Raw genomic sequence first — 57,216 nt, 5'->3', positions numbered from 1 at the left:
TACCCGATCCGCTCCGGCTTCAGCCAGAGCGGGTTGCTCAGTTACGCTTACTTCAGCCCTTCACAGCTCTCTTTCTTCGCTTCCTGACGCTCCACCTCGCGATACCAGCGCGGATGATGCTTCTTCGCCCAGCGGCGACTCACCTTCCCTTCGATCATGCCTTTAATCGATCCCTTCACCCAAAACGCCATATACATGTGGATCAGAATCGCATGAATAAGAATAATCGCCGAGGTCGCGTGAATCAGCAGGCTATAGCGAATAACCTGAATCGGGAAATAGTGGGCAAACCAGGGCCGCCAGATAATCACGCCGGTCACCAGCAGCACAAAAATCATGCTCATGATAGTCCAGAACATCATTTTCTGCCCCGCGTTATATTTCCCTACCCGCGCCACTTTATGCTCGTTGCCTTTCAGTACCTCAATAATGCCCTTTAGCCAGGGGATATCCTGCTTGTCGGGAATATTGTGATGGACAAAGCGCACAAACATAAACATCAGGGCCACGAAAATCAGTACCCCGAAGAACGGATGCAGAATACGCCCCATCTGCGGCGTACCGAAGGTTTCGGTCAGCCACTGCAGCGTCGGGAAGAAAAACGAGATCCCCGATAGCGCCACCAGGAAAAAGCAGATGACCACCGTCCAGTGACAGGCGCGGTCAATAAACTTCGTGCGCACAATCATTTTCGATTTACTCATCATGCTCCTCCTCATCGTCATCCGCTTCCTTATTTGGCCCAATCCCGATGTAGTGATAAATCAGCCCGGCAAAGGTGGCGATAAACCCGACCGCCGAGAGCGGCTTCAGCGCGCCTTTCCACAGGTTGATCGACGTATCGATCTGCGGCTCTTTCGGCAGGTTGTGGTACAGCTCCGGCTGGTCCGCATGATGCAGCACGTACATCACGTGGGTGCCGCCGACGCCCGGCGGGTTATACACCCCGGCATGGGGATAGCCGCGTTTCTTCAGCTTTTCCACGCGCTCGTTGGCCACTTCCAGCATCTCTTTCTTGCTCCCGAAGTGAATCGCGCCGGTTGGGCAGGTTTTCACGCAGGCCGGTTCCTGGCCGACGCTGACCCGGTCAACGCACAGGGTGCACTTATAGACCCGGTTATCCTCTTTATTGAGGCGCGGGATGTTAAAGGGGCACCCGGCGATGCAGTAGCCGCAGCCGATGCAGTTCTCCTGCTGAAAGTCGACGATGCCGTTGGCGTACTGGATAATCGCCCCGGCGGACGGGCACGCCTTCAGGCAGCCCGGGTCCTCGCAGTGCATGCAGCCGTCTTTGCGAATCAGCCACTCCAGCTTGCCGTTCTGTTCGGTTTCGCTAAAGCGCATTACCGTCCAGGATTTGGCGCTCAGATCGGCGGGGTTGTCGTACACCCCGACGCAGTGCCCTACCTCATCGCGGATATCGTTCCACTCGGAACAGGCCACCTGGCAGGCTTTACAGCCTACGCAGGAGGAGACATCGATCAGCTTCGCCACTTCCGCCTTAAAATCCCGCGCGCGCGGCGCGGGCGTGATCGGGTTGGTGGCGGAGCGTTTGATAATGTCCTGGGTTTCCATCGACATGCATTCGCTCCTTACGCTTTCTCGATGTTGACCAGAAACGCCTTGTACTCCGGCGTTTGCGAGTTGGAATCCCCGACGTTTGGCGTCAGGGTATTGGCGATGTAACCTTTGCGGGCTACTCCTTCAAAACCCCAGTGCAGCGGGATCCCGACGGTTTCAACCTGCTGGCCGTTAACGTTGAGCGTTTGCAGACGACGCGTCACCACCGCGACCGCGCGAATAAAGCCGCGCTTGCTGCTGACCGTCACCCGATCGCCGTTGGCAATCCCCTTCGCTTTCGCCAGACCTTCGCTGATTTCGACAAACTGTTCCGGCTGCGCAATCGCATTAAGCAGCGCATGCTTGGTCCAGGTATGAAAATGCTCGGTCAGGCGATAGGTGGTGCCGACGTACGGGAATTTGTCCTTCTTACCTAAACGAAGGGCATCCTCTTCATACAGGCGCACCACCGGGCTGGAGACCACGTTCGGGTGCAGCGGGTTGGTGCCAAGCGGCGTTTCCATCGGCTCGTAGTGTTCCGGGAACGGACCTTCCGCCAGCTTATTCAGGGCAAACAGACGCCCCAGGCCTTCCGGCTGCATAATAAACGGCCCGGTTTTGCTGCCCGGCGGCGCGGTATTGAAGTCCGGAATATCGTTGCCAACCCACTTGCTGCCGTTCCACTGGATCAGCATCCGCTTCGCATCCCACGGCTTGCCGTTAATATCCGCCGACGCGCGGTTGTACAGCACGCGCCGGTTGAGCGGCCACGCCCATGCCCAGCCGAGCGTGTTGCCAAGGCCTGACGGATCGGCGTTATCGCGGTTGGCCATCTGGTTACCCTGCTCGGTCCAGCTGCCGGTATAGATCCAGCAGGACGACGCGGTGGTACCGTCATCGCGCAGCAGCGCGAAGCTGTTCAACAGCTGGCCCTTCTTCGCCAGCGGCGCGCCGTTAGCGTCGAAGAGATCCGCCAGCGCGTAGCCGTTGTTCTCCTTCGCGACCTCTTCTGATTCCGGACGATCCGGCTGCTTGTAGTGCCATCCCATCTTCAGCAGCGGCTCGACGCCTTTGCCGCCCTCGCTGCGATACATCTCGCGCAGACGGTGGTAAATGCCGGCCAGAATTTCGCCGTCGTTGCGCGCTTCGCCCGGCGCGTCCTGGCCTTTCCAGTGCCACTGCAGCCAGCGCCCGGAGTTGGCGATGGAACCATCCTCTTCGGCGAAGCAGGTGGACGGCAGGCGGAACACTTCGGTCTGAATCGCCGCCGGGTCAACATCGTTCGACTCGCCGTGGTTTTGCCAGAAGGTCGACGTTTCGGTCACCAGCGGGTCGATAACCACCATGTACTTCAGCTTGCTCAGGCTGCGGACCACCTTGTTTTTGTCCGGAAACGAAGCCACCGGATTGAAGCCCTGGCAGATATAGCCCGTGACGTTGCCGTTATCCATCATATTGAAATATTTGATAACGTCGTAAGCCTGGTCCCATTTCGGCAGCCAGTGGAAGCCCCAGTCGTTCTCTTTTTGCGCCGCGTCGCCGTAGAACGATTTCATCAGGCTGACGAAGAACTTCGGATAGTTGCTCCAGTAGTTCACCTGTTCGGCCAGCGTCGCCTTCGGCGTATTGGCGGCGAGATAGCTTTGCAGATCCGTCTGCTGTTCCGACGGCAGCGTCAGGTAGCCCGGCAGGCTGGTCGAGAGCAGGCCTAAATCGGTTAGCCCCTGAATATTGGAGTGCCCGCGCAGCGCGTTGACGCCGCCACCCGCCATCCCCATATTGCCGAGCAGCAGCTGAATCATCGCCATGGTACGGATGTTCTGCGCCCCGACGGTATGCTGCGTCCAGCCCAGCGCGTAAAGGAAAGTGGTGGTTCGGTCCGCCGCGCTGGTTGACGCCAGCACTTCGCACACTTTGAGGAAATCCGCCTTTGGCGTACCGCAGATATTCTCCACCACCTCCGGCGTATAGCGCGAAACGTGCTGCTTCAGCAGGTTCCAGACGCAGCGCGGATGCTGCAGCGTCTCGTCGCGCATGGCGTAGCCGTTTTCGTCGAACTGATAGTTCCACGACGATTTATCGTACTGACGCTTTTCGGCATCGTAGCCGCTGAACAGGCCATCTTCGAAGGCAAAATCGTCGCGCACCAGCAGGTTGGCGTTGGTGTAGTGTTTAACGTACTCGGCATTAATTTTGTTATTTTCGATCAGGTACAGCAGTACGCCCGACAGGAAGGTAATGTCGGTACCGGAACGGATCGGCGCATAAATATCGGCCACCGACGCCGTGCGCGTAAAGCGCGGGTCGACGACAATCAGCGTCGCATCGTTGTTGTTTTTCGCCTCCATCGCCCAGCGGAATCCCACCGGATGGGCTTCGGCGGCGTTACCGCCCATCACCACCACGACGTTAGCGTTTTTGATATCAACCCAGTGGTTGGTCATCGCACCGCGACCAAATGTTGGAGCAAGACTTGCTACCGTTGGTCCGTGTCAGACGCGCGCCTGGTTGTCTACCGCCAGCATGCCGAGGGAGCGCACAAATTTTTGCGTCAGCATGCCGGTTTCATTACTGGCCGCAGAGGCACATAACATCCCGGTGGACAGCCAGCGGTTAACCGTCACGCCCTGTTCGTTCTTTTCAATAAAATTGGCGTCGCGGTCGGCTTTCATCAGTTTGGCGATGCGGGTAAACGCGTCATCCCAGGAGATGCGCTGCCATGTATCCGAACCCGGCGCGCGGTACTGCGGATAGCGCAGGCGGTTGTCGCTATGAACATAGTCAAGCAGCCCCGCGCCTTTCGGGCACAGCGCGCCGCGGCTCACCGGATGATCCGGGTCACCTTCAATGTGGTAAATCGCTTCTTTCGCGTTTTTCGCACCGTCGCCCAGGCTATACATTAATAGCCCGCAGCCCACGGAGCAGTATGTGCAGGTGTTGCGGATCTCTTTGGCGCGCAGCAATTTGTAATTACGCGCCTGAGCCAGGGCCATTTTGGGCGCAAAACCCAATGCAGCGGCTGTTGTTCCGGCCATACCGCCTGCGCAGATTTTAAAAAACTTTCTGCGGCTGACGTCCATTGTTCCCCTCCATGCGGGATGTTTATTCATTGCGGGAGTGGAAATTAACAGCAATAACCCTGTTTTATTTGCGTCAAATCAATGTCCTGAACCCATGACCCCTTAATAGTCAGCCGCGTTGAATTTCGTTACTCCATTAGGATTAAGCGCGGTGGAAAATATCCCCCGGAAGCGAAAAAAAAGTGTTATAAAACCCGACTGCGTTTGAACCAACATCAGGTTAAATATGGAGAAGAAGAGAGCCACGCTCATTGGACTGGCCGCTATCGTCTTGTGGAGCACCATGGTCGGGCTGATTCGTGGCGTAAGCGAAGGGCTGGGGCCGGTGGGCGGCGCGGCGATGATCTACAGCCTGAGCGGCCTTTTGCTGATCTTTACCGTCGGCTTCCCGCAAATACGCCAGATCCCTCGCCCCTATTTACTGGCAGGGAGCCTGCTGTTCGTCAGCTATGAAATTTGCCTGGCGCTGTCGGTCGGATTAGCCGGTAGCCGCCAGCAGGCTATTGAAGTGGGCATGGTTAATTATCTGTGGCCCAGCCTGACGATTTTATTCGCCATTCTGTTTAACGGCCAAAAAAGCAGCTGGTTGGTTATACCGGGATTATTTCTCGCTTTATTCGGCGTCACCTGGGTATTAGGCGGTGAGCATGGTCTGAATGTAGATGAAATTACCCGCAACGTGGTTTCCAGCCCGCTGAGCTATATTCTGGCGTTCATCGGCGCGTTTATCTGGGCGGCCTACTGCACGGTCACCGCTAAATACGCGAAGGGCAAAAACGGGATTACCCTTTTTGTTCTGCTTACCGCCCTGACCCTGTGGCTGAAGTTCCTGTTCAGCGAACAGCCGCCCATGGTCTTTAGCTGGCCGGTGATAGCCAAACTGATTGCGCTGTCCGTTGCCCTGGGATTAGGCTACGCGGCGTGGAACGTCGGGATCCTGCACGGCAACGTCAGCCTGCTGGCAGCCGCCTCCTACTTTACGCCGGTGCTCTCCTCGGCGCTGGCGGCGGCACTGCTCAGCGCCGCGCTGTCGTGGTCGTTCTGGCAGGGCGCCGGAATGGTGTGCGCCGGCTCCCTGCTTTGCTGGCAGGCGACCCGGCGCTAAAGCGGCGGCGGCGAAACCTCTTTCAACGCCGCCGTTGCGATATTATTTCTTCGCGATATAAATTTCGTAATGATGCGTTTTATTTCGTACAGAATAATAGCGGTATGAGGCGACGATCATATCCTCGTTGTTGTAGTTCAGGTAGTAAGGCTGAATCATACCTTCAATCGGTAAGATACGCTGGGTCGTTTTATTTTTAATATCCGTTTTCCAGATACAGGCATAGCCGCCTTCATTATCAAAATAAAACGAGTTCTCGTTCCCCCAGACATAGTTACGCATATAGCTAAAATCATTATCTTTAGCCGTGTCAGCCTGCGCCAGAAAGGCGTTAATCCCCTGGTCCGGCTTGTTCGACAGGAAAATAAAACATACCTTCGTCTTTCTCGCCTTTAGAGGCATCACGCGACGCCAGACGCCATTATCCATCCGGGGAAGCCACCTGACTGATGCACTCCCGGGTTCCACAGTAGCCAACCCACGGTTCTTTTTAGTACGTCAATTCCATGATGTATATCCTTTTGTATATCCTTATCGCCGGTTTCTTCCCGTCAATCGCCCTTTAGTTAACATGCTCCTTGGGCAAACGACAACGCAAAACGTCTTCTACAGTGATAATCAGAATAAATAAACTAATGCCAGAAGATCACGACAGCAAACGGTTCGTGTTCGGTTTAGCCCGGCGGCAGCAGACGCCTTACCGGGCCGATACGATCCACCACTCACTTCAGGCCTATCGCACGCGGCCCATCCCCGAGATGGGCGCTTCTCTACTGCGTTGCACGCCTGCGGACTAAAGGCGTTAATTCAGCTCAGGCGCTTTTGCCAGACTACGCCAGATGCCGGCCGCCAGCAGCAGAAGCAGGACGCCAGCCGTCGCCAGCACGATGCTGTGCGAATGAATAAACGCCGCCTTCGCCGCTTCAAGCAGGCTTTGCGCCGGTATGGCGGGCAGCGACTGCGCCAGCTTAATCGCCTCGCTGATGGAGGACGACGCCTGCTCCGCCGCCGCGCCCTCGATTCCACCCGGCAGAACAATTGACGAGGTGTAGCTGCGGGTCAGGATCAGGCCAAACAGGGCAATCCCCAGTCCCGCGCCCAGCTCATAGGCCATGGTTTCGATGGCCCCTGCCGCCGCTGCTTTTTCCTTCGGCGCGGCGGCCATGATCGCCGAGCTGGAGGCCAGCAGCGCGCTGGCGACGCTGAAGCCCAGCAGCGTCATCAGTCCCCAGGCCTGCCACTGCTGCGTACTGAAATCGGTCATCGACAGGCCGAGGAAGCTCAGGGCGCTGAGCAGCATTCCGCCGGTGGCGACCTCGCGCAGCCCCAGCCGCGATACCAGCATGCCGGCAATGGGCCCGCTGAAACCGCTCGCCACCATCACCGGCAGCATAAACAGCCCGGCTTCAAAAGGCGTTTTGCTGTGCACAAACTGCAGCTCCTGCGCCATCAGCAGTTCAAAACCCACCAGCGTAATCAGCGCGGTCATCGCCATCATCACGCCGCTTAAAATAATGCGATGGGTAAACAGGCGCATATCGACCATGGGACGCGATGCCGAGAGCTGTTTGCGCACGAACCAGAACAGCATCGCGGCGCCAGATAGTGCCACCAGCCCGGTTAACCACAGCGCCATTTGCCCTTTGAGCGCCGTTTTGGCGCTAAAGACCAGCATCAAAATGGCGGCGATCAGGATTAGCGCCTGGAAAAGATTCAGCGGCTGCTCGCGCCGCGCGGGCTGACGCGGCACCACTTTGGCATTAATCGCTATCACCAGCAGCACGATCGGCACGTTGATCAGGAAAACCGATCCCCAGTAAAAATGCTCCAGCAGCATACCGCCAACCAGCGGACCGAACGCCGCGCCGCCGGAACCGACCGCTGCCCACAGACCAAGCGCCATATTACGCTGGTGCGCCTGCGAAAAGGTGCTGCGGATCCCGGCCAGGGTCGCAGGCACGATCATCGCCGCCCCCACCGCCAGCAGCGCGCGGGATGCAATCAGCGTCTCTGCCGTGGGTGAAAACGCCGCCGCCAGAGACGCGGTGCCAAAAATACCGCTGCCGAGCAGCAGCAGCCGTTTAAAGCCGATTTTATCGCCCAGTGCGCCCATAGGCAGCACCATACCGGCCATTACCAGCGAATAAATATCAATAATCCACGGCAGCTCGTTACCGCTGGTCCCCAGCGCTACGCTGAGCGTTGGCGCAGCCACGTGGAGAACAGTGGCGTCAATCGCCACCGGAATATAAACCAGCAAAATCGCCATCAGCGTCAACCATTGCCGAGACATACTACTTTCCCTCAACGTTAAAACTGGACAAGCGTCCAGGAAACGGATCCTGCCGGATTGTTGAACGAGTGTCCAACTTTTTGTTACTATCGCCAAAAAAACCGGGGTCACAAATGTTATGAGCTACTTAAATCGCGATGCGCGTCGGGAAGTTATTGTGCTGGCAGCCATGCGCGTGGCGCTTCGGGGCGGGTTTAGCGCTATGACCGTCCGCCAGATTGCCGCCGAAGCCGGCGTCTCCGCCGGTCAGCTGCACCACCATTTCACCTCCGCGGGCGAGCTAAAAGCCCATGCCTTCATACGGTTGATCCGCGAAATGATGGATATGCCGCTGGTCGCCGACGACGCCACGTGGCGTGAACGCCTGTTTTCTATGGTGGGCAGCGATGACGGCAGGCTTGAGCCATACATTCGCCTGTGGCGCGAAGCGCAGCTGCTGGCCGATAGCGACAGCGATATCAAGGGGGCCTATCTGCTCACCATGAACATGTGGCATGAAGAGACCCTGAAGATCATCCGCCTGGGAACCGCTGCCGGTGAGTTTAAGCCAAGGGACGATATGGAAAGCATTGCCTGGCGGCTCATTGCTCTCGTCTGCGGTCTCGATGGTATTTATGCGCTGGGAATGCAGGAAATAGATGATGCCGCCTTCAATCGGCATATCAATTATTCTATCTCGATGGAACTTTTTTAATTTTAAGTTACATTTAGTAACAAATAATCCTGAGCTAATATTCGCGCGTCTTCTTTCGGTGCGCTTTTCTTATCTATTCTTCATTTATTACAACAGATACATCCCCATCCCCTGATTTTATTTCTTTTATTAATTTGCTGTTTTACCAGTTTATTCTTTTTTGACGGGTTACTGTTCAATCGAGGGCAATATGCTGAGCAATAATGAGAAGAAGAATCATTATCTTTTAAAAGAGTGGAAACCAGAAAATGCGGCGTTTTGGGAGAATAAGGGAAAGCAAATAGCGCGCAGAAATCTTTGCATTTCCGTAGGTTGTTTGCTACTCGCCTTTTGCGTCTGGATGCTATTCAGCGCCGTCGCCGTCAATCTCAATAAAGTCGGATTTAATTTCACTACCGATCAGCTCTTTTTATTAACCGCTCTGCCTTCGCTTTCCGGCGCAATATTACGCGTACCCTACTCCTTTATGGTACCTATATTTGGCGGGCGCTACTGGACGGTATTAAGCACGATTATTCTGGTGGTGCCCTGTATCTGGCTGGGTATTGCCATTCAAAACCCCGCTACTCCATTCTGGGTATTTATCACCATTGCCCTGCTATGCGGTTTTGCCGGTGCGAACTTTGCTTCCAGCATGGGAAATATCAGTTTTTTCTTTCCCAAAGCGAAACAGGGCAGCGCGCTGGGTATCAACGGCGGCCTCGGCAATCTCGGCGTCAGCGTGATGCAGATGATCGCGCCGGCGGCGATTTTTCTGCCCATCTTCGCTTTTCTTGGCATCCATGGCGTGCCTCAGGAGGATGGCTCTCTTCTCGCGCTGAGCAACGCCGCCCTCGTCTGGGTTCCGCTGCTGGTGATAGCCACCTTCGCCGCCTGGGTAGGAATGAACGACATCGCCAGCTCAAAGGCTTCGATTCGCGAGCAGCTGCCTGTGCTGAAACGCCCGCATATGTGGCTGCTGAGCCTGCTCTATCTGGCCACCTTTGGCTCGTTTATCGGCTTCTCCGCCGGTTTCGCCATGCTGGCGAAAACGCAGTTCCCCGACGTTAACATTCTTAAGCTGGCCTTCTTCGGGCCGTTTATCGGCGCGCTGGCGCGATCCTTCGGCGGGATTATTTCTGACCGCCTTGGCGGCGTGCGGGTCACCCTGATCAACTTTATCCTGATGGCGCTGTTTACCGGCCTGCTGTTTCTCACCCTCCCCGGCAGCGGCTCAGGCAGTTTCCTCGCCTTTTACGTGGTGTTTATGGGGCTGTTCCTGACCGCCGGTCTCGGCAGCGGTTCCACCTTCCAGATGATCGCCGTGATCTTTCGCCAAATCACCCTCGACAGCGTGAAGAAACGCGGCGGCAGCGACGAACAGGCCCAGCACGAAGCGGTGACCGACACCGCGGCGGCGCTTGGCTTTATCTCCGCCATCGGCGCGATTGGCGGCTTCTTTATCCCTAAAGCCTTCGGTACCTCGCTGGCGATGACCGGCTCCCCGGTCGGGGCGATGAAGGTCTTCCTGGTTTTCTACGTGGTTTGCGTGCTGGTGACCTGGCTGGTCTACGGCCGTCGCAAACCGGCAAAACAATAACGGCATATTCATCGGATGGCGGCTGACGCCCTATCCGGCCTGGGGATCGTACGGTCTTTTCAGGCCGGACATTATCGGAGCAGGAGGAAGGTCATGAGTAAACTACTGGATCGCTTTCGCTACTTTAAGCAGAAAGGCGAGAGCTTTGCCAACGGGCACGGTCAGGTGTACAACACCAATCGCGACTGGGAAGACAGCTACCGTCAGCGCTGGCAGTTCGACAAAATCGTCCGCTCAACGCACGGCGTGAACTGCACAGGCTCATGCAGCTGGAAAATTTACGTCAAAAACGGGCTGGTCACCTGGGAAACTCAGCAAACGGACTACCCCCGCACCCGCCCGGATCTGCCAAACCACGAACCCCGCGGCTGCCCGCGCGGCGCAAGCTACTCCTGGTACCTCTACAGCGCTAACCGCCTGAAGTATCCGCTGGCGCGCAAGCGGCTGATTGCCCTATGGCGCGAAGCGCTGGCTCAGCACCCGGACCCGGTGCAGGCGTGGGACAGCATCATGCAGGACCCGGTCAAAACCCTCAGCTACAAGCAGGTACGCGGCAAAGGCGGGTTTATCCGTTCAAGCTGGAAGGAGCTGAACCAGCTGATTGCCGCCGCCAACGTCTGGACCATCAAAAACTACGGCCCGGACCGCGTAGCGGGCTTTTCGCCGATCCCGGCGATGTCGATGGTCTCTTACGCCGCCGGCACCCGGTATCTGTCGGTGCTCGGCGGCACCTGCCTGAGCTTCTACGACTGGTACTGCGACCTTCCCCCCGCCTCGCCAATGACCTGGGGCGAGCAGACCGACGTTCCCGAGTCCGCCGACTGGTACAACTCCAGCTATATTATCGCCTGGGGCTCCAACGTCCCGCAGACCCGAACGCCGGACGCCCACTTTTTTACCGAAGTGCGCTACAAGGGCACCAAAACCATCGCGATTACCCCGGACTTTTCGGAAGTCGCCAAGCTCAGCGACCAGTGGCTGGCGCCGAAACAGGGTACCGACAGCGCGCTGGCCATGGCGATGGGCCACGTGATCCTCAAAACGTTTCACCTTGATAACCCGAGCGATTATTTCCTCAACTACTGCCGCACCTACACCGATATGCCGATGCTGGTGATGCTTGAGCGTCGCGAGGAGGGTTTCTACGTTCCCGGCAGGATGGTCCGCGCCGCCGATCTGGTCGACGATTTAGGCGAAAGCAATAACCCGGAGTGGAAAACCGTCGCCTATAACAGCGCTGGTGAACTGGTGGCCCCCAACGGTTCGATTGGCTTCCGCTGGGGAGAGAAAGGCAAATGGAACCTTGAACAGCAGGCCGCCGGGCAAGCCATTGAACTCAAACTATCGCTGCTGGATAGCCGTGACGACGTGGTGACGGTGGGCTTTCCCTACTTCGGCGGCAACGAAAACCCGCACTTTCGCAGCATCAAGCAGGATCCGGTGACGCTGCATCAGCTGCCGGTTAAGCAGCTCCCGCTGGCCAACGGTGAATCCGGCCTGGTGGTTAGCGTCTACGATCTGATTCTCGCCAACTACGGACTCGAACGCGGCTTAGACGATCCCAACGCCGCGCAGGACTTCAGTGAGATGAAAGCCTATACCCCGGCGTGGGCCGAACAGATTACCGGCGTCCCGCGCCAGCACATCGAGCAGATCGCCCGTGAATTCGCCGATACCGCGCATAAAACCCACGGACGGTCGATGATTATCCTCGGCGCCGGCGTCAACCACTGGTACCACATGGATATGAACTACCGGGGGATGATCAATATGCTGGTGTTCTGCGGCTGCGTCGGCCAGAGCGGCGGCGGCTGGTCGCACTATGTCGGCCAGGAGAAGCTGCGTCCGCAAACCGGCTGGCTACCGCTGGCGTTCGCCCTTGACTGGAATCGTCCGCCGCGCCAGATGAACAGCACCTCCTTTTTTTACAATCACGCCAGCCAGTGGCGCTATGAGAAGCTGACTGCCCGGGAGCTGCTGTCGCCGCTGGCCGATGCCAGCCAATTCAGCGGCCATCTGATCGACTTTAACGTACGCGCCGAGCGCATGGGCTGGCTGCCCTCCGCGCCGCAGCTGGGCGTCAATCCGCTGACCATCAAGGCGCAGGCTGCCGCAGCCGGACTGACCCCCGCAGACTACACCGCCCGGGCGCTGAAGTCCGGCGAGATCCGCTTCGCCTGCGAACAGCCGGATAACGGCAAAAATCATCCGCGTAATCTGTTTATCTGGCGCTCTAACCTTCTGGGCTCCTCCGGCAAGGGCCACGAGTATATGCTCAAATATCTGCTGGGCACCGACAGCGGTATTCAGAGCGATGAGCTGGGCGCCAGCGATGACGTGAAACCCGAAGAGGTGGAGTGGCAGACCGCGGCCATCGAAGGCAAACTCGACCTGCTGGTGACGCTCGATTTCCGCATGTCCAGTACCTGCCTGTTCTCCGATATCGTTTTGCCGACCGCCACCTGGTATGAAAAAGACGATATGAACACCTCGGATATGCATCCGTTTATCCACCCGCTCTCCGCCGCCGTTGACCCGGCGTGGGAGGCGAAAAGCGACTGGGAAATTTACAAAGATATCGCCAAAACCTTCTCCGAGGTCTGCGTCGGCCACCTCGATAAAGAGACCGACGTCGTGCTGGTGCCGCTGCAGCACGATTCGCCGGCGGAGCTGTCGCAGCCCTTCGACGTGCTGGACTGGCGGAAAGGGGAATGCGAGCTGACGCCGGGTAAAACCGCGCCGTCGATTGCCGTCGTTGAGCGCGATTATCCGGCGACGTATGAGCGCTTTACCTCCCTCGGGCCGCTGCTCGACAAACTGGGCAACGGCGGTAAAGGCATCACATGGAACACCCAGAACGAGGTCGACTTCCTCGGCAAGCTTAACTACGTCAAGCTTGATGGCCCGGCCAAAGGTCGCCCGCGCATCGACACCGCCATTGACGCCTCGGAAGTGATCCTCGCCCTCGCCCCGGAAACCAACGGTCAGGTGGCGGTCAAAGCCTGGCAAGCGCTTGGCGAGTTTACCGGCCGCGAGCATACGCACCTGGCGCTGAATAAAGAGGATGAAAAAATCCGCTTCCGCGATATTCAGGCCCAGCCGCGCAAAATTATCTCCAGCCCGACCTGGTCCGGCCTTGAGAGCGAGCATGTCTCCTACAACGCCGGCTATACCAACGTCCACGAGCTGATCCCCTGGCGCACCCTTTCCGGCCGCCAGCAGCTGTATCAGGATCACCCCTGGATGCGCGCCTTTGGCGAAAGCCTGGTGGTCTATCGTCCGCCCATTGACACCCGCAGCGTCAGCCAGATGAAAGCGATCCCGCCCAATGGCTTCCCGGAAAAAGCGCTCAACTTCCTGACGCCGCACCAGAAATGGGGCATCCACTCCACCTACAGCGAAAACCTGCTGATGCTGACCCTGTCGCGCGGCGGGCCAATCGTGTGGATCAGCGAAACCGACGCCCGCGAGCTGGGTATCGAAGATAACGACTGGATCGAGGCCTTCAACGCCAACGGCGCGCTCACCGCCCGCGCGGTGGTCAGCCAGCGCGTACCGCCGGGGATGACCATGATGTATCACGCCCAGGAGCGCCTGATGAATATTCCGGGCTCGGAAGTCACCGGACGGCGCGGCGGGATCCATAACTCGGTCACCCGCGTGTGCCCGAAACCGACCCATATGATTGGCGGCTACGCCCAGCTGGCTTACGGTTTCAACTACTACGGCACCGTCGGCTCCAACCGCGACGAGTTCATCATGATCCGCAAAATGAAAAATATTGACTGGCTGGATGACGAAGGTCGCGATGGGGTACAGGAGGCGAAAAAATGAAAATACGTTCACAGGTCGGTATGGTTCTCAATCTCGATAAATGCATCGGCTGCCACACCTGTTCCGTCACCTGTAAAAACGTCTGGACCGGACGCGAAGGGATGGAATACGCCTGGTTTAACAACGTCGAAACCAAACCGGGCATCGGCTATCCGAAAAACTGGGAAGATCAGGAGGTGTGGGAAGGCGGCTGGGTGCGCGATGTTAATGGCAAAATACGCCCGCGTCTGGGCGGAAAAATGGGCGTCATCACCAAAATTTTCGCCAATCCGGTGATACCGCAGATCGACGACTACTATGAACCCTTTACCTTTGATTATCAGCATCTGCACAACGCGCCGGAGGGAAAACACCTGCCCACCGCCCGTCCGCGTTCGCTTATCGACGGCAAGCGGATGGATAAAATCATCTGGGGCCCCAACTGGGAAGAGCTGCTCGGCGGCGAGTTTGAAAAGCGCGCCCGCGATCGTAACTTCGACAAGATTCAGAAGGAGATGTACGGCCAGTTTGAAAATACCTTCATGATGTATCTGCCGCGCCTGTGCGAGCACTGCCTGAATCCAAGCTGCGTCGCCACCTGCCCCAGCGGCGCCATCTACAAGCGTGAAGAAGACGGCATCGTGCTGATCGACCAGGACAAATGCCGCGGCTGGCGTCTGTGCATCAGCGGCTGCCCGTACAAGAAAATCTACTTCAACTGGAAAAGCGGCAAATCGGAGAAGTGCATCTTCTGCTACCCGCGTATCGAGTCCGGACAGCCCACCGTCTGCTCAGAAACCTGCGTGGGACGTATCCGCTACCTCGGCGTGCTGTTGTACGACGCCGACCGCATTGAAGAGGCCGCCAGCACCGAGCGCGAAACCGACCTCTACGAGCGGCAGTGCGAGGTGTTCCTCAACCCCCACGACCCGGCGGTGATTGAAGAAGCGCTGAAACAGGGGATTCCACAAAACGTGATTGATGCCGCCCAGCGCTCGCCGGTGTACAAAATGGCAATGGACTGGAAGCTGGCGCTGCCGCTGCATCCGGAATACCGCACCCTGCCAATGGTCTGGTACGTGCCGCCGCTGTCGCCGATTCAGTCCTACGCCGACGCCGGCGGTCTGCCGAAAAGCGACGGCGTGCTTCCGGCCATCGAAAGCCTGCGTATTCCGGTGCAGTATCTCGCCAATATGCTCAGCGCGGGCGATACCGGCCCGGTACTGCGTGCGCTGAAGCGCATGATGGCGATGCGTCACTACATGCGCTCGCAAACGGTGGAAGGCGTCACCGATACTCGCGCCATCGAGGAGGTTGGCCTGAGCGTTGAGCAGGTCGAGGAGATGTACCGCTATCTGGCGATCGCCAACTACGAGGACCGCTTCGTGATCCCGACCAGCCACCGCGAAATGGCGCGCGACGCCTTCCCCGAGCGCAACGGCTGCGGCTTTACCTTCGGCGACGGCTGCCACGGCTCCGACACCAAATTCAACCTGTTCAACAGTAGCCGCATTGACGCCATCAACATCACCGAAGTACGCGATAAAGCGGAGGGGGAATAATGCAAATCCTCAAAGCGATCGGCCTGCTGATGGAGTACCCGGATGAGTTTCTTTGGCAGTGCAAGGACGAGGTGCTGAGCATGGTGCGTCACGACGCCCCTGTGCTCGACGACTTCGCCGCGGAGATGCTGAATGCCCCGCTGCTGGACAAGCAGGCCGAATGGTGCGAAGTGTTCGACCGGGGCCGCGCCACATCGCTGCTACTGTTTGAACACGTGCACGCCGAGTCCCGCGACCGCGGTCAGGCGATGGTCGACCTGCTCGCTCAGTATGAAAAGGCGGGCCTGGTGCTCAACTGTCGCGAACTTCCCGACCACCTGCCGCTGTATCTGGAATACCTCAGCATCCTGCCGGAAAACGAAGCGCGCGAAGGTCTGCAAAACGTCGCGCCGATTCTGGCGCTGCTGGGCGGGCGGCTGAAGCAGCGCGGTGTCCCCTGGTATCAGCTGTTTGACGCCCTGCTCAGCCTCGGCGGAATTCCGCTATCAAGTGACAGTGTCACGCAACAGGTCAACAACGAGTCCCGCGATGATACCCGGCAGGCGCTGGATGCGGTCTGGGAAGAAGAGCAGGTGAAATTTATCGAAGACAACGCCACGGCCTGTGACAGCTCACCGTTACAGCAATATCAACGACGCTTTAGCCAGGACGTGGCGCCGCAGTACGTCGACGTCAGCGCGGGAGGCCCGAAATGATACAGTATCTGAACGTCTTTTTTTACGATATCTACCCCTACATCTGCGCGACGGTCTTTTTTCTCGGCAGCTGGCTGCGCTATGACTACGGCCAGTACACCTGGCGCGCCTCCTCCAGCCAGATGCTGGATAAACGCGGGATGGTTATCTGGTCGAATCTGTTCCATATCGGTATACTCGGCATTTTCTTTGGCCATCTGTTCGGCATGCTAACGCCGCACTGGATGTATGCCTGGTTTTTACCCATCGCGGTCAAGCAGCAGATGGCGATGGTGCTCGGCGGCGTCTGCGGCGTCCTGACGCTGATTGGCGGCGCCGGTTTGCTCTGGCGTCGTCTGACCAACCAGCGCGTTCGCGCCACCTCGACCGCGCCGGATATCATCATCATGAGCATTCTGCTGATTCAGTGCCTGCTCGGGCTGAGCACCATCCCTTTCTCGGCGCAGTATCCGGACGGCAGTGAAATGCTGAAGCTGGTGGGCTGGGCGCAGGGCATCGTCACCTTCCGCGGCGGCTCGTCAGAAATGCTCAGCGGCGTGGCCTTTGTTTTCCGCGTGCATCTGGTGCTGGGGATGACGATTTTTCTGCTGTTCCCGTTCACCCGGCTGGTTCACGTCTGGAGCGCGCCGTTTGAATATTTCACCCGCCGCTACCAGGTGGTACGTTCAAGACGCTGAGCAAAATCCGCAATCATCCCGGGTTGCGGCAAAAACGCCTAACCCGGGCGTCAGGATCGCCCCGTAGCCCGGCTAAGCGTAGCGCAAGCCGGGTAACCTCCCCGTTTGACCGTCACCCCTTATCCAGCCAACGGTTCCTGTACGATATTTATTTTCCGGCCTCGGGATGGGTATCAAACGCCGCCATCACCGCCGCCAGCTCCGCTTCGCTGAAGCCGTATTTGGCATCATCGACGCCGAGACCAAAACGCGTTTTCAGCGCTTCATACAGCGCCGGAACATCCGCTAAATCCAGCTTTTCGACCACATGGTTTTTATCCCAATGGGTAAAGTGGAAATTGGTCAGCGTCATTTTGCCGCCGTCCGGCAAGTGGCGGCACATCAGCAGATGATGGCGGAAGTGCGACTGCGGCCAGTGCGCCGACCAGAAGTTGCCCATCACATAGTCGGAAGCGTACTGGCGACCTAAATCAAAATGGTACATCGACTGCCAGTGGCCGTGATGGCTGAACTGCAGCGCCCACTCTTCCCCTTCGTAAATCAGGCGATATTCACCGTGCGGGGTGGATTGTTCTATATCCGCCAGCAGCTTAATCGGCGCGGTCAGCGTCTGGCCGCCGAAACCAACGTCGGCAATCCAGCGTTCCCCCTCTACCTCCACCAGCAGCAGCCGATGGGTTCGCGGCGGCATATGCGGCGGATTGGCCAGCACCACGCGCCCCAGAAGGCTGCGCACGGTAAAGCCGATCTCGCGCAGCGCTCTCTCCAGCAGGCCGTTTTGCTCGAAGCAGTAGCCGCCGCGACGACCGTGAATCAGCTTCTCTTCGAGAGTGCGATCGTCGAGATGTATCTCTCTGGGCAGCAGCACATCCAGATTTTCAAAGGGGATCGCGCCGTTATGGTGAATATGCAGTTCGCGCAGGGTGTTCAGAGAAACATCCGGGGTACCCGCCCAGCCCAGGCGAGAAAAATAGGCGCTTAAAAAGGGACTCATCAATGCCTCCAGCAATCGGTGTCCGACATTTATAGCCTGTTTTTCCCGCCTGACCAGCTATTTTGTGCGATCGTATTTATCCGCGCGTGCCCCGCTGCATCAGCGCCAGCGCGCAGAGCATCAGCCCCAGACCAGTAAAAAGCGTCAGCGATGCCATTGCCATCCCCTCTCCCGCCGAGCCCTGCTCAAACTGGCGCCAGATAAACACCGAGACGGTTTGCGTCCCGGCCGGCGCAAGCAGCAGCGAGGTCACCAGCTCGCGGGAGGCAATGGCAAACACCATCAGCATCGCCGCCAGTAGCGCCGGAAAGACCAGCGGCAGAACGATCAGGCGAAGCGCCTGCAGGGGCGTCGCGCCGTGCACCCGCGCGGCGGGCTCAAGATTATGACCAAGCTGGCGCAGCGCGCTGCCAACGTAGCGCACCGGCCACGGCAGCAGCAGACAGCAGTAGGAAAGCAGCAGCATAAACCAGGTGTTGTAAGGCGACACCGGCCAGAACGGCTGGTTCCACAGTAGAATCAGCCCGACGCCCACCACCACGCCCGGCAGCGCCGCCGGCAGCAGAGATAGCGCATCAACAAAGGCGCTCCCCTTCATTTTTTGCACCACAACCAGCCAGGCGGCGAGCAGTCCCACCATGCCAACAACCCCTGCCGAAGCCAGCGCCAGCGAAAGGCTGGTTGCCAGTGCCGACAGCGCGTCGCCCTGCTGAGCAAACAGCGCGGCAAAATGGCGAAGGGTAACGTTGTCAGCATGGATACCGCCCGACAGCGTGCTCATCAGGCTGGTCAGCACCATCGACGCGCCCGGCATCACCACCGCCAGCCCCCCGACGCCCGCCATCGCTAGCACCGCCGGAAGCGTCAGCCAGCCCAACTCCGCCCCGCTACTCTCTCCCGGCTTGCCGGTGACGCTGGTGACCTCTTTATCGCCAGTCAGCCGTTTTTGCAGCCACCAGGCGAGCAGCGCCACCGCGATCAGCAGCAGCGAAAGCAGCGATGCGCCGGGCAGATCGACAGGCCAGTCGGCGAGCTTTTTCTCAATGCCTACGGTCAGCATGACCAGCCCCGCCCGCGCCCCCAGGGCCGCCGGAACGCCGTACTCTTCAATGGCCAGGGTAAACGCCAGCAGCATCCCCGCCGCCAGGGCCGGAGAAAGCATCGGTAGCGTGATGTGCCAGAACGCTTGCCAGGCGCTGGCGCCGTGCACCCGGGCGACAATCGCCAGCCGCTGACCGCTGGCCAACAGGCTGCGCGAGACGGCAAAGTAGACCACCGGAAAGATATTGAGGGTCATCACCAGCACGATCCCGATACGGCTAAAAAGTAGATCGTTAAGATCCCAGCCGGTCAGCTGCTGGAGATAGCCATGACTTTGCAGCATCAGCATCCACGACAGCGCGGCAATATAGGGCGGCGTCAGAAACGGGATCAGAAAGAGCAGATCCCACAGCCGCGGCAACGGCAAATTAAACAACCCACGCAACACGCCCAGCGGCAGACCGATCAGCACGCTCATCAGCGCCACGCCGCAGGCCACCCACAGGGTACCGCCGAGCATCGTCGGCAGCTGCGGGTCGGCAATCAGCGCCGCCACGCCGCTAAACGCGCCCTCCAGCGACCCGGAGCTAAACCGGGGGAAAATCGCCTGCAGAATAATAAAGAGCAGCGGCAACGCAACCAGCACCAGCAGCGCCGCCAGCGTGCACGCTGAAATAAGTCTCTGTTTCACGGTATTTTCCTGGATACGATCTTACCCGGCTCGCGCTGCGCTTAGCCGGGCTACGGGTCACAGCCGTCTGCAGTCCGGTAGCCCGGACAGGTGCGCCTGCGCCGCCTCCGGGAATGTGCCCGGGCCAACTTTCGAAGCCCGGGGGAAAAGTCGGTTTACTGGGCGAAAAGCGTATTAAAGCGGGACAGCACCGCGCTGCGTTCGCTAGTGCCCTCGCCTGCGGTCGGCAATATTTTCAGCTCGTTGAGCAGCGGACGCTTCGCCGGAACATCGCTGCGGGCGGGCATAAGCCAGGCGTCGGCGACCAGCGCCTGGCCTTCCGGCGACAGCACATAATCCACAAAGGCCTTAGCATCTTCGGCATGCTGGCTGGTTTTGAGGATCATCATCGGCCGCGGCGCAATGACCGTGCCGCTGGCCGGGAAAATCACCTTCAGCGATTCGCCCTGATGGATATTGCCGTAAGAGACATAATCAACCGCGCCGAATACCGCCGCTTTCGCCCCCTGCATCACCGGCGTTACCGCCTGGGCGTTCGGCCCGCTGACCACCATGCCATTCTTCTTTAACGCATCAAACAGCGCCCAGGCGTTATCGCCCATGCCATTCTGTAACCCGATCAGCAAATCCAGCGACGCGCCGGAAAGCGCCGGGTCCGGCGTCGTCACTTTGTCTTTGAACGCCGCTTCGGTCAGGTCGCGCCACTCTTTCGGCTCCGGGGTACCGCTTTTGGTATTCCAGACGATCCCCAGGGCGGAAATCCCCTGGGCAACGTAATCGGCGGATTTCAGGTTCGCCGGGACCTTATCGGCATTAGCGCTCTGATACGGCAGCAGCCAGCCGCGGTGATGCAAATCTTCCGCCGTATCCCACGAGGCGGAAATCAGCACATCCGCCTGCGGGTTAGCCTGCTCAGCTTCGAGACGCGCCATCACCTTACCTGTGGTGGCTTGGAAAATATTCACCTTAACGCCGGTTTTCTTCTCATAGCCGCTGGCAAGACTTTTCGCCAGCGAGCCCGGCCCGGCGGTATAGACGGTGAGCGCCTGGGCGCTGGAGATCGTGGTGGCGGACAACATCATCGCGAGCGCGGCTCCTTTGGTAACGGTGATAACGGTTTTCATACGGATTCCCCTGAGGTTGAAGTCACGGCGCGGACGGCGGCAATGCAGCCCGCAGATAAATGAATAATCTTGTCGGCCAACAGTTCGGCTTCGCGACGGTCGTGGGTGACGTAGACGGCAGTGATCCCCAGCTGGCGCAGCAGGCGGCTCATTTCGAGGCACAGCGACTCGCGCAGCTCGCTGTCGAGATTGGAGAGCGGCTCATCGAACAGCAGCACGCGCGGTTCTGCAACGATGGCGCGGGCCAGGGCAACGCGCTGCTGCTGACCGCCGGAAAGGCCCGACGGTTTGCGGTCGGCGAAGCCGCTGAGACCGACCATCGCCAGCGCCTCCTCGACCCGTTGCTGTCGCTGCTGACGCCCGACGCCGCGCATACGCAGCGGGAAAGCTACGTTCTGCGCCGCCGTCATGTGCGGCCACAGGGCGTAATCCTGAAAGACCATGCCGAGATCGCGCTGCTCCGGCGGCAAGCCCCAGCCGGTTTTCGCCACCAGGCGATCGCCAAAGTGAATGCTGCCGCTGGCGGGTACGGATAATCCGGCGAGCAGGCGCAGCAGCGTGCTTTTACCGCAGCCAGAAGGCCCCAGCAGCGCAACAATGCTGCCCGCATCAATATGCAGATCGATCTGATGAAGCACGGTGTGGGCGCCGAAGGCGAAAGAGACGCCGTCGAGTTTAATACTGGTCAGCGCGCGCATTCTCGCCCTCCCGTTGGGAAAGCGTGGCTCTGCCCGCGGTCAACATCCGCCGGCGCGCGCTCACCTGAGATAAATTCAGGGGAGCTAACATATTGTTATCCTCTTTGGGACTTAGTGACGCCGACTATAGGGAGCCTTGATGACGTATTGATTACATTTTCATTGCGGATTAACGTGTTGTCTGGCATCAGACCCATTTACCAAGGAACGCATATGAGCCGTTTTCGCCACGTGGAACTCCAGTACGCCAGTCGCCTGCTCAACCATGGCCCAACAATTTTGATAACCAGCTATGACGCCCACTCTCAACGCCGTAACGTCATGGCCGCCGCGTGGTCGATGCCGGTGGAGTTCGCTCCGCCGAGGCTGGCCATCGTGGTAGATAAAAGCGCCTGGACGCGGGAAATTATTGAGCGCAACGGCGCATTTGGCATCGTCGTTCCCGGCGTCGAGGCCGCCAGTTGGACCTACGCGGTCGGCAGCATCAGCGGACGCGATGAGGATAAATTTAACGCTTACGGCATCCCGGTCGTGCAAGGTCCGGAGCTGGGCTTGCCGCTGATTGAAGAGAAGTGTCTTGCATGGATGGAGTGCCGACTGCTGCCGGCAACGGCGGCTCAGGAGCAGTACGATACGCTGTTTGGCGAAGTGGTTTCCGCCGCCGCCGATGAGCGCGCGTTCGTCAGCGGACGCTGGCAGTTCGACGACGATAAGATCAATACCCTCCATCATCTCGGCACCGGCAACTTTGTTGCCAGCGGCCGCCACGTCCGCGCCAATACCCCGGAAGAATAGCCCCCGCTCGCCTCCGGGGCAATTCTTCACCACCCTGCGCGTCTCTCCCGGGGGCGGCGCACAGCGCCTTGCCCGGGCTACCGGACCGCGGACCGCTGCGGACCCGTAGCCCAAACAGATGCGCAGCATCGCCTCCGGGAGGTGTACTAGCGCAGCAAACGCCGCCGATCTTCGCTGGGCGTCAGGCCAAAGACCTTTTTATATAAGGTGGTAAAGTGGTTGCTGTTGGCAAAACCGCATAAATAAGCCACTTCGGTAATTGTCATATCGGTCTCGCGTAATTTGACGCGCGCCGAAACTAAGCGCAGACGCTTTAAATAATTATCCGGCGTCAATCCCGTCGCCTCTTTAATATGGCGAAAAGCGGTCCGCGTGGTCAGGTGGAATTTCTCCGCCAGCTGCGGCCAGTTATGTTCTTCAAAACAGTGCTCCTGTAGCCAGGTCAGCAATTTATGCAGCTTATATTTGGTGGTGCTATATTCGGCTTCGGTTTCCGCATGCAGAATCGTCGTTACCAGCTGGAAAAACGCGGCTTCGCGCAGGGCAATATTTTGCCCCCGCCGCAGCTCGGCAGAAAATATTTTATCTACCAGTTCCTTGCAGATCTGGCGGGTATCCGGCGCCAGCCAGCCGTAGCAGGAAGCCTTTCGTGCGGAGAACGTCTGCAATAAGGTGTCGAGAGACTGTAAATAATGAAATTCTACTAGTGGGTTAATTAATACGTTAATTAACTTAAGCGTTCCCAGCTCATCATAATAGTGAACATCGCCCGGCTGAACGTAAAAAACGTCGCCCTGCTGAATATATAATGGCCGGCCATTAATAACGTGTAAGCCGTGCCCTTCTTCAACGATCACCAGTTCAGCAAACTCGTGACTATGTTCATGGCTATTATCTTCCGGATCGCTGGCGTACATTCCCAGCTTATCCTGCGGATGGGTGAAATAATACTCAACGGTTAGCATCATCGATCGGGTCCAAAACGGCATACGGCGCAGGGGCAAGATAATGCATTTAACTGGCCGCCACGAGCAAGATTTATGGAATTGTGATCGGCGACCCGCTCATCTCATTATCAGTGCCATTTTGCCAGATGCATTGGCATTGCCAGAGTGGTTGCCGCGGGCGGCGGCGTCTTATGCTGCGGACAAATCAACACAGAGGACGCAGTATGTCACAGGCAATTCAGCATAATTCTCAGGTCATGATGACCCGCCACCCGAAATTTTTACGTACCGCCGAGGCGCTCCGGCCCGCGCTGAGTCGTCAGGCACACCCGCCGATCGCGGTAGTCGAAGCCCACGCCGACGCCGCGGCGCTCTTCGGCTGGCGTGCCGAGCCGGTGAGCACCCTGGCCGCGTTTTACCAGCGCGAGTTGAGCAGCGGCGATAGCGTCATTATTGATTTTGGCAGCCACTACGTTGGCTACCTGCATTTTCTCTGCCAGAGCGCCGGGAGTCCGCCGGACGCTCCGGCCCATCTGCAGTTGACCTTCGGCGAAACGCTGAGCGAAGTGTGCGAACCGTTCAGCGACTATCAGGGCTGGCTCAGCAGTAGCTGGCTGCAGCAGCAGGATCTGTGGCTTGATGTCCTGCCCGCCGAAATTGACCTGCCGCGCCGCTACTGCTTCCGCTATCTGAAGGTGGAGGTCAAAGCCGTTTCGCGCAAGTTTCGCCTGCAGTTCACGCAGATTGAGGTTAACTCGGTCACCTCGGCCAGCGGCGCATGCCCGGCGGCGACAACCTCCGACCCGCAGCTCCGGGCCATCGATAACGTTGCCGTGCTGACCCTGCAAAACTGCATGCAGGAAGTGTTTGAAGACGGCCCCAAACGCGACCGCCGCCTGTGGCTCGGCGATTTACGTCTGCAGGCGCTGGTCAACGATGTCACCTTCGCACGCCACGATCTGGTGCGCCGCTGCCTGTACCTTTTTGCCGGGCATACTCGCGAGGACGGAATGGTATCGGCCAACGTGTTCGTGCAGCCGGATGTCATTGCGGACGATACCTTTCTTTTTGATTATTCATTGTTTTTTGTCGACGTCCTCTACAACTATCTGCAAAGCGCGGAGGATATGGCCACGGCCCGCGAGCTGTGGCCCACGGCGCGTCGTCAGGTAGAACTGGCGCTGACCCGCTGCGACACCTCCGGCGTTGTGCGCGATAGCGACGACTGGTGGGTGTTTATCGACTGGCAGGCGTCGCTGAATAAACAGGCGGCGGCGCAGGGGGTACTGATTTACTGCCTGCAGCGCGCCGTCTGGCTGGCGGAGCGTTTCGAACCTGAGCTGGCCGTCAGCTATCGCCAGCGTTTACAACAGCTCAAAGCGGCGGCCCTCGATGCGTTATGGGACCCGCAGCAGGGCTTTTACGTCAGCGGCGAGCAGCGGCAGGTCTCCTGGGCATCGCAAATCTGGCTGGTGCTGGCGGAAGTCGGCACGCCGCAGCAGCGACGAGAGATCATGCGCAACCTGGAGAAAAATCCCCCCGCGGTCGCCATGAACACACCCTACCTGCGTCATCACTATATCGCCGCCCTTCTGCAGTGCGGGCTGCGAGACGAGGCAATTGCGCAGATCAAAGCCTACTGGGGAGCCATGGTCGACTACGGCGCCGATACCTTCTGGGAAATCTTCGACCCGGCGCATCCTGATTTTTCCCCTTATGGCAGCAAACTGATAAACAGTTATTGCCATGCGTGGAGCTGCACCCCGGCCTGGTTTATTCGCCAGTACGGACTTTAACAACAACGATAAGCGAGTGTATTTTTATGGCAGAAACAACCTTTACCCTGTGGCGGCAGCGCCTTGGCTATGGCATCGCCGACCTCTCCTGCAACCTCGTGTGGCAGATGATCTCTCTTTATCTGATGTTCTTCTACACCGACGTGATGGGCCTGCCCGCCTATTACGTTGGCCTGATGTTTCTCGTGACGCGTCTGGTGGACGGCGTTGCCGACGTGCTGATGGGGCTGGTTATCGACAATACCGCCACCCGCTGGGGACGCTGTCGTCCGTATCTGCTTATTGGCGCGATCCCTTTCGGATTGCTGTGTATTCTGGCCTTCTACGTGCCGGATTTCGGCACCACCGGTAAGCTGATCTACGCTTTTGTCACCTATCTGTGCCTGTCGTTTCTCTATACCATCGTCAACATTCCGTTCTGCGCCATGCTGCCGTTTCTGACGAACGACTCGCGGGAACGCACCACGCTGTCGGCGGTGCGTATTCTGCTCGGCTCGCTCGGCGCGACCATCGTCGCGGTCGCCACTTTGCCGCTGGTTGGCGCGCTGGGGAAAGGCAATCAGCAGCACGGCTTCTTCTATACGGCGGTGGTTTTCGGCGTTATTGCCACCTTCTTCCTGCTGGTGAGCTTCCGGAACGTTAAGGAAAATATCAGCATTACGCAGGAGCGCATGACCTTAAAACGCGCGTGGGTTAGCCTGCGCGCCAACCGGCCGTGGTTCGTCTTCGCCATCAATATTTTCCTGATGTGGGGCGCGTTTTTCTTCCAGACCGGGGCGCTGGTCTACTTTTTCCATTATTACGTCGGCAATAACGATCTCACGGCGATCGTCGCCGGGATCTCCACCTTCGTGCCTCTGCTGGGTACCCTCACCGTGCCGCTGCTCGCCAGCCGGATGAAAAAGCGCCACGTTTATCTGGTCGCCAGCGCGATCAACCTGGTCGGCATGGGCATGATGATGGCGGCAGGCGTTAACAGCTGGGGCCTGGTTGCCGGTGCGGTGGTGCTATCGCTTGGCGCCGGACAGCGCACGGCAATTTACTTCTCCATGCAGGCCGATCCGGTGGATTACGGGGTGTGGAAAACCGGCATCAATACCGCCGGCATTTTGACCTCTATCAACGGCTTTCTTGGCAAAGTGGCTATGGCGGGCGCGGGCGCTATTACCGGGGTACTGCTCTCATCCGGCGGCTATATCGCCAACCAGGCCCAAAGCGACGGCGCGATGCTGGCGATAAAAGCCTGCTACCTCTATATCCCGGCGCTGCTGATTGTCGCCTCAATGCTGTGGATTGGCCGCTTCTATCGCCTCGACGACCAGTATGAACAGATCCGCGCCGACCTTGATGCCGGACGCCGCGCGCCGTCGGACACATCTTCAGTCGCCGGAGAAAACCACGCCCTGTAAGGCGCAGCACACCCTTCATACCTCTGAAAAAAATAAGGATTAATATGCGTATCTCTTTGATTAGCGCGGCGGTTTGCTGCGCCCTTTTTTCGGCTTACGGCGCAAATGCGGCCCCGCTCACCGTCGAACAACGGCTGGCGCTGCTGGAGGCCCGGCTTAATCATGCGGAGCAGGAGGCCGGAGAGGCTAAACGTCGGGCGCAGCAGGCGGAGCTGCGCACCAGCGCGGCAGAACAGCGTGCGGCGGCGGCGGAAAAACAGGTGCAGACGTTAAGCCAGCGCACCGATGCCACGGAGCAAAAGCAGCAGGCTGCCGACAAACAGCTGGCGAAAACCCGCCTTACCGACGGTTTTGAATTTAACGCCTACGCCCGCTCCGGAATGCTGGTCAACAGCCACGGCAAAGGCGCGCGCGGCGGTCCGGGGATCTCGCCGGCCAGTTCGCTCAACGGTGACGCCCACGTTGGCCGTCTCGGCAATGAGAAAGATAACTACGTGGAACTCAGCTTCGGCAAAAAAATGACCTTCAGCGACGGGTCGTGGGCGCACTTTAAAACCATGCTGGCCGACGGCGCGACCAATCCGGATCCGTGGGTGCAGGATAACGACAGCCACCATCTGAACGTGCGTCAGCTGTACGTCGAGATGGGCAATTTCGCCGATTTTTCCGGGCCGTTCAGGAGCGCCTCCATCTGGGCGGGCAAGCGTTTCGACCGCGATAACTTCGATATCCACTTTACCGATAGCGATATTATGTTCCTCGGCGGTACCGGCGGCGGGATCAATGACGTCAACTGGAACAGCGCGCTGCGCGGCGACTACTCGGTTTATGCGCGCAGCTTTGGCGATCTGGGTAGCGATAACTATGAAGATAACGATATCCAGAACCTGATGTTCACCGCCAACCACTTCTGGAACAACTGGCAGCTAATGACCACGGCAATGACCGCACAGGGTAACGATTCGCTTAAGGATAATACGTCGACCACCGGCAGCTACGCCCTGCGCAGCGATAATACGGCGAAGAACGGCTACTATGCGATGCTGGCGTATCACGATAAACAGCGGTTCTACGGCCTGGCGCCGGGCGTATCGGAGAGCGCCCTGCAGTACGGCGGCGGACTGGGCGCCGAGGCGCGCCAGCCCGGCAGCGATGGCGATCTTACTGAAAACGCCAAATCTCTGCGCTTTGCGTCATACGGTATTTTACCGCTGGGCAAAAACTGGCAGCTTGCGCCATCGATTATCGCCCAACATAGCGAAGACCGCTATCGCGACGGCGACCGCTACGATTGGGCGACCTTCAACCTGCGAGTTTCGCAGGGGATCACCCGCAACTTCGCCCTGCTGTACGAGGCGTCCTGGCAATATATGGACCTCAATCCCAACGGACGAACCTATCGCTACGACAGCGGCGTGCATCAATACCAGGCGGTGAGCGGCGATTTTTACAAGCTGACCTTCGCCCCGACGTTTAAAGTGGGCGATGTATTGGATATTAAAGCGCGGCCGGAGATACGTTTCTTTGTTACGTGGATGAACTGGGATAAAGATCTGGATCGCTACGCGATCAACGATGATTTCGGCAGTAAAGGCTTTACCGCCGGCGGAAACTGGAACTTTGGCGTGCAGACGGAGATTTGGTTTTAATACAGCAGCCCGTCCGGGGCAAACGCCTGGACGGGTTTATTTAAATACACGCTGTAATTTTGTGGCTATGCCAGTTCTGTATGAAGTAAAATAAACTAATAAAATAAAAACCATAACAGGCTAAAAAGATGAAGGTTGTTTTTATAATTCCAATAAGTGACTTTCGTTTTTTCTCAACGATGAGAAGATCATCAAACCTTTCTTGCTGTTGTTCTGGTGTTAAATTATTAAGTATTTTATTTTTTATATCATCGTGAATCTTTTTAAACGTTCGCTTTTCACCTGGAAAGCTACCGTGTAGAAGAAACAAAAAAATAAAGAAAAGCATAACGAATGCCAATATCCGAATACTGGGATCAGTTACCCCCCAGCATCCAAGGGTAGCAATAAACAACCAGATACCATGAGTGTTTGCTCGCGCTCTAAACCTATCAATATGAGTGCTGTATTTCTCGATTTCTTTCAAAATAGAATCATTGGTTTCCATACGTAATACTCTCCTTTTTTAATGTCCTCGGTTACGAAAGGGCGCAGACCCTGCCATTTTCGTTGCGAAGCGTAACGATTCAAATAACCTTCAACAAATTGATAATCAATGGATTGCCCTGAAGCAATAAAAGCAGCTTTCTGGATGCTCCGGTTGGGTGACGTCGTTTCGTTTCCCAGCTTTTAACCAGCTCATAGCTAACGCCAACGGCGGCGGCGAAGTCCTGCTGTTTTAAACCTGTGGCTTCGCGTATCGCTTTCACATCAACTTCGCTGAAGGTATGAACGTGGTGCACCTTCGGCGTTTGTTCACCCTTCTCAATCCTGACCATCTCTTCTGCACTAGCCAGCAGATCGGCAAACAATTCGTCTTTCATACACACCTCAGTTGGCTCTCTGGCGCTATCAATGTTTCGATCATTAATAGCTCAGCCTCACTTTATGTTTATTGGCTAGTTTAATAACTCAGCAACCTGCCTTAATATCTTTTTCTGCTCCTGGCTTAACCCATCCTGTTCATTTTTAGGATAGATGAGCGCCAGGTAAATTCTTTCCTTTATCGTTACATTATAGTAAATCACCCGCACGCCGCCGCGCTTTCCCGTTCCGGGACGACTCCAGCGGATTTTACGAAAACCTCCGGTTCCCGAAATGGTGTCACCTGCCTCAGGATCATTGATCAGGATTTCCTGAAAGGCCCGAAATTCATCATCCGGTAACAGCACCTGGCGTCGTTTACTGAAGCCTTGTAGTTCAATAAAAGTAAACATCTCATTCCCTGATGTCCTTACGACTTACCAGACAATATACATGTACTGTGTACAGCAATCAAAGGATTTTATGTACCCGGTACATTGTGACGCGTTGGCCCAGGACAAGACGTATCGCTCATGACCTGGCTTCAATGCCCCCGCTCCCGGGGGCGGCGCGATGCGCCTGCCGGGCTACCGGGCCGCAAACCGCCGGGAACGCGTAGCCCGGACAGATGCGCAGCATCGCCTCCGGGGAAGAAACCGGGTTACATGCTATAGCCCGGTTTCTTAATCAACTGTTCCATCTGCGGGGCGATTTCGCTGTCCCACACCTGCTGCCAGTCGCTCGGCTCAACCTGCTTCAGGGCCACGCTCACTGAACTCTCTTTGCTGTTGAGATGGCGAATCAACACCTCGGTAATATCGGCGGCCAGCGCCGCTTTTTGTTCATCATTCAGGTCGCGGGGAAAACATTTAATATCAACGTGCGGCATAGCAGGCTCCTTTATTGTCTGGACGATAAAACTAGCATAACCCGCGTCATCCGGATCGCTTTTTGTGCTTTAAATCAGCTCGTTGCAGCGCAGAACGGCTTCGAGTTTGGGATGTCGATACACCGCATCCGCCACGGCGACGAATTTTGGCGTCTGCGCCGCAAACCACTCCCGGCGCGGGCCCCAGGCGCACATCGCCGCAATATAGCAGTCCAGCAGGGTTATTTCCGCCCCCAGCGCATACGGCGCGGCGGCAAGCTGCTCCTCCAGCCACAGATAGAGCGATTTGCGATAGCTGATGCAGCTTTCCCGCAGCTGTTCTGGCGCATCGGAGGCCCAGCGCTCCGGGTAATCCGCAAAGGTAAAGGTGGGATAGACGTTCGCCACCAGCCAGATGAGCAGACGCTGAAAGGCATGCCGCTGCGGCGATCCCGGCGCCGGAGCCAGATCCGGTCGAACGTCGAGGATCATCAGGGCAATCGCAGCGGATTCGGTCATCACGCTGCCGTCTGCAAGCGTCAGGGTCGGCACCTGACACAGCGGGTTTATCTTTTTGAGGCGGTCGCGCTGCGGGCCCGGCTGGTCAAAGCCCTCAACGTTAACAAAATGGTACGGGATATCTGCCAGCGTCAGCATCAGTTCGCTAATTGTTGAGCCCCAGCCGGGTACGCCATAGACGGTGATCATATTCTGCGCCCTCAATGAATTTGCCGCTCAGGAACAGAGCGGCGACGGGTTTAGCAATTTTGCAGTATAGATTTGATTACGCCATGCCGCTATTGAGGCCCCCTCGCACATGCGAAACGGCAGAGCTACGCCGACTCGCGCGCCACCAGGTGAAAGCCGATATCGATAATCGCGTCCCCTTCTTCTCCGCCTTCTATGCGGTCGGCAAGCAGCGTGGCCGCCTGCTCGCCGATGGCATGACGGTCGACGCTGACGGTGGTGATGGCCGGACGGTTGCTGGCGGCGAAGTCCAGATCGCCAAAACCGATCACCGCCAGATCCTGCGGCACGCGCAGCCCCCGGCTTTCGGCTTCCATAATCGCCCCTTGTGCAAGGGTATCGGAGCTGCAGACGATAACGTCAAACTCGCCCCCGGCAAGCAGCTCGGCCAGCCCGCGACGCCCCAGCGCCAGCGATGCCGGAAGCGGCACTTCGACCTGCGGCGCATCGTCAAGGCCATTTTTGGCCAGTCGGGCGCGGAGCCCCTGCTTTCGCAACGTCGCGCGCGCGTCGCCGGCCCACAACAGGCCCGGGCGACGGTAGCCTTTTTCCAGAAGATACTCGCCAATAGTTTCACCGACTTTTTCATGCGAAAAACCGACCAGCATATCCAGCGGCGTCGGGGTGAGATCCCAGATCTCCACCACCGGCGTAGCGGCGTTGAGGATCGTCTTCTTCAACGCCGGGGCGTGCTGAATGCCGGTCAACACTACGCCATCCGGACGCCGGGAGAGTAAGGTTGCTACCAGCTCGGCTTCGGTCTGTCGGCTGTAGCCCGCCACGCACAGCAGCATATGGTAGCCGCGCGCCGCCAGGGTATCGCTCAGCGCCTGGATGGTATCGACAAACATATTGTTGTTAATTTGCGGCACTACCACGGCCACCAGCTTGCTGCGCCTGGAGGCCAGGCCGCCGGCCAGCGCGTTGGGAATGTAGCCTGTCGCCTGCACCGCCTGCATCACTTTCTCGACCGTTTTTGGCCGTACCAGCTGCGGCGTATTCAGCGCCCGACTGACCGTCATCGACGACAACCCGGCGCTACGGGCTACATCATCCAGCGTCGGCGCGCGCGTCGGTTTTCTGCTTTTCACGACTAAGCCCCTGTGTTGAGTCGTTTTCTGTGGGCATTATTGATGATGGCCCGCGCAATTGCCAGCGCTCACCTCGACATCCTCAATAGAATCAAACACCTGAAACCCAAAATGTTATCGCTATCATTTTGATTTGTGATTTTTCACAAACCTTTTTGGATCGTGACCTGCACTGCATAATTTTACCCTTTATAACCGCTAATTGTGATCGTTTGTACAAATTAAAATCACTGTCGTAGCGCAATGACAAATCCAGGATTAAAAATGTTAGCGCAAACATTTTTCCACTAAAAGGAACTGACTATGACCACGAGCGCTAATTCCGAGTCCGTGACCTACGCCAAAGCGTCTGGCGTCAAAACTGCCGCTGAGACCGGCGACCGCATTGAACACGTCAAACTGTCGCTGGCTTTTCTGCCGCTGGCGACCCCCGTTAGCGATGCAAAGGTTCTGACCGGTCGGCAAAAGCCGCTGACCGAAGTGGCGATTATCATCGCCGAAATCCGCTCCCGGGACGGCTTTGAAGGCGTTGGCTTCAGCTATTCCAAACGTGCGGGCGGCCAGGGCATTTACGCCCACGCCAAAGAGATCGCCGATAATCTGCTCGGCGAAGATCCGAACGATATCGACAAGATCTACACCAAACTGCTGTGGGCCGGCGCATCCGTTGGCCGCAGCGGTATGGCGGTACAGGCTATCTCCCCTCTTGATATTGCGCTGTGGGATATGAAAGCCAAACGCGCCGGACTACCGCTGGCGAAACTGCTCGGCGCGCACCGCGATTCCGTTCAGTGCTACAACACCTCCGGCGGCTTTCTGCATACGCCGCTGGATCAGGTGTTAAAAAACGTGGCTATCTCCCGTGAGAACGGGATTGGCGGGATTAAGCTGAAGGTCGGTCAGCCGAATACCGCCGAAGATATTCGTCGCCTGACGGCGGTGCGTGAGGTGCTGGGCGATGACTTCCCGCTGATGGTGGACGCCAACCAGCAGTGGGATCGCGAAACCGCCATCCGCATGGGACGCAAAATGGAGCAGTTCAATCTGATCTGGATTGAAGAGCCCCTTGACGCCTACGATGTTGAAGGCCACGCGCAGCTCGCCGCCGCGCTGGATACGCCGATTGCCACCGGCGAGATGCTCACCAGCTTCCGCGAACATGAGCAGCTTATCCTCGGCAACGCCAGCGACTTTGTCCAGCCGGATGCGCCGCGCGTCGGCGGGATCTCCCCGTTCCTGAAGATTATGGATCTGGCGGCGAAGCACGGTCGCAAGCTGGCCCCGCACTTTGCGATGGAGGTACACCTGCATCTCGCCGCCGCCTACCCGCTCGAGCCGTGGCTGGAGCACTTCGAGTGGCTGAACCCGCTGTTTAACGAACAGCTGGAGCTGCGCGACGGGCGGATGTGGGTTTCCGAACGCCACGGTCTGGGCTTTACCCTGAGCGAACAGGCCCGCCGCTGGACCCAGCAAAGCTGCGAGTTTGGTAAACGCCCTTAACCGAATTCCCCGGATGGCGGCACAAGGGCTACAGGCTCCGTAGCCCGGGCAAGGCGCGTCAAGCGCCGCCCCCGGGAGAATACCGCATTTTCCCGGAGGCGATGCGGCGCATCTGTCCGGGCTACCGGTCCGCAGATGACTGAAAACCCGTAGCCCTACCGGGGAAATACCTCTTATTGACTGTACCCACAATAAACAACCCTGCAAAGGAGTTGAAGATGACTACCCCCTTAAAACGCAGCAACGTGCGTTACGGCATATTACTGTTTTTATTTCTGGCTACCGTATTTAATTATGCCGACCGGGCAACGCTGTCCGTCGTCGCGCCTATTATGAGCAAAGAGTTAGGCTTTGATCCCGAGTCGATGGGGCTGGCCTTTTCAGTTTTTGGTATCTCCTACGTCATTATGCAAATACCCGGTGGCTGGCTGCTGGATAAATATGGTTCGCGGCTGGTCTACGGCTGCGCGCTGATTGGCTGGTCGATCGTCACCATGTTTCAGGGAACGATCTATCTGTTCGCCAGCCCATTGATCGTGCTGGTGATTCTGCGTTTGATGATGGGCGCGATTGAAGCGCCCGCCTTCCCCGCTAACAGCCGTCTCAGCGTACAGTGGTTTCCTAATAAAGAGCGCGGGTTTGTCACCTCGGTCTATCAGGCCGCGCAGTATATTTCCCTGGGAATTATTACGCCGCTAATGACCATTATTCTGCATAATTTAAGCTGGCACTACGTATTTTATTATATTGGCGCTATCGGCGTGGTCCTGGGGATATTCTGGCTGGTAAAAGTGAGAGATCCCTCTTACCATCCCAAAATTAACCAACAGGAGCTCGACTATATATGCGAAGGCGGCGGCGAGCCGGAATTAGGTACGAAAAAAACGCAGCAGAAATTAACCCTCGCGCAGATTAAAAGCGTCTGCGTTAATCGCATGATGATCGGCGTGTATATCGGCCAGTTCTGCGTAACGTCCATTACCTGGTTCTTCCTGACGTGGTTTCCCACCTATCTCTACCAGGCTAAAGGTATGTCGATCCTCAAGGTCGGTTTTGTCGCCAGTATCCCGGCCATTGCCGGATTTATCGGCGGACTGCTCGGTGGGGTATTCTCAGACTGGCTGCTGAAACGCGGCTACAGCCTGACGACCGCCCGCAAGCTGCCGGTGATCTGCGGCATGCTGCTCTCCTGCGTGATTGTTGTCGCCAACTACACCACCTCGGAAGTGGTGGTGATCGCCGCCATGAGCCTGGCCTTCTTTGCTAAAGGCTTCGGTAACCTCGGCTGGTGCGTGCTGAGCGACACCTCGCCGAAGGAAATGCTGGGAATTGCCGGCGGGGTGTTCAACATGTGCGGCAACCTGGCGAGTATTATCACGCCGCTGGTTATCGGCGTAATCCTCGCTAATACCCACTCCTTTGATTACGCCATCCTGTACGTCGGTTCCATGGGCGTGCTGGGCCTGTTCTCCTATCTGTTTATCGTCGGGCCGCTGGATCGTTTGACGCTGACCCCGCGCGCCGCCTGATTTAAAACCCTGGCGAGCATTCGCCTCCGCTGTTTCGCATCACACTCCTGCGAAACAGCGGTTTTTTAGTAGGTTATCCCCGGCGGATTCACTTCCGATTGCGTCACCTCTTCGCCCTGCTCTCCCCAGCGCGCCAGCACTTTCTGATACTCGCCGCGAGCAATCGCGCCGTTCAGCGCCGCCTGCAGCGCCGGAGCCAGGCCGTTGCCCTTTTTGGTCGTCGTGGCAACGTACGCTTTTTTCGGCCCCAGGCCGACGACTTTGGTTTTGCCGCTGAGCGCCGCTTTATAGGCCGCTACCGACTGCGGTCCAAAGAACACGTCCGCGCGACCGGACTGAATATAGAGGTTGCCCGAGGCGTCATCGGTCAGGTAGACCGGCAGCGCGGGTTGCCGCCCGGCGGCTTCGTTTTCGGCGTTCCAGCCGAGCAAAATCCGCTCCTGGTTAGTCCCGGACCCGACGATCACTTTTTTACCCGCGAGATCCGCCGGACCGCTCACGCGGGCGATATCGCTGGTTGATTTCACGGAAAAAGCCAGAGAGTCAACGCGATAGGTGGCAAAATCAAACTTCTCCTTCCGCTGCTCGGTCACCGCAATATTGACCAGCGCGACGTCGTAGCGTCCGGAAATAATCCCCAGCGGCCAGTCCTCCCAGGCGGTGGGCACCAGCTTTAGCTTCAGCCCGAGGCTGCCGGCCAGCAGCCGGGCAATATCCGGGTCGCTGCCGATACGCGTGCGGTTATCGCTGGCCAACAGCGCCAGCGGCGGCGAATTGAGCGCCGAAATCGCCACCGTTAAGGTACCCGGCTCGACGAAGGCGTAATTTGCCGGGATCTTCGCGATCGCCTGCTCATCGCGGGTCACCGGCAGCGGCTGCTCGTTGGCGCGCAGGTCGATAGCCGCCTGCGATGCCGCAGATAAAGAGAGTAGTGTCAGGGCCAAAAGTCCGTTTCTCATGCCGCTAATACCCTCGATAAGAACTGCCGCGTACGCGGATGCTGCGGTTGGTTCAGCACGGCGTCGCTGCTGCCCTGCTCGACTATCTTGCCGTCGACCATAAACACCACCCGGTCCGCCACCTCTTTCGCAAAACCGATTTCATGGGTGACCACCACCAGCGTGGTGCCGGAGCGCGCCAGCTTTTTAATCACGTCCAGCACTTCCCCCACCAGCTCAGGGTCGAGCGCGGAGGTCGGTTCATCGAACAGCATTACCCGCGGATTAAGCGCCAGCGCCCGGGCAATAGCGATGCGCTGCTGCTGGCCCCCGGACAGGTGTCGCGACCAGGCATCGGCTTTGTTGCGCAGTCCGACCACGTCCAGCAGGTCATACGCCCGCGCGATAGCCTCTTTGCGGGTCGCCTGCTTATGGGCGATGGGGGCTTCAATCAGATTTTCCAGCACCGTCAGATGCGGGAACAGGTTGAAGTTCTGAAATACGTAGCCGACGTTAACCCGCTGGCGGAGGATCTCTTTCTCTTTCAGCTCGTAGAGCTTGTCGCCTTTACGGCGATAGCCGATATAGTCGCCATCGATCTGAATAAAGCCTTCATCCACGCGCTCCAGATGATTAATCGCCCGCAGCAGCGTCGATTTTCCCGAACCGGACGGCCCAAGGATCACCGTCACCGTACCGGGTTCGATTTCCAGCGACACGTCGTCCAGCGCTTTATGGCGACCAAAGTATTTACTGACGCCGGTAATGGAGATATGACCGTTACGAGAGTTGGACATGGACAGGCTCCTGCGGTTGTGGGCGGCGCACGGGTTCAGCGCGACGACTGCTGCGGGCGCTATTGACCGCCGAGCGGCGTTCGCTGCGGGCCAGTCCGCGCTCGACCAGATACTGGATCAGCGACAGTACGCTGGTGATCGCCAGATACCAGGCGGCGCCGACCATCAGCAGCGGGATCACTTCCTGGGTGCGGTTATAGATCATCTGGATGGTGTAAAACAGCTCCGGCATCGCCAGCACGTAAACCATCGCCGTCCCCTTGGCGAGGCTGATAATTTCGTTAAAGCCCGCCGGTAAAATGGTGCGCAGCGCCTGCGGCAGGATAATGCGCAGGGTGCGACGGCTGGCCGGAAGCCCCAGCGCCGCCGCCGCTTCATACTGCCCGTGATCGACCCCGAGAAAGCCGCCGCGGATAATTTCGGCGGTGTAGGCGCTTTGCACCAGGGTCAGCCCGACAACGGCGGTAGAAAACTGCCCCAGCACGTTGATGGTCTCAAAGCTGGCCCAGCGAATCGCGGTGAACGGAATGCCTATCGCTAGCGTGTCGTAAAGATAGGAGAAGTTGTAGAGAATAATCAGCACCACGATCAGCGGCAGCGAGCGGAACAGCCAGATATAGCCCCAGGCCAGGCTGCTCAGCAGCCATGAACTAGAGAGCCGGGCCAGCGCCAGCAGGCCGCCGAGAATAACGCTCAGCGCCGTCGCCAGCAGGGTCAGCAGCAGCGTCTGCCCGAGACCTTCAAGGATCACCGGGTCAAAGAACCAGCGGGCAAAGACGCGCCACTCCCAGCGCGGGTTAAAGGCGACCGATTGAATCACCACCGCCAGCACCAGCAGCGCCAGCACCGCGCCTACCGCCCGCAGCGGATAGCGCGCGGGGACAACCTTAATCGTTTCCTGGGTATGCATATTGGCTCCTTAAGCGCTCTGGCTCAGCGCGCTGACCGCCAGCGCTTTCGTAAAGCGCAGTCGACCATCGAACGGCGGCAGGCTGTACTCTTCCGGATCGCGGCTGAGGTCAAACTGCGCCTCGTAGCCCTGGCTCAGGTAGAGCCGCACCGCTTCCGGCTGCCGAAAACCGGTGGTCAGATAGATATGGCTGTAGCCCGCGAGCAGCGCCCGTCGCTCCAGTTCCTGCACCACTTTCGCCGCCAGCCCCTGCTGGCGCAGACGACGATGGGTCCAGATACGTTTGATTTCTGCCGTATGGGCATCTTTCGGTTTGTACGCGCCGGTGGCGATAATTTCCCCCTCGCGCTCCAGCACGATAAATAGCCCCTGCGGCGCCAGATACCATTCAGTTAGCTCGACTTCGGTATCGCGGGAGAAATAGTCGCCGTAGCGCGCGGCGTACTCGCCGAACAGGCCCTCAATAATCGGCTGCAGCTCCGGCGCTTCCGGAGAGACATCGCGGAATAGATCGCTCATCATGCCTCCTGTTAGTCGCCGAGTCCGGCCGGGTTGATTTCCGATTGCGGAATGCTCTCCACGCCTTCCCCCCAGCGGTTCAGCACCTTCGCGTAGTCGCCGCTGCGGATTGCGCCGTTCAGCGCCGTCTGTACCGGTTCAACCAGACCGCTGCCTTTTTTCACCGTCACGGCTATATGCGCCGCCTTCGGCCAGCCGCCGTCAACGCTGCCTACCAGCTTGGTTTTGCCGGTCAGCGCCGCTTTCCACGCGCCGATCACGTTGGGGCCGAAGAAGGCGTCGGCGCGCCCGGACTGCAGCGCCAGGGTCTGGGCGGCGTCGTCTTTGGTGTAGACCGGCGTAAACGGCTTCAGCCCCTTCTTGAGATTCTCGGCGTTCCACGCCAGCAAAATGGCTTCCTGATTGGTGCCGGAGCCGACGATAATCCGCAGCCCGGCAATATCTTCCGCTTTTTCAATTTTGCTCAGCGGACTGGTGCTCTTGACGTAAAAACCCAGCGAATCTTTGCGGTAGGTGGCGAAATCAAACTTCTCTTTGCGCTCTTTGGTCACGGTGATATTGCTGACCGCCGCATCATATTTGCCGGAAGCGACGCCAAGCGGCCAGTCCTCCCACGAGGTGGGTACCACATTCAACTCCAGCCCGAGGCTGTCGGCCACCAGGCGGGCGATATCCACCTCGCTGCCGAGCAGGGTTTTGTTATCGTCAGAAAACACGGTCAGCGGCGGTGAGTTCAGCGCGGCGACCGCGACGGTCAGCTTACCCGGCACCGCCAGGTGGAGACCTTTCGGCAGCTGCGCGATAGCCTGCGGGTTTTTCGCCGTATGAATCGGCGTTTTGTTGGCCTCGAGGCTCACGCCGGTGCCGTTGATCGTGACGTTCTGCGCCCAGGATGACGCGCTAACGGCCAGCGCCAGCGCCAGCGCCAGTAATAGCGATTTTTTCTGCGTTTTCTGCATAGCGGGTGTTCTCTATTATTGTTTTTGGAATTGATTAACGGGCTCTGCCAGCCCTAAGCTTTCGCGCAGCGTGGTGCCGGGATATTCCCGGCGGAATATTCCGCGCTGCTGAAGAATCGGTACCACCTGGTCCACAAAGCGCGGGAAGGTATCCGGCGTACCGCCCTGGATAATAAAACCGTCCGCCGCGCGCTGTTCAAACCACTGCTGCAGACCATCCGCTACCTCTTCGGCGGTTCCGGCAAAGCGCGGTCGCGGGCTGGCCGCCTCCAGCGCCACCTGGCGCAGCGTCAGGCCGCGTTCGCGGGCGTTGCGTTTTATCTCGTCGGTGGTGCTGCGAAAGCTGTTCTGCCCGAGGTCGCCGATATCCGGGAACGCCTCATCCAGCGAATACTGGGCAAAGTCGTGATGTTCAAAATAGCGGCCGAGATAATTCAGCGCGTCCTCAATCGATACCAGCGCAGCGGTGGTCTGGTATTGCTGCTCCACATCGTCGGCGCTGTCGCCAACAATGACGCTGACGCCCTGGAAGATATGCAGTTCGCTCTCCCGGCGGCCGTGCGCTGCAAGCTGGCTTTTGACGTCGCGATAAAAGGCCTGCGCCTCCGCCAGCGACTCCTGATGGGTAAAAATAGCGTCAGCGTGGCTGGCGGCTAACTTTTTACCGTCATCGGAGGCGCCCGCCTGAAAGATAATGGGTCGGCCCTGCGGCGTGCGGGCAATATTTAGCGGACCGGCTACTTTAAAGAAATCGCCGTGATGATTAAGCGTGTGCAGCTTATTTTTATCAAAGAACTGGCCGCTCTCTTTATTACGAATAAACGCGTCCTGCTCCCAGGAGTCCCACAGGCCTTTGACAACCTGCAGATATTCATCGGCAATACGGTAGCGCAGCGCATGATCGGGATGCTGGGCGCGGGAGAAGTTTTTTGCTGAGCCTTCCAGCGGTGAGGTGACCACGTTCCAGCCCGCGCGGCCGCCGCTCAGATGATCGAGGCTGGCGAACTGGCGGGCGGTGGTAAAGGGTTCGCTGTAGGAGGTCGACAGGGTACCGACCAAGCCTAAACGCGAAGTTACCGCCGCAAGGGTGGATAATACGGTGAGCGGTTCAAAACGATTTAAAAAATGCGGGATCGATTTTTCATTAATATATAAGCCATCGGCAACAAAAATAAAATCGAACTTGCCCTCTTCCGCTTTTAACGCCGTCTGCTTGACGAACTCAAAGTTAATACTGGCGTCGGCCAGCGCGGCCGGATGGCGCCAGGCCGACATATTTCCCGATGCGCCGTGTAATATGGTACCAATGCGCAGCTGCCGTTGTTCAGACATCGTTAATCCTTAGTCAATGACCCTGAATAATTAAAGTGCTTTTAATGCCTGCTCTGCCAGATCGGCAAAGTAGTGCGCCGCTGGGGCGATTAAACGCTCATCCGGGTTAAACGCCGGATGGTGAAGACCAAATTCGCTGGCGCTGCCGATGCTGACGAACGCGCCGGGAATATGCTGAAGATAAACGGCAAAATCCTCCCCACCGAGATGGAGATCCGCCTGGTGCGTGCGGTAGCCGGACCGTTCGGCCACATCGCTGGCGAAAGCGGCCCAGCGCTCATCATTGACCAGCGCGGTCGGCCCGGCGTACCAGAAGACATCGATCTGCGCGCCGAAGGCGCTGGCGAAGCCGGCGGCAATCTCGCTTACCCGCGCTTTCACCCGCTGTTGGACTGCGCTGCTGTGGGTGCGCAGCGTACCTTCCAGCTCGACGCTTTCCGGCAGGACGTTCCAGGTATTGCCACCCTGAATCCGCGTGACGCTAAGCACCACGGAATCAAGGGTATTCACTTCGCGGCTGGCGACGCTTTGCAGCAGGGTTACCAGCTGGCTGGCCAGCAGAATGGCGTCCTTCCCTTCATGAGGCCGGGCGGCGTGAGCCCCTTTGCCGGTCACCTTAAACACAAAGCGATCGACGTTGGCGTAAAACGCGCCGCCTCGGGTGGCGAATTCGCCCACCGGCAGACCCGGTTCATTATGCATACCGAAAATGGCGGAAACGCCCTCCAGCACGCCGGCGCGAATCAGGGTTTTCGCGCCGCCGAAGCTCTCTTCCGCCGGCTGGAACAGAATACGGACGCGTCCCGCCAGCTGCGCTTCGCGTTGTTTCAGCAGTAAGGCCGCGCCAAGGATCACGCTGGTATGAATATCATGCCCGCAGGCGTGCATCACGCCGGCATTCAACGAGCGAAACGGCACGCTGGCCGCCTCTTCGATAGGCAGCGCATCGATATCGGCACGCAGGGCTATCACCTTATCGCCGCTGCCCACTTCAGCAACCGCGCCGGTTTTCAGTTCATAAGGCAGCAGGCTGATGCCGCCGCTCTGCAGCCAGTCGCCAATACGTGCGGTGGTGTCGACCTCCTGCAGCGAGAGCTCGGGGTACTGGTGCAGTTCGCGCCGCCAGCGAATTAACTGTTCGGAAAGGCTCATGGCTGCACCTCCGCGCTCAAATGCGTTCGAGCCAGCAGACGCAGGGAGTTAACGCGCGCCGCGCCATCGTTGATGGGCGTGTCGATAATAAATTCGTCGATGTTCCAGGCCGACTGCAGGGCATCCAGCTGCGCTTTCACCTGCTCCGGGGTACCGAACAGCGCCGCCGATTCCCGCCGGGCGATGCGCGTCGGCCTGCTGCCCGCCTGACGGGCAAAGGCGGCCGCCTGCGCTTCGCTGCCGACGGTGACCCGCTGGCCGTTTTCCAGCTCAACGCCCCACGTTTCGACAGATTTTGCCAGCTCTGCCGCCGTCGCGGCCTCTTCGGCCACGATGACCTGAACGGCAATAATCGCGTCGCGCCGGCTCAGTTCGCGCCAGCGGGTTAACACCTCGCGCAGCAGCTGCTTATCGCCGTTGAGATGGGCGGCGAAGACGAAATTCCAGTCCAGCTGCGCCGCCAGCTGCGCGCTTTCCAGGCTGGCACCGAGGAGAAAGCCGTCAGCGCGACGCGGCGGAATCGGCGTTGCGCGGACGCTCTCTTCCCCGTCGGTTTCGGTCAGCGACAGCCAGTTATCGAGCTGCGCAAGCTGGTCGGCAAAACTCCCCTTTTGCTGGGGATTAAGTCCCTGCTGCAGCGCGCGGGTAGAGAGCGGCAGGCCGCCGGGGGCTTTGCCCACGCCGAGGTCGACGCGGCCGGGCGCGAGGGAGGCCAGCATATTGAAGTTTTCCGCCACTTTGTACGGGCTGTAGTGCTGGAGCATGACGCCGCCGGAGCCAACGCGAATCCGGCGGGTCTGGCCGAGGATCCAGGCGATCGCCAGTTCCGGCGACGGGCTGGCAAGCTGCTCGGTATTGTGATGTTCGGCTATCCAGAAGCGATGATAGCCCCAGGCTTCCGCCTGTTGCGCAAGCGTTAATGTACGCGCCAGCGCCTGGGCAGCCGTTTCTCCGGCCGCCAGCGGGCTTTTATCCAGGATACTGATTCGATAAGACATTTCGCAGGCTCATGTGAATTAACATGTCTGCATTATTAGAAGCGGCCGCGGTCAGTGAGAAACAATTTATTTACATTTGCTCTGCCGGAAATTAGATATGCGGTGAGGTAACTGCCCCGGAGGCGATGCTGCGCATCTGTCCGGGCTACGCGCAGCGCGAGCCGGGGGATTATCGGCTATTCTGCCGAAGCTCGCGCACCAGCGCCTCGGTCTGCTGCTGGTCGCGTAAACGAACAAAGCGAATGTGTTGATACTGCGGGTCCTGCATATCCGCCAGGTAACGCCGGCGATTGTTGCGCCAGGTTTTCAGCGTCCAGAGAATAATAGAGTCCCGGCTAAAGAAAGAGCGGCGGAAGGTTTCGCAATTGCCTGTGCCGGGCCACAGCTCCTGCCGTCGGCTTGCGCGTGAAGCCGCGCGACTGACCGCCTGGCGGAGCGTGCGCCAGAAGCTGTAGTCCACCCATACCACCAGATCCACATCGCGCCATTTTACCGGGCGGCTGCGGTTATAGTTGCCGTCCAGCACCCAGCCGGGCGCAGCGAGCGCGGCGGCGAGTTTGGCGTAGAACTCATCGTCCGGCGTCCCTTGCCACTCGGGCAGCCAGTAGAGCACATCCATTTCAATATAAGGCAGCGACAGTTCCTGAGCCAGCCGACGCGCGAGGGTGGATTTGCCGACGCCGCTGGTCCCTACTACGTTGATTTTCATCGTGGTCTCTCGGGCAAAACGCGGGCGGAGAATAATAGCGCAATAATGTTAAAACGATGAGCAAAATTTCCCCATCATGCGCGAACGCCGAAAAGCTTCCGATCTCATTGATATTTAAGCAAGTGCTGTCCGCAAATCTTTTGCGTGCGTCCATTTTCCGATACGTGTAGGATTCTCCGCCATGCTCGCTTATCTCATTCCTCAGAATGATGAGAGAGCCAGCAGCACGAACCACTTCATGGACATTGACAGGAAAATAGCGACATCAATGAATACAAAACACTCTAGCGTGGCGGAGCAGCACGCTGCCAAACGCCACTGGCTGAACTCCCAGGAGTCGGGCTACCACAAGGCGATGGGCAACCGTCAGGTGCAGATGATTGCCATCGGCGGCGCGATTGGTACCGGCCTGTTCCTCGGCGCGGGCGCGCGCCTGCAGATGGCCGGACCGGCGCTGGCGCTGGTTTATCTGGTCTGCGGCCTCTTCTCGTTCTTTATCTTACGCGCGCTGGGCGAGCTGGTGCTTCATCGCCCCTCCAGCGGCAGCTTCGTCTCCTACGCCCGCGAGTTCCTCGGCGAAAAAGCGGCTTACGTTGCGGGCTGGATGTACTTTATCAACTGGGCGATGACCGGGATCGTCGATATCACCGCCGTCGCGCTGTATATGCACTACTGGGGCGCGTTTGGCGACGTTCCGCAGTGGGTCTTCGCCCTCGGCGCACTGGCGATTGTCGGCACCATGAACATGATCGGCGTGAAATGGTTCGCCGAGATGGAGTTCTGGTTCGCGCTGGTGAAAGTTCTGGCGATCGTCGCGTTTCTGGTGGTCGGGACTATTTTTCTTGGCAGCGGAAAGCCGCTGGATGGCAATGCCACCGGTTTCCACCTGATTACCGATAACGGCGGCCTGTTCCCGCACGGCCTGCTGCCGGCGCTGGTGCTGGTACAGGGGGTGGTGTTCGCCTTCGCCTCTATCGAACTGGTGGGTACCGCCGCTGGCGAGTGTAAAGATCCGCAGACCATGGTGCCGCGCGCCATTAACAGCGTTATCTGGCGTATTGGTCTGTTCTACGTTGGCTCCGTGCTGCTGCTGGTGCTGCTGCTGCCGTGGAATGCCTATCAGGCCGGGCAGAGCCCGTTCGTCACCTTCTTCTCGAAGCTTGGCGTGCCGTATATCGGCAGCGTGATGAATATCGTGGTGTTAACCGCCGCGCTCTCCAGCCTCAACTCCGGCCTCTACTGCACCGGGCGTATTTTGCGCTCCATGTCGATGGGCGGTTCGGCGCCGAAGTTTATGTCGAAAATGAGCCGCCACCACGTGCCCTACGCCGGGATTCTGGCGACGCTGGCGGTATATGTCGTTGGGGTATTCCTCAACTACCTCGTGCCTTCTCAGGTATTTGAGATTGTCCTTAACGTCGCGTCGCTGGGGATTATCGCCTCGTGGGGCTTTATTGTGGTGTGCCAGATGCGCCTGCGTAAGGCGATCAAGGAAGGCAAAGCGGCGGACGTTAGCTTCAAGATGCCGGGGGCGCCTTTTACCTCCTGGCTGACTCTGCTGTTCCTGCTTAGCGTGCTGGTATTAATGGCTTTCGATTATCCGAATGGGACTTATACCATCGGTTCGCTTCCGCTGATTGCCGTTTTGCTGGTCGCCGGCTGGTTTGGCGTGCGCAAGCGCGTGCATGACATTCATAGCACCGCGCCGAATATTGAAAAACAGCAATAAATCACTTTGCGGTTTGCCTCACCGGGCAAACCGCAACGGCACAACTTAATTATCTTCCACCAGCTGGGCCACATCGCTGCTGTTAATCTGGCGCTTATTGCCCGACTCATCAGTATAGCTGGTCATTCCGGTATCTTTATCCAGCTTCGGCTTGCCCTGCGTTACGATTGTTTGCCCGCTTTTTGTCGTCATGACATAATTTGAGCTACAGCCCGCCAGAAGAGCCAGCATCGCGCCGGCGCAAACAACCATTAATGATTTTTTCATCTTTTCTCCAGGATTAATGCCACCGTCCCGCTTGCGCAGGAAAGCCGTAAGTTTATAGCCATTACATTTATCAGGCTAATAAGTGTTTGTAACAGAGGGTGATATCTGGATGGGTGCGGTTTTCGGGCAAACAGTGCATTTTGTAGGCCGGGTGAGGCGTAAGCCGCAACCCGGCTGCAGTGCGAGCACACTGATGTCGGGAGAGGTTGTCCCCTCCCGTCAGGATCACAGCGCGATGCGGATAACGTCATCCGGCTGGGTCGCCTCTTTCTGACGCGTCGACTCCTGCTTCACGCTGACGTACAGCGTTTTACCATCGGCGGAGAGCGTCAGGCTGTTCGGATGAGTCGGCGTTTTGAAGGTCTTGACCACTTTGTAGGTCTTACCATCGATCACGCTCACTTCGCCGGCTTTACGGTGCGTCACGTAGGCTTCATTGCGCGTCGGGTTAAACAGCACGGCCAGCGACTCCGGCGCGGCGATTTTCTCCAGCACTTTGCCATCGCGAATATCGACCACCAGCACTTCCGGCTGTTTACCGTCGGTGATAAAGGCGCGATGTCCGGCGGTATCCAGGCTCAGGTTGAGATAGAAGTGATCTTTGCCATCATCCTGCAGCTTTTTACGCGACAGGATTTTGTTGCTGGTGCTGTCGATAGTCACCAGTTCCCCGTCGGCATTGGTGCTATAGATACGGTTCGCTTCCGCGTCCAGCGCCAGGCCGGTCGCCATTGCGCCAGTATTGGCGATAGTGTCTTTCAGCGTTAGCTTGTCGCCATCCACCACCCAAATCACGCTCTCTTTACCCAGCCCGGTAATGTAGACGGTATTGGTTTTCTCGTTGACCGCCAGCTCGCGCGGGGCCAGCGGACGTACGGTTTCGCTGCGCTGGCGGGCGTCAAGCACCAGACGCCCTTTCACTTTCCCGGTTTTGGCATCAATAGCGGTGACGGTGCTGTCGGTGGTGTTGCCAAACCACAGGGTCTGAGTGGCGTTATCGATCGTCGCGCCGAAGGGTTTCAGATCGTTATGAATAATCTGCGTGACTTCGAGAGTCGTCGGATCGAGACGGTAAACGATACCGCCTTTATCCAGCGATCGGCTTTGCGAGGTGGCCACCCACAGCGCATTCTCCTGCTGGCTATAGGCCATTTCGTATGCACCCTTGCCGACGGCTTTGCGCAGCATTTCTTCCGCCGCGTGGGCGCTAAAGCTCCCCGCCAGCAGTAACGAAGTTAACAACAGTGAACGGCGCAGACGCGGCGCGGACAGATGACGTAATGACATGACGACTCCCTTTGATAAAACAAATATATGCCTGCTCGACAGTGCTTCCGGGGCGCAAAATCATCGCTTTGCGCTCTTCTTTGGAATGCGAATAGTAATCATTATTTATCGCAATGTGGAGCGTTAATTACCCGTAGCGCTCTCGGCATCACGCAATTCTTGCTATTTGTTAACTCAAATTCCGTTAAGTCTTTTCAAAAAATTTACAAAAGAGCTAACATATATACATATGTTCCGTTTGGTTCGTTTTGTGAGTAACTTTGATGAAAATCCTTTCCGTGCGCGCCGCCGCGTTCCCCGCTCTGCTTTTGCCGCTGGTCTCCGCAGGGCCAACCGCTCTCGCCGCTGAACAGACCATGGTGGTTACCGCCGCGCCGTCGGCGGTTTCTGAACTCGATACCCCCGCCGCCGTTAGCGTGGTTAACGGCGATGAGATGCGCCAGGCCGCGCCGCGGGTAAACCTCTCCGAGTCGCTGGGCGCGGTACCGGGACTGCAGGTGCAAAACCGCCAGAACTACGCGCAGGATCTGCAGCTTTCGATTCGCGGCTTCGGGTCCCGCTCCACCTACGGCGTGCGCGGGCTGCGTATTTACGTCGACGGTATCCCGGCCACCATGCCCGATGGCCAGGGGCAAACCTCGAATATTGATATTGGCAGCCTCGATTCGCTCGAGGTGCTACGCGGGCCTTTTTCTGCCCTGTACGGTAACTCCTCCGGCGGCGTGATCAACGCCACCAGCCAGACCGGAAGCCAGCCGCCCACTATCGAAGCCAGCAGCTACTACGGCAGCTTTGGCACCTGGCATTACGGTATGAAAGCGACCGGCGCGGTGGGCGACGGCAGCCACGCGGGCGACGTCGACTACGTGGTATCTACCAACCGCTTCACCACCCACGGCTTCCGCGACCATAGCGGCGCGCGTAAGAATCTCGCCAACGCGAAGCTCGGCGTGCGTATCGATGACGTCAGCAAGCTGACCCTGCTGTTCAACAGCGTGGATATTAAAGCTAATGACGCGGGCGGCCTGAGCTACGACGAATGGCAAAACAATCCGCGCCAGTCGCCAAGAGGTGATGAGTACAATACCCGCAAAACCATCAAACAGACCCAGGCCGGTTTACGCTACGAGCGACAGCTGAGCGAGCAGGACGATCTGAGCGTGATGATGTACGCCGGTGAACGTGAAACCACCCAGTATCAATCGATTCCTCGCGCTCCGCAGCTCAAACCCACCCATGCTGGCGGCGTTATCGACCTGACGCGTCACTACCAGGGGATTGATACCCGCTGGACCCACCGCGGCGAGCTGCTGGTGCCGATCACCTTTACCACCGGTCTTGATTACGAAACTATGAGCGAGCGCCGCAAAGGTTACGAAAACTTTGTTATGAGCAACGGCGCGCCGCAGTACGGTGAAAAGGGAGACCTGCGCCGCAACGAGCGTAACCTGATGTGGAACGTCGATCCCTATCTGCAAACCCAGTGGCAGCTCACCGAGAAACTCTCTCTGGACGCGGGCGTGCGCTACAGCTCGGTCTGGTTCGATTCCAACGATTATTACATTACGCCGGGCAATGGTGATGACAGCGGCGAGGCCAGCTATCATAAATGGCTGCCGGCAGGATCGCTGAAATATGCGGTAACCGACGCGTGGAACGTCTACGTCTCCGCCGGACGCGGTTTCGAAACGCCGACCATCAATGAGCTTTCCTATCGCTCCGGCGACCAGGGTGGGCTGAACTTTGGCCTGCAGCCGTCCACCAACGAAACCGTTGAAATTGGCAGCAAGGCGCGTATCGGCAACGGCCTGTTGACCGCCGCGCTGTTCCAGACCGACACCGACAATGAGATTGTCGTCGACACCAGCAGCGGCGGGCGTACCAGCTACAAAAACGCAGGGAAAACCCGTCGTCAGGGGATGGAACTGGGGCTGGATCAGCAGTTCGGCGAGAGCTGGCGTTTAAAAGCGGCCTGGACCTGGCTGGATGCGACCTATCGTACCAACGTCTGTGATGATACCAGCTGTAAAGGCAATCGCATTCCGGGGATCGCCCGCAACATGGGCTATGCCTCCTTTGGCTACCAGCCCGAAAAAGGCTGGTACGCGGGCAGCGATATTCGCTATATGAGCGATATTATGGCTAACGATGAGAACACTGCCAAAGCACCGTCCTGGACGGTGGTCGGCCTGACGACCGGCTATAAATGGAGCTACGGCAGGATGGATATGGATCTGTTTGGCCGCGTGGATAACCTGTTCGACCGCAGCTACGCGGGATCGGTTATCGTGAATGAATCCAACGGCCGCTACTACGAACCGGCGCCGGGCCGTAACTACGGTATCGGTCTAAACCTGGCATGGCGGTTTGAGTAACGTTTGACCACGGCACCTCAACGGGATCGCACGCAGGATCCTGTTGAGGGTGAGCCGTGGGCGCTCGCTGACGTTAAATCACGTTTCTTAACGACAATTCGAAAATGATCTTTTCCGCCTGGCAGGAGAAGGCAATCGAAGCCTCAAGCTTTGTCTCATCGCCGGCGGCCTCAATGGTATAGTCGACCTGCGGCGGCTCACTGGCGGGCGCGGCGGCTTCGGCACGTTGGCGAACCGCCGCCAGGGTGGACTCAGCCTCTTCGCGGCTGGCGAAGTTTTTCTCAACCCGCCAGACGCAGTCCTCGTTATCAATAATCGAGCCTACGTCGATGGCACAGCCTTTGGTACTGCATTTATCTACAACATCTTTCATTGCGATTATCTCCTGGAGTTTTCTTTAGAATAAGAATCCGTTGGCGGAAAGCAAACCATGAATATTTGTATGGTTGCGTCGTTTTATCATTATAGGCCTCCGCGAGAAGCGACTTTTTGCGCCACCGCATGGCTACCCCCTGATTGCGCAAGGATCAAGCAGATAGATTGGTAAGGCGTCGCGCGATATCGGCGCTCAATCGTGCACGTCATCACACTATCCTGCGCTAAGCCTCGTCTATGCCGCTTTACGGCGTTACCCTTGTCACAAAATAACGCCAACAAGGAGCTGCCATGGCACTGCCAGTGATTATCGATTGCGATCCGGGTCATGATGACGCGATTGCCCTCGTTCTTGCCCTCGCCTCACCCGAACTCAATGTTAAAGCCGTCACCTCCTCCGCGGGAAATCAGACCCCGGACAAAACCCTGCGCAACGTCCTGCGCATGCTCACCCTGCTTAAACGCCCGGATATCCCGGTAGCCGGCGGCGCGCTTAAGCCGCTGATGCGGGAGCTGATTATCGCCGACAACGTGCATGGCGAGAGCGGTCTTGACGGCCCGGCGCTGCCGGAACCGGGCTTTGCCGCCCAGGCGTGCACCGCCGTCGAGCTGATGGCCAAAACCCTGCGCGACAGCGCCGAGCCGGTCACCATCGTCGCAACCGGCCCGCAAACCAACGTCGCCCTGCTGCTGAACAGCCATCCGGAACTGCATGCCAAAATCGACCGTATTGTGATTATGGGCGGCGCAATGGTGCTGGGGAACTGGCAGCCGGCGGTGGAGTTTAATATCTACGTCGACCCGGAAGCGGCGGAGATCGTTTTCCAGTCCGGCATTCCTGTGGTGATGGCCGGGTTAGACGTCACCCATAAAGCGCAAATTCACGTTGAGGATATTGAGCGCTTCCGCCGCATTGGCAACCCGATATCCACCATCGTCGCCGAACTGCTCGACTTCTTCCTTGAGTATCATAAGGATGAGAAATGGGGCTTTGTCGGCGCGCCGCTGCACGACCCTTGCACTATCGCCTGGCTGCTGAAGCCGGAGATGTTTACCACCGTTGAACGCTGGGTCGGCGTGGAAACACAAGGGAAATATACCCAGGGAATGACCGTGGTCGATTTCTACAATCTGACCGGCAGGAAGCCGAACGCAACGGTGATGCTCGATGTCGATCGCCAGGCGTTTGTTGACCTGCTGGCGGAGCGGCTGGCGTTTTACGCGTAAATCATCATAAAACCGGCAGGCGCGATGCCTGCCGGGAAAAAGCTACTCGTCAGGAGAGACGCGAACCACCACTTTACCGAAGTTCTCGCCCTTCAGCAGACCGATGAGCGCCTGCGGCGCGTTCTCCAGGCCGTCAACGACCTGCTCGCGGTATTTAATTTTCCCTGCCTGCACCCAGCGCCCCATCTCCTGCTGGAACTCGGCAATCCGGTGCCCGTAATCCTGGCCGATAATAAAGCCCTGCATACGGATGCGTTTTTTGAGGATTGTCGCCATCAGCAGCGGTAAACGATCCGGGCCGTCGGGCAGCGCGGTGGCGTTGTAGCCGCTGACAAGGCCGCAAACCGGCACGCGGGCCGAGGTGTTCAGCAGCGGCAGCACTTCATCAAACACTTTCCCACCCACGTTCTCATAGTAGATATCGATCCCCTGCGGGCAGGCTTCAAGCAGTTTGACGGCGAAATCGGGCGCGCGGTGATCGATGCAGACGTCGAAGCCAAGGGTTTCTACCGCATAGCGGCACTTCTCGCTGCCGCCCGCGATGCCCACCGTACGGCAGCCTTTCAGCTTCGCAATCTGTCCGACCGTTGCGCCAACCGGCCCGGTGGCGGCGGCAACCACCAGCGTTTCACCCGCTTTCGGCTGACCAATATCCAGCAGCCCCATATAGGCGGTAAAGCCCGGCATGCCGAGGATCCCCAACGCCCAGGAAGGGTGCTCCGGGCTCTCGCCTAACTTCACCAGCCCGCTGCCGTCGGAGAGTTCATAATCCTGCCAGCCGCCGTAGCCCAGCACCCAGTCGCCGGGCTGATAATCATCATGGTTCGATGTCACGACGCGGCTCACGGTGCCGCCCACCATCACCGCGCCAACGGCGACCGGCGGCGAATAGGAAGGAGCGTCGCTCATCCGCCCGCGCATATAGGGATCTAAAGACAGATAGACGGTGCGCAGCAGTAGCTGCCCCGGCCCGGGAGAAGCGACCTCCCCCTCTTCCAGGCGGAAGTTTTCTCCGGTCGGCTCGCCGTGCGGACGGGATGCCAGCAGCCAGCGGCGGTGGCGTTGCGGATTGAAAGCCATAACAAACTCCTCTTTTGACAAGTCTGTATTGAGGCTAGCTGCTTTCCCGGCAACGCGCATTGACATTATGAGGCAGATTGATTGAGCCGGACCACCAGATAGACGCAGGGCTGCGTGGTTTCATTAATAAAGCGGCAGTCATTCGGCGGCCCGAGCTCCAGGCAATCCCCCGCCTGCATTTCGTGGCGCGCGTTGCCTTCGAGAAAGACCAGTTCGCCCTGCTGTAGCCAGATGAGCTGCCGGGCCAGCGCATAGGATGACGCGGGCATAGGAACGTCGCTGCCAGCCGGAAGTTCCACCTGCACCAAATCGATAGGCAGGTCGCTACGCGGGGAAACGTGACGCCGAAGATAGTGGCTCTGCGGATCGTGCCACACCGGCTGATGAGCAAAACGCAGCAGCTTGCCTTCCTGCATCTCCGCCCTGGCGATCAGCGTCGACATACTAATGCCGAAGGCGCCGGAAAGTCGTCCAAGCATCGACGCCGTAGGGCTGCTTTCGCCGCGCTCGATCTTGTGGATCATCGCCCGCGACGCCCCTGCCCGCTCGGCGAGTTCGCTGAGCGACCAGCCGCGGGATTCCCGCTCGATTCGGATGCGTGCGCTGATGCGCTGGTTGAGGTTGTCTTCTATAGTATTCATAACGTGACACTATAGTGTAGCCCTTCTGTTTCTACAACCAGACGCCCGCCGTCGGAAATGAAGATGATAAAGCCCGGCTATAATTGGCCGGGCAAACACAGAGAGTCATTCAATCCGTTAATTTAAACATCGTTACGGCAATAAATGAAAAGAAATAATCCCGCTTAGATAAAGACGCGCAGCCCCACTGCGCCGAGATTGTCGTCAATATTCCACGCTTCGTTATCGTTGCCCCAGGCTTTTTCGTAGCCGTATTCAAGATAAGTCACCGCGTTTTTCCCCAGCCAGTAATCGGTGCCTAATACCGTTGACTGGAAGTGCTGCCCCTCCATCGCATCGCCGCCCTGCGACCAGTTAAAATCAACGTACACGCCCCAGGCCGGCGTGATTTTAAACTGAGAGTCATATTCCAGGCCAAGCACCGTTTCCTGGTCATCGCCCTGCCGGGTATTACGATCGTAATGACCGCTTGTCGCCGCTGTAACATCATTCACTTTATTAAGGTAATAAATCACCTCCGCGCCGTTATACCAGGCATGATCGCCGACGCTTGTCGTATATTTCGCGTTCATGCCCATGCTATAAGTATTGCCGTCATAGGCATCGCCGTTATTATCGGTGTAATTAAAACAGTGGCCATTCGGGCCAAAATTCTGGCAGCCGCTGACTGAGCCGCTATTTACCGTGTAATTGTTATACGCCACCGCGCTGGAGACGGAGAAGCCGTTATCCCAACGGTACTGCGCGGCAGCCGCCGCTCCGCCGTGAACGGTGGCTGACCCATCGCGGTACGCGTCGTGCAGGTTGGGGCCATCGCCGTAGGCTGCAAACCCGATGCTATCGACATTGTCATTGCCTTGTCCCATGATGCCAACAGTCATATTTTTATCACTGTAATAGTAGATCGCCGCGGAATTAATTATATCCGTCGACATTCCGGCGGTATCATGTTTCGCTTTACCGCCCCAGGCATAAGTCGTATCAATACCCAGCCCCCAGTCCGTGGGGGCATACTGTTTGCCGAAGGTCACCACGCCATAGCGATCATTGCCAATACCGGCATAAGCCTGCCGCGTATAAACATCATTGCCCTGATCATCGGTGGCGGAATCTAAACCATGAACGCCGGTCTCATAATAACCGATGGCATAATTACTCAGGCCGTTCAGGTCAAAATTATGCCGCACGGCAACCCCCAGTCGCGAGTCATTATTCTGTATATTATGTTCCTGAGTATGATTAGAGTCCGTTTTGGCCATTAAACGTACGGATCCTAAAATACCGATTGCCGTATCCTCATTGCTCCACAGCGTCTCCCCTTTAGTCTGCGTCGCGGTATAAGCCGGTGCCGCCTGTAGCATATTGGTTTCAGCCGCCATGGTGGTATTGACTAATACGTTACCAATAATAATTGCCAGTATCGAAGGCACTACTACTTTCATATTTTTCCTACGCGCCATTGCTTCACCCTTATTAGCGAAATCAATCCCTGCGTATAAATACGCATAATGGTATGAATGGAATATCGTTATGAAATCCACCAGAGTCATGCCGTATATTTTTCCATACGCACTCTGATTAATAACAATATATCTTCCGGGGTTAAGCTATTTCTATTGCGTAAAAATCAAAAAGGGAATGCTATCACAATGATTTGTATCATTTTCAATACAATCATGAAGTTATCGTGACCACAACTTCATTACTAAATGTCATCAAAATATAAAACCGGTAAATAAAAATTGAAAATATGACTGCTGAGTAATAGTGATACGTTTAATCAATTGTAAAACAGGAAGTATTGATTTGAACGATGAGACAGGAGAGTCCTGGACAGACAACTGTGGGAGTCGGCAAGCCAGAGGAAAAATTTATGCCTAAACCAGGTGACAGCCTTGCGTACATTATTGTAATAATATCGTACTACTATAGTGAACAAGCCTGAGGGTTACCATGAGCATCCGCCATGCCAGCAAAGACGATTGCGCAGCAATCGCTGAAATCTACAACCACGCGGTCGTCCATACCGCCGCCATCTGGAACGACAAAACCGTCGATACCGACAACCGTATTGCCTGGTTCGAAGCCCGGCAGATAGCCGGTTATCCCGTGCTGGTGAGCGAAGAAAACGGCGTGATTACCGGTTACTCCTCCTTCGGCGACTGGCGCGCCTTTGACGGCTTTCGCCACACCGTCGAACATTCCGTCTATGTCCACCCCGATCATCAAGGGAAAGGGCTGGGCCGCAGCCTGCTCGTCGCCCTTATCGCCGAGGCGAAACGGCTGAATAAGCACGTCATGGTCGCCGGCATTGAAGCGCAAAATGAGGCTTCATTGCATCTGCATGATACCCTGGGCTTTATCACCACCGGGCAGATGCCGCAGGTCGGCACGAAATTTGGCCGCTGGCTGGATCTGACCTTTATGCAGCTGCAGCTTGACGATCGCCGCGATCCGGACGGCAGCGCATGAATCAAACGCTGACCCTGGCCTGTTTAATCGCCGCTGGCGTCGGGCTGGTGCTGCAAAACACGCTGATGGTGCGCATTACCCAGTCCGCATCGACCATCCTGATCGCCATGCTGCTTAACTCGCTGGTTGGCATCGTGATTTTCGTGACAATACTGCTGCTTAAGCACGGCGCGGCGGGGTTTCAGGAGCTGGCGATTAGCGTAAAGTGGTGGACGCTCATTCCCGGCCTGCTGGGCTCGTTCTTCGTCTTTGCCAGCATCAGCGGTTATCAGAACGTCGGAGCGGCAACCACCATTGCGGTATTGATTGCCAGCCAGCTGGTGGGGGCGTTAGTGATAGATCTGATTCGCGCGCACCACGTCCCGCTTCGCGCGCTGGTTGGCCCGCTCTGCGGCGCGGTGATGCTGGTGGTCGGCGCCTGGCTGGTAGCCAGACGCCAGTTCTAGCCGCTAAGCTAGTGAATTTCGCCGCCGCGGGTCAGCTGCTCCCGGCGCGCCTCCTGCTCCTCGTGCTGCTGGCGGCCATGGTGGGCGATGGCAGTCCGCAAACGCTGCTGCTGAACGTAGCGCTCTTCCCGTCCCAGCTCCGCGTCATCGCTCAGCGCGATCAGCAGTTCATTCATGTGGGTAATGACGCTTTCGGCAATCGCGGCGTCCACGCGCGCGACGACCTCATCCAGATGCGACATGTTTTTCTCCTTGCGGCTTAGTTGAGTTTAACTTTGGAAAAATCGCTGCCCATCAGGCTCACGCTGTAGCCGCTGACGTTGCTGCGCGTCGCGTAGAAGGTCTTCCCGGTCGCCAGAGTGATCCAGGGGGTCTGCTGCTGAAAAATCGCCTGCGCCTCGCCGTATAGCTTAGCGCGCGCCTGGGGATCGCTGACCAGGATAGCCTTTTTCACCAGCGCATCGTAAGACTTATCGCACCAGCGGGCAACGTTAGAGCCGGTTTTAATGTTATCGCAGCTTAACAGAGTGCCGGCAAAGTTATCCGGATCGCCATTATCAGACATCCAGCCAAACAGCGCGCTGTCGTGCTCGCCTTTGCGCATGCCGGCAAGGTATTCACCCCATTCATAAGTAACGATTTTGGCTTTGATCCCAACCTTGCTCCAGTCATTTTGAATCATCTCGGCAATACGTCGGGAATTGGGGTTATACGGCCGCTGCACCGGCATCGACCACAGGGTGACTTCGGCCCCTTTTTCCAGCCCGGCCTGCTTGAGGAGATCTTTCGCTTTTTGCGGATCGTAGTCGTAATCAGGCAGATCTTTCTTATAGCCCAGCATATTGGCGGGGATCGGCGATTTCGCGACGCTGCCGGAGTCCAGGAAGACCGCTTTCACGATTGCCTGCTTGTCGGTAGCGTAGTTCAGCGCCTGGCGCACCAGTACGTTATCAAACGGCTTTTTCTCGGTATTAAAGGCCAGATAGCCAACGTTGAGCGCCTCAACCGCATGCAGCGCCAGATCTTTATTGCCCTTAATCACCGGGAACTGTACCGGCGACGGCGCGGGAATAATCTGGCATTCATTGGTTTGCAGCTTCGCCAGCCGCGTCTCAACGTTCGGTGTGATCGAGAAAATCAGGTGTTTGGTCGGCACGTCACCGTCCCAGTAGTGCGGGTTGGCGACATAGCGGATCAGCGAATCCGCTTTATATTGCTGTAGCGCGTAAGGTCCGGTGCCGACAGGCCAGGTATCAACATACTCCGGGGTGCCTTTTTTCAGCATCGCATCGGCATATTCGGCAGACAGAATGGACGCAAAATCCATTCCCCAGTCGGCGAGGAACGCCGCGTTCGGCTCGTTCAGCACAAACTGCACGTGATAATCATCGATTTTTTTGACGTCTTTAATCAGCTTATCCAGCCCAACGTCGTGGAAGTATTCGTAATGTCCCTGGGAAACATTATGGTACGGATGGCTGGTATCTTTCTGCCGCAGCACCGAGAACAGCACGTCATCGGCGTTGAAATCACGGGTCGGCTTGAAGTATTTGTTGCTGTTGAACTGCACGCCCTTACGCAGGGTGAAAGTCCAGGTTTTACCGTCCGGGGAGACGCGCCATTCGGTGGCCAGCGAGGGAATTGGCGTATTTTTGACCGGGTCAAAGTTTATCAGGCGGTTATAAAGCACCTGGGAACTGGCGACGAAAGATGGGCCCGAGCTGGCAATCTGCGGGTTGAAAGATTCCGGCGAAGCTTCGGAACAATAGACCAGCGTATCGGTGCCCGCCGCCCAGGCGCCTGCCGCCGGCAGTAGCGCGCTCAACGCCAGCGCAAGAAACGTTTTCCCTGTAGACATGGTTATAAGCCTTATGAATTTGTTATAAGTCCTTTAATAACAGCACAGGAGAATTCAACCGGCAAATAATCAATTGCTATCAGGTTATGCTAAAAACCGCGTTTTCGCCGATAAATTCAACATCCTCTCAATTGGCGTCATCGACCTTCCTCATAAATGTGAACCCTGCACAAAGTTACGAAAAAAGCGGGCGATAACCGCCCGACCGCCACCGCGCGGCGGCGCAACCCGGTACACTCGGCAAATCGTAACGCCAGGAGAAGCCAATAATGACAATAACCTGCAATCTGTACACCAACGGCCAGTGGCATGATGCTGAAGGTCATGCCACCTTTACCCGCGATAATCCGCTCACGCGCGAACGC

50 protein-coding genes and 1 pseudogene are annotated in these 57,216 nt (G+C 57.7%); 19 read left to right on the top strand and 32 right to left on the bottom strand.

Annotated elements, in window-relative coordinates; all coding sequences use genetic code 11:
• Positions 1-47: 47 nt before the first annotated feature.
• Genes fdnI through fdnG form a run of 3 tightly spaced genes read right to left on the bottom strand, consistent with a single transcriptional unit; the run spans position 48 to position 4,640 of the window.
• Positions 48-704, bottom strand: a complete 657-nt coding sequence (gene fdnI / locus HMPREF1144_RS06250; RefSeq protein WP_004120645.1) for a formate dehydrogenase-N subunit gamma — start codon at positions 702-704, stop codon at positions 48-50.
• Positions 697-1,581: a formate dehydrogenase subunit beta gene (gene fdxH / locus HMPREF1144_RS06245; RefSeq protein ID WP_009652203.1), complete on the bottom strand. Its 885-nt coding sequence runs from the start codon at positions 1,579-1,581 to the stop codon at positions 697-699. The genes fdnI and fdxH overlap by 8 nt, the downstream gene beginning before the upstream one ends.
• An 11-nt stretch (positions 1,582-1,592) precedes the next feature.
• Entirely contained in the window at positions 1,593-4,640 is a 3,048-nt protein-coding gene (gene fdnG, locus HMPREF1144_RS06240) for a formate dehydrogenase-N subunit alpha (protein WP_142291627.1), read from the bottom strand.
• Between the two features lie 226 nt (positions 4,641-4,866).
• On the opposite strand from fdnG, the gene yddG reads away from it, so the two are divergent.
• Positions 4,867-5,745 (top strand): aromatic amino acid DMT transporter YddG, encoded by an 879-nt coding sequence (yddG, locus tag HMPREF1144_RS06225; protein ID WP_004850709.1) that lies wholly within the window; start codon positions 4,867-4,869, stop codon positions 5,743-5,745.
• A 42-nt stretch (positions 5,746-5,787) separates the two neighbouring features.
• Here the strand turns inward: yddG and HMPREF1144_RS06220 are convergent, their stop codons facing one another.
• Entirely contained in the window at positions 5,788-6,174 is a 387-nt protein-coding gene (locus HMPREF1144_RS06220; protein WP_009652169.1) for a hypothetical protein, read from the bottom strand.
• 373 nt (positions 6,175-6,547) lie between these two features.
• Complete coding sequence (locus tag HMPREF1144_RS06215; protein WP_009652287.1) at positions 6,548-8,038, bottom strand: MFS transporter; 1,491 nt, start codon at positions 8,036-8,038, stop codon at positions 6,548-6,550.
• Between the two features lie 118 nt (positions 8,039-8,156).
• Between HMPREF1144_RS06215 and HMPREF1144_RS06210 the strand changes: the two genes are divergently transcribed.
• From HMPREF1144_RS06210 to narI, 6 genes are all read left to right on the top strand, one after another.
• Positions 8,157-8,732 (top strand): TetR family transcriptional regulator, encoded by a 576-nt coding sequence (locus HMPREF1144_RS06210; protein ID WP_009652271.1) that lies wholly within the window; start codon positions 8,157-8,159, stop codon positions 8,730-8,732.
• Between the two features lie 190 nt (positions 8,733-8,922).
• Positions 8,923-10,311 (top strand): NarK family nitrate/nitrite MFS transporter, encoded by a 1,389-nt coding sequence (locus HMPREF1144_RS06205; RefSeq protein ID WP_009652133.1) that lies wholly within the window; start codon positions 8,923-8,925, stop codon positions 10,309-10,311.
• A 93-nt stretch (positions 10,312-10,404) separates the two neighbouring features.
• The gene (locus HMPREF1144_RS06200) at positions 10,405-14,145 is read left to right on the top strand and encodes a nitrate reductase subunit alpha (RefSeq protein ID WP_009652262.1); all 3,741 of its coding nucleotides are present in this window, start codon (positions 10,405-10,407) and stop codon (positions 14,143-14,145) included.
• Positions 14,142-15,686: a nitrate reductase subunit beta gene (gene narH, locus HMPREF1144_RS06195; protein ID WP_004101903.1), complete on the top strand. Its 1,545-nt coding sequence runs from the start codon at positions 14,142-14,144 to the stop codon at positions 15,684-15,686. The genes HMPREF1144_RS06200 and narH overlap by 4 nt, the downstream gene beginning before the upstream one ends.
• On the top strand, positions 15,686-16,381 hold the full coding sequence (gene narW / locus HMPREF1144_RS06190; protein ID WP_004850696.1) for a nitrate reductase molybdenum cofactor assembly chaperone: 696 nt from the start codon (positions 15,686-15,688) through the stop codon (positions 16,379-16,381). Before narH ends, narW begins: the two co-directional genes overlap by 1 nt.
• Positions 16,378-17,058: a respiratory nitrate reductase subunit gamma gene (narI, locus tag HMPREF1144_RS06185; protein WP_004850694.1), complete on the top strand. Its 681-nt coding sequence runs from the start codon at positions 16,378-16,380 to the stop codon at positions 17,056-17,058. The genes narW and narI overlap by 4 nt, the downstream gene beginning before the upstream one ends.
• Before the next feature lie 148 nt (positions 17,059-17,206).
• On the opposite strand, the gene nhoA is transcribed toward narI, so the two are convergent.
• From nhoA to HMPREF1144_RS06165, 4 genes are all read right to left on the bottom strand, one after another.
• Complete coding sequence (nhoA, locus tag HMPREF1144_RS06180) at positions 17,207-18,052, bottom strand: N-hydroxyarylamine O-acetyltransferase (protein ID WP_004850692.1); 846 nt, start codon at positions 18,050-18,052, stop codon at positions 17,207-17,209.
• 76 nt (positions 18,053-18,128) lie between these two features.
• Positions 18,129-19,784 carry an ABC transporter permease gene (locus HMPREF1144_RS06175; protein ID WP_009652183.1) on the bottom strand — a complete coding sequence of 552 codons (1,656 nt, stop codon included), beginning with the start codon at positions 19,782-19,784 and terminating at the stop codon, positions 18,129-18,131.
• A 155-nt stretch (positions 19,785-19,939) separates the two neighbouring features.
• Positions 19,940-20,908, bottom strand: coding sequence for an ABC transporter substrate-binding protein (locus tag HMPREF1144_RS06170; RefSeq protein ID WP_009652122.1), 969 nt, complete (start codon positions 20,906-20,908; stop codon positions 19,940-19,942).
• Entirely contained in the window at positions 20,905-21,606 is a 702-nt protein-coding gene (locus HMPREF1144_RS06165; protein ID WP_009652179.1) for an ABC transporter ATP-binding protein, read from the bottom strand. Before HMPREF1144_RS06165 ends, HMPREF1144_RS06170 begins: the two co-directional genes overlap by 4 nt.
• Positions 21,607-21,819: 213 nt before the next feature.
• On the opposite strand from HMPREF1144_RS06165, the gene HMPREF1144_RS06160 reads away from it, so the two are divergent.
• Positions 21,820-22,401, top strand: a complete 582-nt coding sequence (locus HMPREF1144_RS06160; protein ID WP_004850682.1) for a flavin reductase family protein — start codon at positions 21,820-21,822, stop codon at positions 22,399-22,401.
• A gap of 146 nt (positions 22,402-22,547) precedes the next feature.
• Here HMPREF1144_RS06160 and HMPREF1144_RS06155 read toward each other — a convergent pair whose 3' ends face one another.
• Positions 22,548-23,369 carry a helix-turn-helix domain-containing protein gene (locus HMPREF1144_RS06155; protein WP_009652259.1) on the bottom strand — a complete coding sequence of 274 codons (822 nt, stop codon included), beginning with the start codon at positions 23,367-23,369 and terminating at the stop codon, positions 22,548-22,550.
• 203 nt (positions 23,370-23,572) lie between these two features.
• Here HMPREF1144_RS06155 and HMPREF1144_RS06150 point away from each other — a divergent pair, with 203 nt between their 5' ends.
• From HMPREF1144_RS06150 to HMPREF1144_RS06140, 3 genes are read left to right on the top strand one after another with little or no spacing between them, the layout of a single operon-like run.
• Positions 23,573-25,144, top strand: a complete 1,572-nt coding sequence (locus HMPREF1144_RS06150) for a family 78 glycoside hydrolase catalytic domain (RefSeq protein WP_009652195.1) — start codon at positions 23,573-23,575, stop codon at positions 25,142-25,144.
• Positions 25,145-25,170: 26 nt separating this feature from the next.
• Complete coding sequence (locus HMPREF1144_RS06145; RefSeq protein ID WP_009652254.1) at positions 25,171-26,553, top strand: glycoside-pentoside-hexuronide (GPH):cation symporter; 1,383 nt, start codon at positions 25,171-25,173, stop codon at positions 26,551-26,553.
• 44 nt (positions 26,554-26,597) lie between these two features.
• Complete coding sequence (locus tag HMPREF1144_RS06140) at positions 26,598-28,202, top strand: carbohydrate porin (RefSeq protein WP_004850674.1); 1,605 nt, start codon at positions 26,598-26,600, stop codon at positions 28,200-28,202.
• 40 nt (positions 28,203-28,242) lie between these two features.
• Here HMPREF1144_RS06140 and HMPREF1144_RS06135 read toward each other — a convergent pair whose 3' ends face one another.
• The 6 genes from HMPREF1144_RS06135 to HMPREF1144_RS06110 form a co-directional block, all read right to left on the bottom strand.
• A complete protein-coding gene (locus HMPREF1144_RS06135) occupies positions 28,243-28,689 on the bottom strand; it encodes a hypothetical protein (RefSeq protein ID WP_004850672.1) in 447 nt (148 codons plus the stop codon).
• A 79-nt stretch (positions 28,690-28,768) separates the two neighbouring features.
• Positions 28,769-29,065, bottom strand: a complete 297-nt coding sequence (gene nadS / locus HMPREF1144_RS06130) for a NadS family protein (RefSeq protein ID WP_004138143.1) — start codon at positions 29,063-29,065, stop codon at positions 28,769-28,771.
• Between the two features lie 75 nt (positions 29,066-29,140).
• On the bottom strand, positions 29,141-29,458 hold the full coding sequence (locus HMPREF1144_RS06125; protein WP_009652154.1) for a type II toxin-antitoxin system RelE/ParE family toxin: 318 nt from the start codon (positions 29,456-29,458) through the stop codon (positions 29,141-29,143).
• A gap of 248 nt (positions 29,459-29,706) precedes the next feature.
• Entirely contained in the window at positions 29,707-29,934 is a 228-nt protein-coding gene (pptA, locus tag HMPREF1144_RS06120) for a tautomerase PptA (protein WP_004850668.1), read from the bottom strand.
• A 69-nt stretch (positions 29,935-30,003) separates the two neighbouring features.
• Positions 30,004-30,621: a glutathione S-transferase family protein gene (locus HMPREF1144_RS06115; RefSeq protein WP_009652178.1), complete on the bottom strand. Its 618-nt coding sequence runs from the start codon at positions 30,619-30,621 to the stop codon at positions 30,004-30,006.
• Between the two features lie 125 nt (positions 30,622-30,746).
• Complete coding sequence (locus HMPREF1144_RS06110) at positions 30,747-31,751, bottom strand: LacI family DNA-binding transcriptional regulator (protein ID WP_004850664.1); 1,005 nt, start codon at positions 31,749-31,751, stop codon at positions 30,747-30,749.
• Between the two features lie 303 nt (positions 31,752-32,054).
• On the opposite strand from HMPREF1144_RS06110, the gene HMPREF1144_RS06105 reads away from it, so the two are divergent.
• Both HMPREF1144_RS06105 and HMPREF1144_RS06100 read left to right on the top strand, forming a co-directional pair.
• Positions 32,055-33,251 carry an L-talarate/galactarate dehydratase gene (locus tag HMPREF1144_RS06105; protein ID WP_004850662.1) on the top strand — a complete coding sequence of 399 codons (1,197 nt, stop codon included), beginning with the start codon at positions 32,055-32,057 and terminating at the stop codon, positions 33,249-33,251.
• A 218-nt stretch (positions 33,252-33,469) separates the two neighbouring features.
• Positions 33,470-34,780, top strand: coding sequence for an MFS transporter (locus HMPREF1144_RS06100; RefSeq protein ID WP_009652226.1), 1,311 nt, complete (start codon positions 33,470-33,472; stop codon positions 34,778-34,780).
• A gap of 65 nt (positions 34,781-34,845) precedes the next feature.
• Here the strand turns inward: HMPREF1144_RS06100 and HMPREF1144_RS06095 are convergent, their stop codons facing one another.
• The 8 genes and pseudogenes from HMPREF1144_RS06095 to HMPREF1144_RS06055 form a co-directional block, all read right to left on the bottom strand.
• The gene (locus HMPREF1144_RS06095) at positions 34,846-35,739 is read right to left on the bottom strand and encodes an ABC transporter substrate-binding protein (RefSeq protein ID WP_042927128.1); all 894 of its coding nucleotides are present in this window, start codon (positions 35,737-35,739) and stop codon (positions 34,846-34,848) included.
• Positions 35,736-36,515 (bottom strand): amino acid ABC transporter ATP-binding protein, encoded by a 780-nt coding sequence (locus HMPREF1144_RS06090; RefSeq protein WP_004850657.1) that lies wholly within the window; start codon positions 36,513-36,515, stop codon positions 35,736-35,738. The genes HMPREF1144_RS06095 and HMPREF1144_RS06090 overlap by 4 nt, the downstream gene beginning before the upstream one ends.
• Positions 36,499-37,425: an amino acid ABC transporter permease gene (locus HMPREF1144_RS06085; RefSeq protein WP_009652176.1), complete on the bottom strand. Its 927-nt coding sequence runs from the start codon at positions 37,423-37,425 to the stop codon at positions 36,499-36,501. The genes HMPREF1144_RS06090 and HMPREF1144_RS06085 overlap by 17 nt, the downstream gene beginning before the upstream one ends.
• A gap of 9 nt (positions 37,426-37,434) precedes the next feature.
• Positions 37,435-37,944, bottom strand: a complete 510-nt coding sequence (locus HMPREF1144_RS06080; RefSeq protein ID WP_009652260.1) for a GNAT family N-acetyltransferase — start codon at positions 37,942-37,944, stop codon at positions 37,435-37,437.
• A gap of 11 nt (positions 37,945-37,955) precedes the next feature.
• Positions 37,956-40,235, bottom strand: a pseudogene (locus HMPREF1144_RS33485) (NtaA/DmoA family FMN-dependent monooxygenase).
• A gap of 30 nt (positions 40,236-40,265) precedes the next feature.
• The gene (locus tag HMPREF1144_RS06065; protein WP_009652116.1) at positions 40,266-41,387 is read right to left on the bottom strand and encodes an amidohydrolase; all 1,122 of its coding nucleotides are present in this window, start codon (positions 41,385-41,387) and stop codon (positions 40,266-40,268) included.
• On the bottom strand, positions 41,384-42,385 hold the full coding sequence (locus tag HMPREF1144_RS06060) for an MsnO8 family LLM class oxidoreductase (RefSeq protein WP_009652174.1): 1,002 nt from the start codon (positions 42,383-42,385) through the stop codon (positions 41,384-41,386). Before HMPREF1144_RS06060 ends, HMPREF1144_RS06065 begins: the two co-directional genes overlap by 4 nt.
• Before the next feature lie 169 nt (positions 42,386-42,554).
• Positions 42,555-43,094 (bottom strand): AAA family ATPase, encoded by a 540-nt coding sequence (locus tag HMPREF1144_RS06055; protein ID WP_009652142.1) that lies wholly within the window; start codon positions 43,092-43,094, stop codon positions 42,555-42,557.
• Positions 43,095-43,362: 268 nt separating this feature from the next.
• Here HMPREF1144_RS06055 and ansP point away from each other — a divergent pair, with 268 nt between their 5' ends.
• Positions 43,363-44,823 (top strand): L-asparagine permease, encoded by a 1,461-nt coding sequence (gene ansP, locus HMPREF1144_RS06050; RefSeq protein WP_025107878.1) that lies wholly within the window; start codon positions 43,363-43,365, stop codon positions 44,821-44,823.
• A gap of 45 nt (positions 44,824-44,868) precedes the next feature.
• Here ansP and HMPREF1144_RS06045 read toward each other — a convergent pair whose 3' ends face one another.
• Positions 44,869-45,090, bottom strand: coding sequence for a YgdI/YgdR family lipoprotein (locus tag HMPREF1144_RS06045; RefSeq protein ID WP_009652277.1), 222 nt, complete (start codon positions 45,088-45,090; stop codon positions 44,869-44,871).
• Between the two features lie 225 nt (positions 45,091-45,315).
• The gene (locus tag HMPREF1144_RS06040; protein ID WP_009652135.1) at positions 45,316-46,377 is read right to left on the bottom strand and encodes a YncE family protein; all 1,062 of its coding nucleotides are present in this window, start codon (positions 46,375-46,377) and stop codon (positions 45,316-45,318) included.
• A 263-nt stretch (positions 46,378-46,640) separates the two neighbouring features.
• On the opposite strand from HMPREF1144_RS06040, the gene pqqU reads away from it, so the two are divergent.
• Positions 46,641-48,752, top strand: a complete 2,112-nt coding sequence (pqqU, locus tag HMPREF1144_RS06035; protein WP_009652138.1) for a TonB-dependent receptor PqqU — start codon at positions 46,641-46,643, stop codon at positions 48,750-48,752.
• A 73-nt stretch (positions 48,753-48,825) separates the two neighbouring features.
• Here pqqU and HMPREF1144_RS06030 read toward each other — a convergent pair whose 3' ends face one another.
• Positions 48,826-49,125 (bottom strand): DUF406 domain-containing protein, encoded by a 300-nt coding sequence (locus tag HMPREF1144_RS06030; RefSeq protein WP_009652180.1) that lies wholly within the window; start codon positions 49,123-49,125, stop codon positions 48,826-48,828.
• 293 nt (positions 49,126-49,418) lie between these two features.
• Between HMPREF1144_RS06030 and rihA the strand changes: the two genes are divergently transcribed.
• On the top strand, positions 49,419-50,354 hold the full coding sequence (rihA, locus tag HMPREF1144_RS06025; protein WP_004850631.1) for a pyrimidine-specific ribonucleoside hydrolase RihA: 936 nt from the start codon (positions 49,419-49,421) through the stop codon (positions 50,352-50,354).
• A 42-nt stretch (positions 50,355-50,396) separates the two neighbouring features.
• Here rihA and HMPREF1144_RS06020 read toward each other — a convergent pair whose 3' ends face one another.
• The 3 genes from HMPREF1144_RS06020 to HMPREF1144_RS06010 all read right to left on the bottom strand — a co-directional run bounded on the left by HMPREF1144_RS06020 (position 50,397) and on the right by HMPREF1144_RS06010 (position 53,535).
• Positions 50,397-51,434 carry an NADP-dependent oxidoreductase gene (locus tag HMPREF1144_RS06020; RefSeq protein WP_004850630.1) on the bottom strand — a complete coding sequence of 346 codons (1,038 nt, stop codon included), beginning with the start codon at positions 51,432-51,434 and terminating at the stop codon, positions 50,397-50,399.
• 65 nt (positions 51,435-51,499) lie between these two features.
• Entirely contained in the window at positions 51,500-52,075 is a 576-nt protein-coding gene (locus HMPREF1144_RS06015; protein WP_009652267.1) for a helix-turn-helix domain-containing protein, read from the bottom strand.
• 164 nt (positions 52,076-52,239) lie between these two features.
• A complete protein-coding gene (locus tag HMPREF1144_RS06010; RefSeq protein WP_042927122.1) occupies positions 52,240-53,535 on the bottom strand; it encodes a porin in 1,296 nt (431 codons plus the stop codon).
• 493 nt (positions 53,536-54,028) lie between these two features.
• Here HMPREF1144_RS06010 and HMPREF1144_RS06005 point away from each other — a divergent pair, with 493 nt between their 5' ends.
• Both HMPREF1144_RS06005 and HMPREF1144_RS06000 read left to right on the top strand, forming a co-directional pair.
• Positions 54,029-54,547 carry a GNAT family N-acetyltransferase gene (locus HMPREF1144_RS06005; protein ID WP_004850619.1) on the top strand — a complete coding sequence of 173 codons (519 nt, stop codon included), beginning with the start codon at positions 54,029-54,031 and terminating at the stop codon, positions 54,545-54,547.
• Positions 54,544-54,993 (top strand): DMT family transporter, encoded by a 450-nt coding sequence (locus HMPREF1144_RS06000; protein WP_004850616.1) that lies wholly within the window; start codon positions 54,544-54,546, stop codon positions 54,991-54,993. The genes HMPREF1144_RS06005 and HMPREF1144_RS06000 overlap by 4 nt, the downstream gene beginning before the upstream one ends.
• A gap of 8 nt (positions 54,994-55,001) precedes the next feature.
• On the opposite strand, the gene HMPREF1144_RS05995 is transcribed toward HMPREF1144_RS06000, so the two are convergent.
• The gene (locus HMPREF1144_RS05995) at positions 55,002-55,235 is read right to left on the bottom strand and encodes a YdcY family protein (RefSeq protein WP_004120770.1); all 234 of its coding nucleotides are present in this window, start codon (positions 55,233-55,235) and stop codon (positions 55,002-55,004) included.
• A gap of 17 nt (positions 55,236-55,252) precedes the next feature.
• Positions 55,253-56,851, bottom strand: coding sequence for an ABC transporter substrate-binding protein (locus HMPREF1144_RS05990; protein WP_009652283.1), 1,599 nt, complete (start codon positions 56,849-56,851; stop codon positions 55,253-55,255).
• Between the two features lie 269 nt (positions 56,852-57,120).
• Between HMPREF1144_RS05990 and HMPREF1144_RS33480 the strand changes: the two genes are divergently transcribed.
• Positions 57,121-57,216, top strand: a 96-nt coding sequence (locus tag HMPREF1144_RS33480) for a hypothetical protein (RefSeq protein WP_009652207.1), incomplete at its 3' end; no start/stop codon positions are given.

The organism is Klebsiella sp. OBRC7 (genome assembly GCF_000293135.1).
Classification (GTDB): domain Bacteria; phylum Pseudomonadota; class Gammaproteobacteria; order Enterobacterales; family Enterobacteriaceae; genus Klebsiella; species Klebsiella michiganensis.
Note: the sequence above shows the minus strand (reverse complement) of the source record. Positions and strands in the feature narration are given on the sequence as shown.

Bases quoted from the DNA above. Each gene is read 5' to 3' on its own strand.
- fdnI (WP_004120645.1), bottom strand. From the start codon at position 704: ATGAGTAAATCGAAAATGATTGTGCGCACGAAGTTTATTGACCGCGCC.
- fdxH (WP_009652203.1), bottom strand. From the start codon at position 1,581: ATGTCGATGGAAACCCAGGACATTATCAAACGCTCCGCCACCAACCCG.
- yddG (WP_004850709.1), top strand. From the start codon at position 4,867: ATGGAGAAGAAGAGAGCCACGCTCATTGGACTGGCCGCTATCGTCTTG.
- HMPREF1144_RS06220 (WP_009652169.1), bottom strand. From the start codon at position 6,174: ATGGATAATGGCGTCTGGCGTCGCGTGATGCCTCTAAAGGCGAGAAAG.
- HMPREF1144_RS06215 (WP_009652287.1), bottom strand. From the start codon at position 8,038: ATGTCTCGGCAATGGTTGACGCTGATGGCGATTTTGCTGGTTTATATT.
- HMPREF1144_RS06210 (WP_009652271.1), top strand. From the start codon at position 8,157: ATGAGCTACTTAAATCGCGATGCGCGTCGGGAAGTTATTGTGCTGGCA.
- HMPREF1144_RS06205 (WP_009652133.1), top strand. From the start codon at position 8,923: ATGCTGAGCAATAATGAGAAGAAGAATCATTATCTTTTAAAAGAGTGG.
- HMPREF1144_RS06200 (WP_009652262.1), top strand. From the start codon at position 10,405: ATGAGTAAACTACTGGATCGCTTTCGCTACTTTAAGCAGAAAGGCGAG.
- narH (WP_004101903.1), top strand. From the start codon at position 14,142: ATGAAAATACGTTCACAGGTCGGTATGGTTCTCAATCTCGATAAATGC.
- narW (WP_004850696.1), top strand. From the start codon at position 15,686: ATGCAAATCCTCAAAGCGATCGGCCTGCTGATGGAGTACCCGGATGAG.
- narI (WP_004850694.1), top strand. From the start codon at position 16,378: ATGATACAGTATCTGAACGTCTTTTTTTACGATATCTACCCCTACATC.
- nhoA (WP_004850692.1), bottom strand. From the start codon at position 18,052: ATGAGTCCCTTTTTAAGCGCCTATTTTTCTCGCCTGGGCTGGGCGGGT.
- HMPREF1144_RS06170 (WP_009652122.1), bottom strand. From the start codon at position 20,908: ATGAAAACCGTTATCACCGTTACCAAAGGAGCCGCGCTCGCGATGATG.
- HMPREF1144_RS06165 (WP_009652179.1), bottom strand. From the start codon at position 21,606: ATGCGCGCGCTGACCAGTATTAAACTCGACGGCGTCTCTTTCGCCTTC.
- HMPREF1144_RS06160 (WP_004850682.1), top strand. From the start codon at position 21,820: ATGAGCCGTTTTCGCCACGTGGAACTCCAGTACGCCAGTCGCCTGCTC.
- HMPREF1144_RS06155 (WP_009652259.1), bottom strand. From the start codon at position 23,369: ATGATGCTAACCGTTGAGTATTATTTCACCCATCCGCAGGATAAGCTG.
- HMPREF1144_RS06150 (WP_009652195.1), top strand. From the start codon at position 23,573: ATGTCACAGGCAATTCAGCATAATTCTCAGGTCATGATGACCCGCCAC.
- HMPREF1144_RS06145 (WP_009652254.1), top strand. From the start codon at position 25,171: ATGGCAGAAACAACCTTTACCCTGTGGCGGCAGCGCCTTGGCTATGGC.
- HMPREF1144_RS06140 (WP_004850674.1), top strand. From the start codon at position 26,598: ATGCGTATCTCTTTGATTAGCGCGGCGGTTTGCTGCGCCCTTTTTTCG.
- HMPREF1144_RS06135 (WP_004850672.1), bottom strand. From the start codon at position 28,689: ATGGAAACCAATGATTCTATTTTGAAAGAAATCGAGAAATACAGCACT.
- nadS (WP_004138143.1), bottom strand. From the start codon at position 29,065: ATGAAAGACGAATTGTTTGCCGATCTGCTGGCTAGTGCAGAAGAGATG.
- HMPREF1144_RS06125 (WP_009652154.1), bottom strand. From the start codon at position 29,458: ATGTTTACTTTTATTGAACTACAAGGCTTCAGTAAACGACGCCAGGTG.
- pptA (WP_004850668.1), bottom strand. From the start codon at position 29,934: ATGCCGCACGTTGATATTAAATGTTTTCCCCGCGACCTGAATGATGAA.
- HMPREF1144_RS06115 (WP_009652178.1), bottom strand. From the start codon at position 30,621: ATGATCACCGTCTATGGCGTACCCGGCTGGGGCTCAACAATTAGCGAA.
- HMPREF1144_RS06105 (WP_004850662.1), top strand. From the start codon at position 32,055: ATGACCACGAGCGCTAATTCCGAGTCCGTGACCTACGCCAAAGCGTCT.
- HMPREF1144_RS06100 (WP_009652226.1), top strand. From the start codon at position 33,470: ATGACTACCCCCTTAAAACGCAGCAACGTGCGTTACGGCATATTACTG.
- HMPREF1144_RS06095 (WP_042927128.1), bottom strand. From the start codon at position 35,739: ATGAGAAACGGACTTTTGGCCCTGACACTACTCTCTTTATCTGCGGCA.
- HMPREF1144_RS06090 (WP_004850657.1), bottom strand. From the start codon at position 36,515: ATGTCCAACTCTCGTAACGGTCATATCTCCATTACCGGCGTCAGTAAA.
- HMPREF1144_RS06085 (WP_009652176.1), bottom strand. From the start codon at position 37,425: ATGCATACCCAGGAAACGATTAAGGTTGTCCCCGCGCGCTATCCGCTG.
- HMPREF1144_RS06080 (WP_009652260.1), bottom strand. From the start codon at position 37,944: ATGAGCGATCTATTCCGCGATGTCTCTCCGGAAGCGCCGGAGCTGCAG.
- HMPREF1144_RS06065 (WP_009652116.1), bottom strand. From the start codon at position 41,387: ATGAGCCTTTCCGAACAGTTAATTCGCTGGCGGCGCGAACTGCACCAG.
- HMPREF1144_RS06060 (WP_009652174.1), bottom strand. From the start codon at position 42,385: ATGTCTTATCGAATCAGTATCCTGGATAAAAGCCCGCTGGCGGCCGGA.
- HMPREF1144_RS06055 (WP_009652142.1), bottom strand. From the start codon at position 43,094: ATGAAAATCAACGTAGTAGGGACCAGCGGCGTCGGCAAATCCACCCTC.
- ansP (WP_025107878.1), top strand. From the start codon at position 43,363: ATGAATACAAAACACTCTAGCGTGGCGGAGCAGCACGCTGCCAAACGC.
- HMPREF1144_RS06045 (WP_009652277.1), bottom strand. From the start codon at position 45,090: ATGAAAAAATCATTAATGGTTGTTTGCGCCGGCGCGATGCTGGCTCTT.
- HMPREF1144_RS06040 (WP_009652135.1), bottom strand. From the start codon at position 46,377: ATGTCATTACGTCATCTGTCCGCGCCGCGTCTGCGCCGTTCACTGTTG.
- pqqU (WP_009652138.1), top strand. From the start codon at position 46,641: ATGAAAATCCTTTCCGTGCGCGCCGCCGCGTTCCCCGCTCTGCTTTTG.
- HMPREF1144_RS06030 (WP_009652180.1), bottom strand. From the start codon at position 49,125: ATGAAAGATGTTGTAGATAAATGCAGTACCAAAGGCTGTGCCATCGAC.
- rihA (WP_004850631.1), top strand. From the start codon at position 49,419: ATGGCACTGCCAGTGATTATCGATTGCGATCCGGGTCATGATGACGCG.
- HMPREF1144_RS06020 (WP_004850630.1), bottom strand. From the start codon at position 51,434: ATGGCTTTCAATCCGCAACGCCACCGCCGCTGGCTGCTGGCATCCCGT.
- HMPREF1144_RS06015 (WP_009652267.1), bottom strand. From the start codon at position 52,075: ATGAATACTATAGAAGACAACCTCAACCAGCGCATCAGCGCACGCATC.
- HMPREF1144_RS06010 (WP_042927122.1), bottom strand. From the start codon at position 53,535: ATGGCGCGTAGGAAAAATATGAAAGTAGTAGTGCCTTCGATACTGGCA.
- HMPREF1144_RS06005 (WP_004850619.1), top strand. From the start codon at position 54,029: ATGAGCATCCGCCATGCCAGCAAAGACGATTGCGCAGCAATCGCTGAA.
- HMPREF1144_RS06000 (WP_004850616.1), top strand. From the start codon at position 54,544: ATGAATCAAACGCTGACCCTGGCCTGTTTAATCGCCGCTGGCGTCGGG.
- HMPREF1144_RS05995 (WP_004120770.1), bottom strand. From the start codon at position 55,235: ATGTCGCATCTGGATGAGGTCGTCGCGCGCGTGGACGCCGCGATTGCC.
- HMPREF1144_RS05990 (WP_009652283.1), bottom strand. From the start codon at position 56,851: ATGTCTACAGGGAAAACGTTTCTTGCGCTGGCGTTGAGCGCGCTACTG.